General features: G+C 64.2%; 51 protein-coding genes (2 of these 51 cut by a window edge). 26 read left to right on the top strand and 25 right to left on the bottom strand.

Annotated elements, in window-relative coordinates:
- From AC07X4_RS04020 to dapC, 6 genes are all read right to left on the bottom strand, one after another.
- On the bottom strand, positions 1-592 hold the 5' end (the start) of the coding sequence (locus AC07X4_RS04020) for an ABC-F family ATP-binding cassette domain-containing protein (protein WP_494739310.1). Its footprint begins 1,448 nt before the window's first position; only the first 592 of its 2,040 coding nucleotides appear in the window; it begins with the start codon at positions 590-592; the stop codon falls past the left edge of the window.
- 115 nt (positions 593-707) lie between these two features.
- Positions 708-1,649, bottom strand: a complete 942-nt coding sequence (gene prmB / locus AC07X4_RS04025) for a 50S ribosomal protein L3 N(5)-glutamine methyltransferase (protein WP_494739311.1) — start codon at positions 1,647-1,649, stop codon at positions 708-710.
- Entirely contained in the window at positions 1,646-2,839 is a 1,194-nt protein-coding gene (gene dapE / locus AC07X4_RS04030) for a succinyl-diaminopimelate desuccinylase (RefSeq protein WP_494739312.1), read from the bottom strand. The genes prmB and dapE overlap by 4 nt, the downstream gene beginning before the upstream one ends.
- Positions 2,840-3,001: 162 nt before the next feature.
- Entirely contained in the window at positions 3,002-4,165 is a 1,164-nt protein-coding gene (locus AC07X4_RS04035; RefSeq protein WP_494739313.1) for a PilT/PilU family type 4a pilus ATPase, read from the bottom strand.
- Positions 4,166-4,236: 71 nt separating this feature from the next.
- Positions 4,237-5,070 (bottom strand): 2,3,4,5-tetrahydropyridine-2,6-dicarboxylate N-succinyltransferase, encoded by an 834-nt coding sequence (dapD, locus tag AC07X4_RS04040; protein WP_056744941.1) that lies wholly within the window; start codon positions 5,068-5,070, stop codon positions 4,237-4,239.
- Positions 5,071-5,086: 16 nt separating this feature from the next.
- Complete coding sequence (dapC, locus tag AC07X4_RS04045; protein WP_440596123.1) at positions 5,087-6,292, bottom strand: succinyldiaminopimelate transaminase; 1,206 nt, start codon at positions 6,290-6,292, stop codon at positions 5,087-5,089.
- 181 nt (positions 6,293-6,473) lie between these two features.
- Here dapC and AC07X4_RS04050 point away from each other — a divergent pair, with 181 nt between their 5' ends.
- Positions 6,474-7,961: a methyl-accepting chemotaxis protein gene (locus AC07X4_RS04050; protein WP_494739314.1), complete on the top strand. Its 1,488-nt coding sequence runs from the start codon at positions 6,474-6,476 to the stop codon at positions 7,959-7,961.
- 44 nt (positions 7,962-8,005) lie between these two features.
- On the opposite strand, the gene rsxB is transcribed toward AC07X4_RS04050, so the two are convergent.
- The 3 genes from rsxB to AC07X4_RS04065 all read right to left on the bottom strand — a co-directional run bounded on the left by rsxB (position 8,006) and on the right by AC07X4_RS04065 (position 11,616).
- The gene (gene rsxB, locus AC07X4_RS04055; protein WP_494739315.1) at positions 8,006-8,713 is read right to left on the bottom strand and encodes an electron transport complex subunit RsxB; all 708 of its coding nucleotides are present in this window, start codon (positions 8,711-8,713) and stop codon (positions 8,006-8,008) included.
- Positions 8,710-10,323: a polyhydroxyalkanoate depolymerase gene (phaZ, locus tag AC07X4_RS04060; protein WP_494739316.1), complete on the bottom strand. Its 1,614-nt coding sequence runs from the start codon at positions 10,321-10,323 to the stop codon at positions 8,710-8,712. The genes rsxB and phaZ overlap by 4 nt, the downstream gene beginning before the upstream one ends.
- A 204-nt stretch (positions 10,324-10,527) precedes the next feature.
- Positions 10,528-11,616, bottom strand: a complete 1,089-nt coding sequence (locus tag AC07X4_RS04065; RefSeq protein WP_494739317.1) for a GTP pyrophosphokinase — start codon at positions 11,614-11,616, stop codon at positions 10,528-10,530.
- Positions 11,617-11,830: 214 nt separating this feature from the next.
- Here AC07X4_RS04065 and AC07X4_RS04070 point away from each other — a divergent pair, with 214 nt between their 5' ends.
- Positions 11,831-14,677 (top strand): bifunctional diguanylate cyclase/phosphodiesterase, encoded by a 2,847-nt coding sequence (locus AC07X4_RS04070; protein WP_494739318.1) that lies wholly within the window; start codon positions 11,831-11,833, stop codon positions 14,675-14,677.
- A gap of 51 nt (positions 14,678-14,728) precedes the next feature.
- On the opposite strand, the gene AC07X4_RS04075 is transcribed toward AC07X4_RS04070, so the two are convergent.
- The 3 genes from AC07X4_RS04075 to AC07X4_RS04085 form a co-directional block, all read right to left on the bottom strand.
- Positions 14,729-15,268, bottom strand: coding sequence for a GNAT family N-acetyltransferase (locus AC07X4_RS04075; protein WP_494739319.1), 540 nt, complete (start codon positions 15,266-15,268; stop codon positions 14,729-14,731).
- Positions 15,269-15,308: 40 nt separating this feature from the next.
- On the bottom strand, positions 15,309-16,310 hold the full coding sequence (gene dusA / locus AC07X4_RS04080) for a tRNA dihydrouridine(20/20a) synthase DusA (protein WP_494739320.1): 1,002 nt from the start codon (positions 16,308-16,310) through the stop codon (positions 15,309-15,311).
- Positions 16,311-16,599: 289 nt separating this feature from the next.
- Positions 16,600-17,769 (bottom strand): alkane 1-monooxygenase, encoded by a 1,170-nt coding sequence (locus AC07X4_RS04085; RefSeq protein WP_494739321.1) that lies wholly within the window; start codon positions 17,767-17,769, stop codon positions 16,600-16,602.
- 322 nt (positions 17,770-18,091) lie between these two features.
- Between AC07X4_RS04085 and AC07X4_RS04090 the strand changes: the two genes are divergently transcribed.
- Positions 18,092-18,679 (top strand): lysophospholipid acyltransferase family protein, encoded by a 588-nt coding sequence (locus AC07X4_RS04090; protein ID WP_494739322.1) that lies wholly within the window; start codon positions 18,092-18,094, stop codon positions 18,677-18,679.
- A 225-nt stretch (positions 18,680-18,904) separates the two neighbouring features.
- Here the strand turns inward: AC07X4_RS04090 and AC07X4_RS04095 are convergent, their stop codons facing one another.
- On the bottom strand, positions 18,905-19,354 hold the full coding sequence (locus AC07X4_RS04095; protein WP_288852080.1) for an Lrp/AsnC family transcriptional regulator: 450 nt from the start codon (positions 19,352-19,354) through the stop codon (positions 18,905-18,907).
- Between the two features lie 168 nt (positions 19,355-19,522).
- Between AC07X4_RS04095 and AC07X4_RS04100 the strand changes: the two genes are divergently transcribed.
- Positions 19,523-20,644 carry a saccharopine dehydrogenase family protein gene (locus AC07X4_RS04100; protein ID WP_494739323.1) on the top strand — a complete coding sequence of 374 codons (1,122 nt, stop codon included), beginning with the start codon at positions 19,523-19,525 and terminating at the stop codon, positions 20,642-20,644.
- 22 nt (positions 20,645-20,666) lie between these two features.
- On the opposite strand, the gene AC07X4_RS04105 is transcribed toward AC07X4_RS04100, so the two are convergent.
- Positions 20,667-22,529, bottom strand: a complete 1,863-nt coding sequence (locus tag AC07X4_RS04105; RefSeq protein ID WP_494739324.1) for an AMP-dependent synthetase/ligase — start codon at positions 22,527-22,529, stop codon at positions 20,667-20,669.
- 291 nt (positions 22,530-22,820) lie between these two features.
- On the opposite strand from AC07X4_RS04105, the gene AC07X4_RS04110 reads away from it, so the two are divergent.
- Positions 22,821-23,987, top strand: coding sequence for a GGDEF domain-containing protein (locus tag AC07X4_RS04110; protein ID WP_494739325.1), 1,167 nt, complete (start codon positions 22,821-22,823; stop codon positions 23,985-23,987).
- A gap of 67 nt (positions 23,988-24,054) precedes the next feature.
- Here AC07X4_RS04110 and AC07X4_RS04115 read toward each other — a convergent pair whose 3' ends face one another.
- Positions 24,055-24,690, bottom strand: coding sequence for a GntR family transcriptional regulator (locus AC07X4_RS04115; RefSeq protein WP_494739326.1), 636 nt, complete (start codon positions 24,688-24,690; stop codon positions 24,055-24,057).
- A gap of 142 nt (positions 24,691-24,832) precedes the next feature.
- On the opposite strand from AC07X4_RS04115, the gene scpA reads away from it, so the two are divergent.
- The 9 genes from scpA (at position 24,833) to bioB (ending at position 34,934) form a co-directional block, all read left to right on the top strand.
- Complete coding sequence (scpA, locus tag AC07X4_RS04120; RefSeq protein WP_494739327.1) at positions 24,833-27,001, top strand: methylmalonyl-CoA mutase; 2,169 nt, start codon at positions 24,833-24,835, stop codon at positions 26,999-27,001.
- Positions 26,998-28,026, top strand: coding sequence for a methylmalonyl Co-A mutase-associated GTPase MeaB (gene meaB, locus AC07X4_RS04125; protein WP_494739328.1), 1,029 nt, complete (start codon positions 26,998-27,000; stop codon positions 28,024-28,026). Before scpA ends, meaB begins: the two co-directional genes overlap by 4 nt.
- Positions 28,027-28,059: 33 nt before the next feature.
- On the top strand, positions 28,060-29,592 hold the full coding sequence (locus AC07X4_RS04130; RefSeq protein ID WP_494739329.1) for an acyl-CoA carboxylase subunit beta: 1,533 nt from the start codon (positions 28,060-28,062) through the stop codon (positions 29,590-29,592).
- Between the two features lie 15 nt (positions 29,593-29,607).
- Positions 29,608-30,018, top strand: coding sequence for an Imm45 family immunity protein (gene imm45, locus AC07X4_RS04135; protein WP_116749834.1), 411 nt, complete (start codon positions 29,608-29,610; stop codon positions 30,016-30,018).
- Positions 30,019-30,027: 9 nt separating this feature from the next.
- Positions 30,028-32,076, top strand: a complete 2,049-nt coding sequence (locus AC07X4_RS04140; RefSeq protein ID WP_494739330.1) for an acetyl-CoA carboxylase biotin carboxylase subunit — start codon at positions 30,028-30,030, stop codon at positions 32,074-32,076.
- A 110-nt stretch (positions 32,077-32,186) separates the two neighbouring features.
- A complete protein-coding gene (locus AC07X4_RS04145; RefSeq protein ID WP_056744910.1) occupies positions 32,187-32,657 on the top strand; it encodes a VOC family protein in 471 nt (156 codons plus the stop codon).
- Between the two features lie 30 nt (positions 32,658-32,687).
- Positions 32,688-33,056: a hypothetical protein gene (locus AC07X4_RS04150; protein ID WP_494739331.1), complete on the top strand. Its 369-nt coding sequence runs from the start codon at positions 32,688-32,690 to the stop codon at positions 33,054-33,056.
- A gap of 90 nt (positions 33,057-33,146) precedes the next feature.
- Positions 33,147-33,536, top strand: coding sequence for a phosphopantetheine adenylyltransferase (locus tag AC07X4_RS04155; protein ID WP_494739332.1), 390 nt, complete (start codon positions 33,147-33,149; stop codon positions 33,534-33,536).
- 354 nt (positions 33,537-33,890) lie between these two features.
- Positions 33,891-34,934 carry a biotin synthase BioB gene (bioB, locus tag AC07X4_RS04160; RefSeq protein WP_494739333.1) on the top strand — a complete coding sequence of 348 codons (1,044 nt, stop codon included), beginning with the start codon at positions 33,891-33,893 and terminating at the stop codon, positions 34,932-34,934.
- A gap of 101 nt (positions 34,935-35,035) precedes the next feature.
- Here the strand turns inward: bioB and AC07X4_RS04165 are convergent, their stop codons facing one another.
- The 7 genes from AC07X4_RS04165 to AC07X4_RS04195 form a co-directional block, all read right to left on the bottom strand.
- Entirely contained in the window at positions 35,036-36,226 is a 1,191-nt protein-coding gene (locus AC07X4_RS04165) for a response regulator (protein ID WP_056062707.1), read from the bottom strand.
- Positions 36,219-39,305 (bottom strand): hybrid sensor histidine kinase/response regulator, encoded by a 3,087-nt coding sequence (locus AC07X4_RS04170; protein ID WP_494739334.1) that lies wholly within the window; start codon positions 39,303-39,305, stop codon positions 36,219-36,221. Before AC07X4_RS04170 ends, AC07X4_RS04165 begins: the two co-directional genes overlap by 8 nt.
- Before the next feature lie 27 nt (positions 39,306-39,332).
- Complete coding sequence (locus AC07X4_RS04175; RefSeq protein WP_494739335.1) at positions 39,333-39,869, bottom strand: putative pterin-binding protein; 537 nt, start codon at positions 39,867-39,869, stop codon at positions 39,333-39,335.
- 139 nt (positions 39,870-40,008) lie between these two features.
- Positions 40,009-40,374: a carboxymuconolactone decarboxylase family protein gene (locus AC07X4_RS04180; RefSeq protein WP_494739336.1), complete on the bottom strand. Its 366-nt coding sequence runs from the start codon at positions 40,372-40,374 to the stop codon at positions 40,009-40,011.
- 65 nt (positions 40,375-40,439) lie between these two features.
- Complete coding sequence (locus tag AC07X4_RS04185; protein WP_116749842.1) at positions 40,440-40,631, bottom strand: YgaP family membrane protein; 192 nt, start codon at positions 40,629-40,631, stop codon at positions 40,440-40,442.
- A gap of 85 nt (positions 40,632-40,716) precedes the next feature.
- Positions 40,717-41,097 (bottom strand): rhodanese-like domain-containing protein, encoded by a 381-nt coding sequence (locus tag AC07X4_RS04190; RefSeq protein ID WP_436077327.1) that lies wholly within the window; start codon positions 41,095-41,097, stop codon positions 40,717-40,719.
- Positions 41,098-41,143: 46 nt separating this feature from the next.
- On the bottom strand, positions 41,144-42,004 hold the full coding sequence (locus AC07X4_RS04195; RefSeq protein WP_494739337.1) for an MBL fold metallo-hydrolase: 861 nt from the start codon (positions 42,002-42,004) through the stop codon (positions 41,144-41,146).
- A gap of 100 nt (positions 42,005-42,104) precedes the next feature.
- Here AC07X4_RS04195 and AC07X4_RS04200 point away from each other — a divergent pair, with 100 nt between their 5' ends.
- From AC07X4_RS04200 to AC07X4_RS04245, 10 genes are all read left to right on the top strand, one after another.
- Entirely contained in the window at positions 42,105-42,440 is a 336-nt protein-coding gene (locus AC07X4_RS04200; RefSeq protein WP_056062726.1) for an ArsR/SmtB family transcription factor, read from the top strand.
- Positions 42,434-42,865 (top strand): YeeE/YedE family protein, encoded by a 432-nt coding sequence (locus AC07X4_RS04205; protein WP_494739338.1) that lies wholly within the window; start codon positions 42,434-42,436, stop codon positions 42,863-42,865. The genes AC07X4_RS04200 and AC07X4_RS04205 overlap by 7 nt, the downstream gene beginning before the upstream one ends.
- A 28-nt stretch (positions 42,866-42,893) precedes the next feature.
- Complete coding sequence (locus AC07X4_RS04210) at positions 42,894-43,343, top strand: DUF6691 family protein (RefSeq protein ID WP_494739339.1); 450 nt, start codon at positions 42,894-42,896, stop codon at positions 43,341-43,343.
- Position 43,344: 1 nt separating this feature from the next.
- Complete coding sequence (locus AC07X4_RS04215) at positions 43,345-43,701, top strand: protein tyrosine phosphatase family protein (RefSeq protein WP_494739340.1); 357 nt, start codon at positions 43,345-43,347, stop codon at positions 43,699-43,701.
- A gap of 16 nt (positions 43,702-43,717) precedes the next feature.
- The gene (locus tag AC07X4_RS04220; protein WP_494739341.1) at positions 43,718-45,454 is read left to right on the top strand and encodes a SulP family inorganic anion transporter; all 1,737 of its coding nucleotides are present in this window, start codon (positions 43,718-43,720) and stop codon (positions 45,452-45,454) included.
- Positions 45,455-45,819: 365 nt separating this feature from the next.
- Positions 45,820-47,151 carry a glycosyltransferase family 2 protein gene (locus AC07X4_RS04225; RefSeq protein ID WP_494739342.1) on the top strand — a complete coding sequence of 444 codons (1,332 nt, stop codon included), beginning with the start codon at positions 45,820-45,822 and terminating at the stop codon, positions 47,149-47,151.
- Complete coding sequence (locus AC07X4_RS04230) at positions 47,148-48,185, top strand: bactofilin family protein (protein WP_494739343.1); 1,038 nt, start codon at positions 47,148-47,150, stop codon at positions 48,183-48,185. The genes AC07X4_RS04225 and AC07X4_RS04230 overlap by 4 nt, the downstream gene beginning before the upstream one ends.
- Before the next feature lie 86 nt (positions 48,186-48,271).
- Complete coding sequence (locus tag AC07X4_RS04235; RefSeq protein WP_494739344.1) at positions 48,272-49,108, top strand: hypothetical protein; 837 nt, start codon at positions 48,272-48,274, stop codon at positions 49,106-49,108.
- Between the two features lie 230 nt (positions 49,109-49,338).
- The gene (locus tag AC07X4_RS04240; protein ID WP_494739345.1) at positions 49,339-50,412 is read left to right on the top strand and encodes a hypothetical protein; all 1,074 of its coding nucleotides are present in this window, start codon (positions 49,339-49,341) and stop codon (positions 50,410-50,412) included.
- Positions 50,409-51,221, top strand: coding sequence for a Crp/Fnr family transcriptional regulator (locus AC07X4_RS04245; RefSeq protein ID WP_494739346.1), 813 nt, complete (start codon positions 50,409-50,411; stop codon positions 51,219-51,221). Before AC07X4_RS04240 ends, AC07X4_RS04245 begins: the two co-directional genes overlap by 4 nt.
- A gap of 20 nt (positions 51,222-51,241) precedes the next feature.
- On the opposite strand, the gene AC07X4_RS04250 is transcribed toward AC07X4_RS04245, so the two are convergent.
- Together AC07X4_RS04250 and AC07X4_RS04255 are read right to left on the bottom strand one after the other, a co-directional pair.
- Positions 51,242-52,060: a YaiO family outer membrane beta-barrel protein gene (locus tag AC07X4_RS04250; protein WP_494739347.1), complete on the bottom strand. Its 819-nt coding sequence runs from the start codon at positions 52,058-52,060 to the stop codon at positions 51,242-51,244.
- Entirely contained in the window at positions 52,057-52,986 is a 930-nt protein-coding gene (locus tag AC07X4_RS04255; protein ID WP_494739348.1) for a hypothetical protein, read from the bottom strand. Before AC07X4_RS04255 ends, AC07X4_RS04250 begins: the two co-directional genes overlap by 4 nt.
- A gap of 309 nt (positions 52,987-53,295) precedes the next feature.
- Between AC07X4_RS04255 and glmM the strand changes: the two genes are divergently transcribed.
- Entirely contained in the window at positions 53,296-54,681 is a 1,386-nt protein-coding gene (glmM, locus tag AC07X4_RS04260; protein ID WP_494739349.1) for a phosphoglucosamine mutase, read from the top strand.
- 51 nt (positions 54,682-54,732) lie between these two features.
- Here the strand turns inward: glmM and wecB are convergent, their stop codons facing one another.
- Positions 54,733-55,902, bottom strand: coding sequence for a non-hydrolyzing UDP-N-acetylglucosamine 2-epimerase (gene wecB / locus AC07X4_RS04265; RefSeq protein ID WP_494739350.1), 1,170 nt, complete (start codon positions 55,900-55,902; stop codon positions 54,733-54,735).
- Positions 55,903-56,188: 286 nt separating this feature from the next.
- On the opposite strand from wecB, the gene AC07X4_RS04270 reads away from it, so the two are divergent.
- Positions 56,189-56,798 carry the 5' portion of an SDR family NAD(P)-dependent oxidoreductase gene (locus tag AC07X4_RS04270; RefSeq protein WP_494739351.1) on the top strand. Its footprint extends 188 nt past the window's final position, so 610 of the gene's 798 nt are visible here — the first part of the coding sequence; its start codon is at positions 56,189-56,191; its stop codon lies beyond the right edge, outside the window.

Raw genomic sequence — 56,798 nt, forward strand, 5'->3', positions numbered from 1 at the left:
TGCCCGCGTAGCGCTTGAGCCAGGCTTCGAGCCAGACCAGGGCGTCCAAGTCCAAGTGATTGGTGGGCTCGTCCAGCAGCAGGAGGTCGCTGGGACACATCAGCGCACGCGCCAATTGCAGTCGCATGCGCCAGCCACCGGAGAAGCTGTTGACGGGCTGGTCGAGTTCGCTCACGCGAAAACCCAGGCCCAGGATCAGCGCCTGGGCACGCGCCACGGCATCGTGCGCGCCGGCGTCATGCAGGTCCGAATAGGAATGGGCAATGGCCATCCCATCGTCGCTGGCCTCGGCTTCGGCCAACTGGCGTTGTACCTCGGCCAGACGCGTGTCGCCTTCGAGCACAAAATCGGTGGCCGACTGGTCGGTCTCGGGCATGTTCTGCGCGACCTCGGCCATCCGCCAGCTCGAGGGGATGTGAAAATCCCCGCCATCTTCATGGAGCTTGCCGCTGAGCAGGGCAAACAGGCTGGACTTGCCCGCGCCATTGCGGCCCACAAGCCCGACGCTTTCGCCGGGGTTGATGGTGGTGGACACGCTGTCGAGCACGACTTTCGTGCCTCGGCGCAGGGTAACGTTCTTGAGGGTGATCATCCGGGAATCAGAAAAAAGCGCACCCGCACAAGGCGGGTGGCATGCAAAACTCTGGGGGCCAGCGCAACTGCCAACGGCACAGCCACTGCAGCAGCCAAAGGTGGCGTAAAGGGCTCTATTGTGCCGTGAGCCGGGTTTGGGCAGCCAGCGCCTGCCGGGTGACCAGCAAAACCTGGTCTTCTCCTGCACTGGTATCGAGCCAGAAAACCGGCAATTGCGGGAAGGCCGCCTCAAAATAAGCGCGCTCGTTGCCGATCTCCAGAATGATCACAGCGTCTTCGCTCATGCAAGCGGGCGCGGCGGCAAACAGCTGGCGCACAAAGTCCATGCCATCCTTGCCGCCGGCTAGGGCCAGTTCGGGCTCTGCGCGGTATTCGCTGGGCAGCACGGCCATGCTGTCGGCGTTGACGTAGGGCGGGTTGCACAGGATCAGGTCCCAGGGGCCGGGCAGGGCACTCAGTCCATCGGACAACTGCAAGGTGATACGGTCCTGCAGCCGATGTTTCTCCACATTGATGCGTGCCACGGCCAAGGCGTCGGGCGAAATATCAGCACCGGTCACTTCGACTTCGGGCCAGGCCATCGCCGCCAGCACAGCCAGACTGCCGTTGCCCGTGCAAAGGTCCAGCACCCGATGGGTGAGGTCGCTCAGGAACTCGTCCACGCTGCCGTCCACCAGCAGCTCTGCAATGAAGCTGCGCGGCACGATGGCGCGCTCGTCCACATAGAACGGCACGCCCTGGAGCCAGGCCTCGCGCGTGAGGTAGGCGGCTGGCTTGCGACTGGCAATACGTTCTTCAAAAAGTGTAGCAATCAACGCTTTTTCTGCGGGCGCTACCGGCTTGTTTTTGATGGACTCTGTTGCATCGGAGAGGTCGCTATCCAGCGGGAGGCCCAGGCGCCACAACACGAGCCACGCAGCTTCGTCGTGCGCATTGGTGGTGCCATGGCCGAACGAGACGTCGGCCGACTCCAGCTGCTGAGTGCCCCATTCGATCAGTGCGCCAACGGTGTCACCTGCAACTGCCGGTGGATTGTGGCTGGTTGCCTTGCTCATGCGGCCACCGCCTGGGCCGCCAGGGCCTGTGCATGCAGGTTCTCCAGCGTGCGGCGGTAGATGTTCTTGAGCGGCTCGATATCGGCCACCACCACATGCTCGTCGATCTTGTGGATCGTGGCATTGGACGGGCCCAGCTCGATCACCTGGGGGCAGATCTGCGCAATGAAACGCCCGTCGCTGGTACCACCGGTGGTGGAGAGTTCGGTGGTGATGCCTGTCTCGGAGGCGATGGCCTGCTGCACGGCGCCCACCAGTTCACCGGGCGTGGTGAGGAAGGGCTGGCCGCCCAGCGTCCAGCGCAGGTCATATTCGAGGCCGTGGCGGTCAAGCAAGGCGTGCACGCGCTGCTGCAGCCCCTCTGCCGTCGATTCGGTCGAGAAGCGGAAGTTGAAGTCGATCACCACCTCGCCCGGGATCACGTTGGTGGCGCCGGTGCCGCCATGGATGTTGCTGATCTGCCAACTAGTGGGCGGAAAGAACGCATTGCCGTTGTCCCACATAGTGGAGGCCAGTTCTGCCAGAGCGGGCAGGGCCTGGTGGATGGGGTTGCGGGCCAGTTGTGGGTAGGCGATGTGGCCTTGGACACCGCGGACGCTGAGCTTGCCACTCAAGGTGCCACGCCGTCCATTCTTGATCATGTCACCGGTTTTCTCGACCGAGGTCGGTTCGCCCACGATGCAGTAATCAAGCTTTTCGCCACGCGCCTGGAGCTGCTCGACCACGACCTTGGTGCCGTCAACGGAAGGACCTTCCTCGTCACTGGTCAGCAAAAAGGCCAGCTCGATCAGCGGTGCGGGCGTGGCGGCCAGGAACTCTTCCACCGCGACCACAAAGGCTGCGATGGAGGTCTTCATGTCGCTCGCACCCCGGCCATAGAGCTTGCCGTCCTTATGGGTGGGCACGAACGGGTCGCTGCTCCACTGGGCCAGAGGCCCGGTGGGGACGACATCGGTATGGCCTGCGAATACTACTGTTTTGATAGCGGATGAGGCATGATTCACTGGCGCTACCGGTCGCTTTGCCCACAAATTGCTGACACGGAAGTCTGTGGGACCACTGTCCAGTCGTTCGCACACAAACCCGAGCGGAGCGAGCCGTGTGGCCAGCAAATCCAGGCAGCCGGCGTCCTCCGGCGTGATGGAGGGCAGGGAGATGAGCTGTTCAGCCAGGTGCAGGGTACGGGACATGGGATGGGGTCAGGGAATGGAGACAGGCAGCCGGGCTGCGATCATGGGTACAGGCATTGGCGCTGCGTGGCCCAGGCCAGAGCCGCCAAGCAAGGGATGCCAGGCACCGAGCGCGTCGTCCCCCAGAGGGAGGGCTCCACAGTCCGCTCAAGGGGCGTCACATCACGCCGCCGGCTTGACGTCCAGCACGATCTCGGTGAACGACGGTGCATCGTCGGGTGCATCGCGTGCTTCTTTCTGGGCCTTGGCGGCGTTGGCGGCCAAGGAAAAGTCATTTTGCAGGCGCCACATCAGGTTGGTGGGCGAATCCGCGTAGGCCATGCCTTCCTTGCGGTCGATCTGCGCATCCATGATGAGGCGGGCCAGCGCTTCTTCAAAGGTCTGCGATCCTTCGGCCATGGATTTTTCCATGGCCTCGCGGACGCCCGAGAAGTCCCCTTTTTCGATGAGATCGGACACCAGCTTGGTGTTGAGCATGACTTCAACTGCCGGCACCCGGCCGCCGTCGGTCTTGCGCACCAGGCGCTGGGAAACCACGGCTTTGAGTGCCGATGCCAGGTCGCCCAGCATGGTGGGTCGTACTTCGACGGGGTAGAACGACAGGATGCGGTTGAGCGCGTGGTAGCTGTTGTTGCCGTGCAGCGTGGCCAGGCACAGGTGACCCGACTGCGCATAGGCGATGGCGGCCGACATGGTTTCGCGGTCGCGGATTTCGCCGATCAGGATCACGTCGGGCGCCTGGCGCAGCGCGTTTTTCAGGGCCGTCTGCAGGGACTGGGTGTCGCTGCCGATCTCGCGCTGGTTGACGATGGATTTCTTGTTCTTGAACTGGTATTCGACCGGGTCCTCGATGGTGAGGATGTGGCCGGTGAGCGCCTCGTTGCGGGTGTCGATCATTGACGCCAGCGAGGTGCTCTTGCCCGAGCCCGTGGCGCCCACCATCAGGATGAGGCCGCGCTTTTCCATGATGAGCTCGCGCATCACCGGGGGCAGGCCCAAGGAATCGAACTCGGGAATCTGTTGCGAAATGAAGCGGATCACCACCGCATAGCTGCCACGCTGGCGCATGGCGCTGACCCGGAAGCGACCCACGCCGCTGAGCGGCACACCCATGTTGAGTTCGCCGGTTTCTTCCAGCTCTTCGATACGGTCCGGGGGGACCACTTCGGACAGCAGGTTGCGCGGCGCATCGGGCGGCAGGATCTGGTTGTTGATGGGCACGCACTCGCCGTTGATCTTGATCAGCGCGGGCGCGTTGGCCGACAGATAGACGTCGGAGGCCTTTTTCTCTGCCATCAGGCGAAGAATTCGTTCCATCGTGCTCATGGTGTTTCCCTCTTGTTGTCAGTCTCTGTCGGTGGGGCGAACGGCCCGGGCCGTCCGCAGGTCCCCGTCAATCAGTCGCGCAGCAGGTCGTTGATGCTGGTCTTGGAGCGCGTTTGCGCATCGACCTGCTTGACGATGATGGCGGCGTACATGCTGTAGGGCGTGCCGTTGGCGGCCGTCTTGGGCAGGTTGCCGCTGACCACCACCGAGCCCGAGGGCACGCGGCCGTAGCTGATTTCGCCCGTGGCACGGTTGAAGATGGGGGTGCTCTGGCCCAGGTAGACACCCATGCCCAGTACGGAGTTTTCTTCGACCACCACGCCTTCGACCACCTCGGAGCGGGCGCCGATGAAGCAGTTGTCTTCGATGATGGTGGGGCCGGCCTGCAGAGGCTCCAACACACCGCCAATGCCCACGCCACCCGACAGGTGCACGTTGGAGCCAATCTGCGCGCACGAACCCACGGTGGCCCAGGTGTCAACCATGGTGCCTTCGCCCACGTAGGCGCCTATGTTCACGTAAGAGGGCATCAGGATCGCGCCCTTGGCGATGAAGCTGCCACGGCGGGCCACGGCGGGTGGCACCACGCGCACGCCGGTGGCTTTCATTTCTTCTTCGGACAGGTGGGCAAACTTGGTCTGCACCTTGTCGTAAAAGCCCAGGTCGCCAGCCTTGACGACCTCGTTGTCCTTGAGGCGGAACGACAGCAGCACGGCCTTCTTGATCCACTGGTGCACGGTCCACTGGCCCACGCCTTCGCGGGTGGCCACGCGCAGCTTGCCATTGTTCAGCTCGGCAATCACATGCTCGACGGCGTCCTGGATCTCCTTGGGGGCGGCGGCGGGCGAGAGGCTGGCGCGGTTTTCCCAGGCGTTGTCGATGAGGGTTTGGAGTTGTTGGGTCATGTTGTTGTCGATCAGATCAGGCAGTACGGGATTGAATGAATTGCACGATGCGCAGCGCAGCTTCCACGCATTCTTCGGCTTCGGCCACCAGGGCCATGCGCACGCGCTGGGCGCCGGGGTTGCTCCCCTGGGCCTCGCGGGCCAGGTAGCTGCCGGGCAGCACCGTGACATTGTATTGAGCCAGCAGGGCGCGCGCGAACTCGGCATCGTCCATCCCCAGGGCTTCCGGTACTTTGGCCCACAGGTAAAAACCGGCATCCGGCAGGGCGACTTCCATCACGCCAGCCAGCAGCGGCGTGACCTGGGCAAACTTCTTGCGGTACAGCGCCCGGTTGTCCACCACGTGCTTTTCATCCCCCCAGGCAGCGATGCTGGCGGCCTGCACGATGGGGCTCATGGCGCTGCCGTGGTAAGTGCGGTAGAGCAAGAACGACTTGATCAGCGCTGCGTCGCCAGCCACGAAGCCGCTGCGCATGCCGGGCACATTGCTGCGTTTGGACAGACTGGTGAAGGAGATCAGGTTCTTGAAGTCGCCGCGCCCCAGCTGCGCCGCAGCCTGCAGGCCGCCCAGGGGCGGCTCGTCGCGGAAATAGATCTCGCTGTAGCACTCGTCCGAGGCGATCACAAAACCGTAGCGGTCGCTCAGCTCAAACAGCTTCTTCCACTCGCTGAGCGGCATCACGGCGCCCGTGGGGTTGCCAGGGGAGCAGACGAAGAGCAGCTGGGTGCGTTGCCACACAGCCTCGGGCACCGCGTCCCAGTTCACCGCAAAGTTGCGGCCGGGGTCGCTGGCCGCGTAGTACGGCTGGGCTCCCGCCAGCAGGGCGGCACCTTCATAGATTTGATAAAACGGATTGGGGCAGACGACCAGCGGCTGGCCTTGCGAGGGATCGATGATGGTCTGCGCAAACGCAAACAGTGCCTCACGCGAGCCGTTGACGGGCAGCACCTGGGTGCCCGGGTCCAGGTTCAGCGCATAGCGCTGTTGTATCCACTGGGTGAAGGCCTCGCGCAGCTTGGGTTCGCCTGCGGTGGCGGGGTAACTGGCCAGTCCGCCCAGGTTGTTACTGAGTGCATCTTTGATGAACTGCGGTGTAGGATGGCGCGGCTCACCCATGCCCAGGCTGATGGGGCTGTAAGCCGCCGGGAGTGTGACTCCCGCAAAGAGTTGCCGCAGCCGCTCGAAGGGGTAAGGCTGGAGTTGGGAGAGCAGGGGATTCATGGAGCGACATTATGGGCGAAGGGCATACGCCCACGGCACGGTGCAGGGTGTCGCGCCGTCTATGGCGAGGGGCGGGGCCAGGTGCGCAGTCAAGCACTGTTTACCCCATGCCGAGTTGTCAATCCGACGTAAGAGCGGGCACATAGCATGGCCCACATTCAAAAACGATAACGGAGACAAGATGTCTGGATTCCTACCGCTGCGCCCCGGGCTCTGGTGGATGCGCAGGTGGCACCTGCCGGGCAAACTGGTGACGCTGGGCGTGGTGATGGCTGGCGCCCTGGCGATGGCCGCCTTGGATGCTCCGTGGTGGGCGGTGGCATTGGCAGCCGCCGTGGTTCTGTATGCACTGTGCGCGTTGTATGCGGGTCTGGCATCCGACCTGCAAGGCTTGTCGCATGCGATGGAGCAGACCACACGCGGTGACTTGTGTGCCAGGGCGGGTGTGTATGGACGGGACGAGGTCGGGTCCATGGCCCAGTCGCTGGACCGCATGGTGCTCGCACTGTCGGCCATGGTGGCCGATATCCGCAGCAATGCCGCATTGGTGGCCCATGCGGGACAAAGCCTGGCGCAAGGTAACCGGTCGCTGGCCGATCGCACCGAACAGCAGGCGGCCAACCTGGAGCAGACGGCTGCCAGCGTGGAGCAGCTGTCGTCGGCCGTGCAGAGCAACGCACAGACCGCGCGCAGCGCCGATGCCCGCGCCGCAGAAGTACGCAAGGCAGCCGACACCGGCGCCGAGGCCATGGCCCGCGCCGTGCAGTCGGTGGAGGCCATCCAGCAAAGCGCGCGCCGCATGACCGAGATCATTGGTGTCATCGACAGCATTGCGTTTCAGACCAACATCCTGGCCCTGAACGCTGCGGTGGAGGCCGCCCGTGCGGGCGAGCAGGGCCGGGGCTTTGCCGTGGTGGCGGGCGAGGTGCGCACGCTGGCCAAGCGCTCGGGTGATGCGGCGCGGGAGATCCGCGAGCTGATCGGCGCCTCGGTCAGCCAGGTGGAGGCCAGCGCCGGGTTGATCCGATCGGCGGGCGAGGGCATTGCCAACATGGCCAGCGGCATCCGCAGCGTGGCGGCGAGCATGACCGAGATCTCCGGCTCCAGCGCCGAGCAAAGCACGGGACTGAGCGAAGTCAGCTCCGCCGTGCAGCAACTCGACCAGATCACGCAGCACAACGCCCAGATGGTGGGCCACGCGGTCTCGCAGGCCGAGGCGCTGGAGCACCGCGCGTCCACCCTGTCGCAAGCGGTGGCGGCGTTTCGCCTGCAGCAGGGCACAGCCGATGAGGCAGTGGCCCTGGTGAACAAGGCGGTGGCGCTGCACAAGACCAGTTCGCGTGATCAATTCCTGCGCAGCATCACCGACAAAACCCAGCCCTACCATGACCGTGACATGTATGTGTTTGTGCTGGACGCCGGCGGGACCTATCTGGCCTTTGGTGGCAACCCGGCCAAGGTGGGCACGCGGGTGCAAGACATCCCCGGCATTGCAGGCGACCGGCTGGTGAGCGACATCGTGACCCAGGCCGACCGCGCCCCGGGGTGGGTTGAGTACGACATCAACAACCCGGCCACCGGCGCGGTGCAAACCAAGATGTCCTACGTGAGCCGGGTGGGGGACTGGTACGTGGGCTGCGGCGTGTACAAGTCACTGGCCGCGCGGTAATCCGCAGACAAGCGGTTTCTCGTCCAGCAACCTGGGTGTCGCTCTCAGCGCGACCCTTTTTCGCGCAGTTGGCGCGCGCGCTCCATGGCGGCGGCAATGGCCGCCTTGCGTGCCTCGATGCCCTCGGCAGCCACCGCAGCGGCGGCTGGGCTGTGGGTGGCGGCCGATGTCGAATCGGCCTGCGCTCCGGAGCCTTCGTCCTCTACATCCTCCAGCGGCACCCGCTGACGGTGTTGCTGATACCGCTGTTTGGCTTGGAGCGCGAGCGCATCAGACCACGCAGCCCATCCGGTGGCCATGCCGCTGGCGTTGTCGAGCTGGATGCAATCTACCGGGCAAACCGGGATGCACAGCTCGCACCCTGTGCAGTAAGGCTCGATGACGGTGTGCATTTTCTTGTTGGAGCCCACGATGGCATCGGTGGGGCAGGCCTTGATGCACAAGGTGCAGCCAATGCACCACGCCTCGTCGATGAAGGCAACGCTGCGCGGTGCCTCCACCCCGTGGTCTGCGCTCAAGGGCTCCACGGCATGGCCCGTGATGGCGGCCAAGCGGGCCACGCCCTCCGCACCGCCCGGAGGGCACTGGTTGATGGCCGCCTCCCCCTGGGCGATGGCCTGCGCATAGCTGGCGCAGTCGGGATAGCCGCAGCGCGTGCACTGCGTCTGGGGCAGGGCGGCATCAATCCGCGCTGCCAAGTCGGTGAGGGCAGCGTGGGATGGGGTGGTGTTGGCGGAGGCGGGGTGGCTCAAGCCTTGCGCGCCTTGCTCTTGCTGCCGCTGCGGGTGGACGGCGCCGCTGTGGCGCTGGTCTGGGCCGTGGCCAGATCAGCGGTGGGCGCCTGCGCTGCACCTGTGGGCGCCGCGGCGGGCTGCACCCAGCGGGTGGCCACAGCGGTGGCCGCCACGGGCTTGGCCGCAGCGCGGGCTGGGGCAGACTTGGCTGCTGCTGTAGGCGCCTTGGTCGCCTTGATCACCTTGGTGGCAGTGGGTTTGGCTGCCGGTGCGGGCTTGCTGGCAACCTTGGCAGGGGCCGGTGCAGGGCTGGCGAGCCTGGGGGCCGGTGTGGACGTTGCGGCCACAGTGGCGGGCTTGGCAGGCAACTCGTGTTCCAGGATGAATGCGCGCACCTTGGGGTACACGATGTCGCGCCAGCGGCGGCCACTGAAGATACCGTAGTGGCCTGCGCCCTTGGCTTCCAGGTGGCGCTGCTCCTTGCGCACGATGCCGCTGCACAGGTCGTGGGCCGCTTCGGTCTGGCCCGAGCCAGAGATGTCGTCCAGCTCGCCTTCCACCGTGAAGAGGGCTGTGGTCTTGATGTCTTGAGGACGCACGCGCTCCAGCTTGCCGGCGGGTGAGCGCACATCCCAGGTGCCGTTCACCAGCTTGTAATCCTGGAACACGGTCTGGATGGTTTCGAGGTAGTAGTCCGCATCCATGTCCAGCACGGCGTTGTACTCGTCGTAGAACTTGCGGTGCGCCTCGGCACTTGCGTCGTCGCCCTTGATCAGGTCCTTGAAGTAATCGTAGTGGCTGGTCGCATGGCGGTCCGGGTTCATGGCCACAAAACCGGTGTACTGCAAAAAACCCGGGTACACGCGGCGGCCCGCGCCGGGAAATTTCTCCGGCACGCGGTAGATCACGTTGTTCTCAAACCACTCGTAGCTGCGGTTGGTCGCCAGATTGTTCACTGCCGTGGGCGACTTGCGAGCGTCGATGGGGCCACCCATCATGGTCATCGTCAGGGGCGTTTTCTCGCCGCGGCTGGCCATCAGCGACACGGCTGCCAACACGGGCACCGTCGGTTGGCACACACTGATCACGTGGCAGTTGCCGTAGATGCCTTGCAGATGGCGGATGAAGTCCTGCACGTAGTTGACGTAGTCGTCGAGGTGGAACTCCCCCTCCGACAGCGGCACCAGGCGGGCGTTCTTCCAGTCGGTGATGTAGACCTTGTGGTCCTTGAGCATGGTGCGCACGGTGTCGCGCAGCAGCGTGGCGTAATGACCCGAAAGCGGTGCCACGATCAGCACCACGGGCTGGCCCTTGAGCTTGGTCAGCGTGGCAGGGTCGTCCGAAAAGCGCTTGAAGCGGCGCAGCTCGCAAAACGGCTGGTCGACCTCAATGCGTTCATGGATAGCGACACCGATACCGTCCACGTCGACCGTGTGGATGTCGAAGGCGGGCTTTTCGTAGTCCTTGCCCAGGCGGTAGAGCAGGTCGTAACCGGCAGCCATGCGCTGTGCTGCTGAGGTCTGGCTCAGCGGCGAGACGGGGTTGCTGAACAACTTGGAAGCCGCCTGCGCAAAATCTGTGAAGGGCTCCATCAAGGAGCGCTGGGTTTCGTAGAGGTGGTACAGCATGGGGCGAAACTCCGTTTTGTTGCAGTGCAATATAGCAGCACTTGGTAACAAGCGCATGGAGTAAAACCACCAATGTCCAGTCGCCTATGCGACAAATTGACGTGGCCCCAGGGGCGGCGCGCCGGTTCGGCGACGAAGGCTGCGGAGCTATCAAAAATGATAGCAACTCAGGCAATTAGCACTAGCGCTTGCGCCGATTTCGCCTCAACCCTGCACTTTGGGCTCCGCGTTGTCGCTCAGCCAGGCCTCGAACGACTCGCGGGCCGAGTTGCGCAGTGCGGGGCGGAACGCCGTCTTGTTACTCAGATACAGGCAGTGCCGGATCACCGTGTACGGGTTGAAGCTGCCCTGCGGGTTTTGCTCTTCAAAGTGCTGCTTGTAGCGTTTGACCACTCCGATCGTCTCGCGCATGAGACTGTTGAAGCGCGCACGTGTCATGCCGGCTGACCAGGCCTGGATGTCGTCCACAAACCCATCGACCTTGGACGGCTCGAATTCGAAGTCCTTGAAAAAATGCGTGGCGATCTTCAAGAACGTGAACGCGTTCAGTTCGCTGCTGGTGGCGGCTGCGCGGGTGGGCGCCTGCAAATCGGCGGCGACATCGGTTGCGGGTTCGGCGGTTTCGTCGGGGGCCTGCAGCAACTCGGCCGCCGTGGCATCGCGAATCTGGCGGAACTCGCGGTCGGCCAGCTCGAACAGGGCGGACAGCACGTTGATGCGCCGCTTAAGCTGGCCCGGGATGGATTTTTTGTACTTGATCTTGTGGTCCAGCACGCTCCACGAGTCCTGGATGATGGTGCGCACCTGCAGCTCGAAGGGCCACTCGGCATAGGCCGCGTGCTCCGGCAGGTCGCGTTCGGCCACGCTCAGCCGCAGGTCCAGGTGCAGCCCTTTGTAGCCAAAGGACGCCTCGGTGCTTTCCACCGCCGAGACCTTGTCGGTCACGTCGATCACGGCGAAATGGGCGCGCACGATCTGGGCAATCTTCTCCAGCTCGTCTTCATACAGGCACACCACCCGCACGCCAATCAGGTCGGTGATGTAAGCCTCTATGTCGTAGGGGGTGTTGCTCTCTTCCAGCGCCGGACGGTATTTGCGCACGAACTTGCGCACGCATTCGTCCACATCCTTCACACGGCCCTCCACCTTGTTGATGTCCACGCTGCCCGCCTGGGTCACCACCGCCGCCACCCGCGCGGTCAGCGCTGCACAGGCGTCTTCCAGCGCAACCGCCTGCGCGGTGTACCAGCTGCGAAATTGGGATTCCTCCAGGTCGAAATCGAGCGATGCCATGCCAGGCCTTTGTGGTGGGTATTGCCGGGGTTGATACGGGAAGTGGGTGCGGGCGCATAGCCGTTGGCCCAGCGGGTGGAAGCATAAACTGCAAGCCGGGACCCGGCCTGTGCAGTTTGCGCGCAAATGCCCCTTTTCGGCGCAGGACAGATGCTCATAATGGGGCAGCACCGCCGGTGCACGATGCCGGTGCATCCAAGTCACACCATCCACCATGACACCCCACCCAGCCCCAGACAACGATGACCTCGCCGAGCCACGGCAGGCGGCATGGGTGTCTGAAGGGGTTGCGGGCACCAGCAACCACCGCTGGTTGCCCGTTGTGCTGCCCCCACTGATCGCGCTGCTGACCTTGGGGCTGACCTTCCTGTACTGGCAGAGCGAAGAAAAGAACACGAGGACCAAGCGCGAGCAGAACTTTGAGGTGGCGGCCGACCAGATTGCTTACAACCTCAAGGACCGCATGGCGACCTACGAGGTGGTGTTGCGCGGCGTCAAGGGCTACTTTGAGGGGTCGGAGCGCATCGACCGCGAGGAGTTTCAGGCCTATGTGAGCGCGCTGCAGCTGCAGGCAACCCGTCCCGGGCTGCAGGGGGTGTCGCTGATTCTGCAGTTCCCTGGCAAGGCGCTCGCTGCGCATCTGGAGGACATGCGCCAGCGCGGTTTTGACCAGTACGCGGTGCGCCCGCCCGGCGAGCGCGAGTGGCTGGCACCCATCACCCACATCGAGCCGCTGGAGGGCCCCAACCTCAAGGCGCTGGGACTGGATGTGTTGACCATTCCCCCCGCCAAGGAGGCGCTGGACCGGGCCCGTGACACCGGAGCGCTGGCGTTGTCCGGGCGACTGACCCTGATGCAAAACGCTGCCCCTGGGCTGGTCATGTACATGCCCCTCTACCGCGCCGACGCTGACAACAGCAAGGTGGAAGGGCGTCGGCAGGGACTGGCGGGCTGGGTGTCCGCTCCGTTTCGCATGGAGGACGTGATCCATGGCATGTCCCGGGAGTTTGACGCGGACATCGGCCTGCAGATCACCGACAGCACCCCGGGCGCGGGTGCGGCATCCCCCGGCACCGGACCAGGAGATGCCGCTGCGGGAGCGGGTGCGCTGCTGTTCAGCAACCTGAAGGCACCGGTCCTGGGCGCTGGCGCCCCGGCGTTGCTGGCGCGGCGCGAGGTGGAGCTGGGCGGGCGCCGCTGGACCTTGCACATGGCCCCACTACCGGGCTTTGTGCAGCGCTTTCAGGACGATGGACACCACCCTGTGGCACTTCTGGGCACGGTGCTGAGCCTGATCCTGGCTTGGTTCACCTGGCTGCTGGCCACGGGGCGCGAGCGTGCGCTGGCACTGGCGCGCGACATGACGGCCGAACTGCGCGCCACCCGGGATGACCTGGAGAGCACGCTCAGCGCCATTCCTGATTTGTTGTTCGAACTGGGGCTGGACGGCTGCATCCACCACTACCGGTCGGCACGATCGGGAGAGCTGGCGGTGCCGCCAGAGATGTTTCTGGGCCGCCTGCTGCGCGATGTGGTCCCCCCCGAAGCCGCCGCCGGCTGCCATGCGGCGCTGCAAGCGGCCCACCAGACCGGGTACTCGTCAGGCCACCAGTTCCGGCTGGAGCTGGGCGGGGTGGCCCACTGGTTCGAGTTGTCGATTGCGCGCAAGGAGAGCGCCGCCCCGGGCGACGAACCCCGGTTCATCGCGCTGTCGCGCGACATCACCGAACGCAAGCAGGCCGAGGCGCGGTCACACCAGCTGGCGTACTTTGACGCGCTCACCGGCCTGCCCAACCGGCGCATGCTGCTGGACCGCATGGAACACGCACTGGCCAATGCTCTGAAGGCCGCCCAGGTGGGGGCGGTGCTCTACATCGACCTGGACAACTTCAAGCAGATCAACGATGCACGGGGCCACACGGTGGGTGACATGCTGCTCATGCAGGTGGCCCAGCGGCTCACGCAGCTGCAACGCCCGGGCGACACCGTGGCGCGCCTGGGTGGGGACGAGTTTGTGGTGCTGGTGCACAACGTGGCGTCGGACATGGAGTCCGCCGGGCGCGCTGCGCTGCTGGTGGCCGAGGAGATGCGCGCCGCGCTGGAAGCTCCGTACACCATCGACACCCACCTCTACAGCACCACCGGCAGCATCGGCATCACGCTCTTCCCCAAGCGGGGCGAGGGTGTGGAAGACCTTCTGCGGGAGGCCGACACGGCCATGTACCGCGCCAAGGACCTGGGTCGCAACCGCATCCGCTTTTACGAAGCCGCGATGCAGGCCGACGTGCAGGAGCGCCTGGCGCTGGAGCAGGACCTAAAAAAAGCGCAAACCCTGGGCCAGTTGGCCGCCTTTGTGCAAAACCAGGTGGACGCTGCGGGCAACGTCGTGGGCGGCGAGCTGCTGATGCGCTGGGACCACCCCGTGCGCGGCAACGTCCCGCCCAGCCGCTTCATCCCCATCGCCGAGGCCTCGGGCCTCATCTTGCGCATGGGCGACTGGATGATCCAGCAAGCCTGTGAGACCCTGGCACGCTTGCAGGTGGCAGGGCACGCGCTGTCGCTGTCCGTCAACGTGAGCGAGCGGCAGTTCCGCCAGGACGACTTTGTGGAGCGCGTGCGCCACATCCTGGCCCACACCGGCGCCAACCCGGCCCATCTGATCCTGGAGGTGACCGAAAGCCTGCTCATCGAAGACCTGGACGACACAATCGCCCGCATGACCGAGATCGTGCAGCTGGGCGTGCGTTTCTCCATCGACGACTTTGGCACCGGCTATTCGAGTCTGGCCTACCTCAAGCGGCTCCCGCTCTACGAGCTCAAGATCGACAAGAGCTTTGTGGACGACACGCCCGACGACCCCAATGACACGGCCATCGTGCAGTCCATCATCTCGGTGGCCCGCCATCTCAACCTGCGCGTGGTGGCCGAGGGGGTGGAGACACGCGCCCAGGCCGACTTTCTGGTCGAAAGCCAGTGCGAGTGCCTGCAGGGCTACCTCTTCGGGCGGCCCGAGCCGCTGGCGGCCTGGGTGGGACGGCTGGAGTCCCGCGCCTCAGGCTGACAGCGAGCCCAACGTGCAAGAGGTCTGGCGAGCGCAGACAACTTTTCAGACTCAGCTGGCCACGATGGCCCAACGTTCATGGTCGCGCCACCGACCGTTGATCTTGAGGTAGCGAGGCGAAAACCCTTCTTGCTGAAATCCGCAGCTGCGCACCAGCGCCATGGACGCCTCATTACCGGGCTGAATGTTGGCTTCCAGCCGATGCAACTTCAGTGTGCCAAAGGCATAGCGCAACAGATGCCGCAAACCCACGCCCATCAGGCCCCGGCGCTCAAACCCTGCAAAGACGTAATAGCCCAGGTAGGCGCTGCGAAAGTCGCCCATCACGATCTGGGAAAGGTTGAAGACCCCTGCGATCTGCTCACTGCCATCATGCTGGTTCGGCGTACACACCAGCATCGCCCTGTGCATGGGCAGGTTCATTTGTGCGAGATAGCTGGCAAACGCTTCTGGGGTTGAAGGGGCAGAAGTCCAGGGCACGTGCAGCGTGCGGCTGCGCCGGGCCAGTGCAACAAACCGCGCGGCATCGGCCGCGACGGGCGGGCGTAAACATACCGGCACCGTGGACGAATTTTTCGCGCGCGTTTGCATGGCCGCCTGCGTCACAGTTCAGATCAGCCACTGATTCAGATCAGACCGACAACGCTGGTTGCGCGTGGGTGGTCTCCGGCTCGGACGCTCCATTGGCATAGGCCTGCATCGCCAGCGCATGCACTTCCCGCGCGGGGCGGTCCTTGAGCAGATGGTTGCTCCACACCTGGCGCCAGATGCGGGCGCCGGGCAGACTGTGGCGAAGGCCCAGCATGTGGCGGGCGATGTGGGGCCAGGGGATGCCGTGCTGTGCGGCCTCGCGCTCCATGTATTCCACCATCGCCAGCTCCACTTCCTCTCGGGTCAGGGGGCAGGGGGCGCCGCCGTAGTAGAGCTGGTCCCAGCGCGCCAGCCACCAGGGGTTGTGGTACGCCTCGCGGCCGATCATCACGCCGTCCAGGTGTTGCAGCTGCTCCTGCACCACCGCGTCGGCGGTGATACCGCCGTTGATGGCGATGGTGAACTGCGGAAACTCGGCCTTGAGGCGGTGGACCACCTCGTAGCGCAGCGGCGGGATGTCGCGGTTTTCCTTGGGGGAGAGGCCCTGCAGCCACGCGTTGCGCGCATGCACGATGAACACGGTGCACCCGGCCTCGGCCACGGTGCCGACGAAGTCGCGCACAAAGCCGTAGTCCTCCACCTTGTCGATGCCGATGCGGTGCTTGACGGTGACGGGCACGCTGACCACGTCCTTCATGGCCTTGACGCCATCGGCCACCAGCTGGGGGGCTTTCATCAGGCTGGCGCCGAAGGCACCGCGTTGCACGCGGTCGCTGGGACAACCGCAGTTCAGGTTGATTTCGTCGTAGCCCCATTCCTCACCCAGTTTGGCGGCCTGGGCGAGCTTGTCGGGCTCGTTGCCGCCCAGCTGCAGGGCTACGGGGTGTTCTTCGGCGTTGAAGCGCAGGTGGCGCTCGGTGCCGCCATACAGGATGCCGCCCGCGTTCACCATCTCGGTGTACAGCAGGGTCTGGCGCGTCAGCAGCCGGTGAAAGTAACGGCAGTGGCGGTCAGTCCAGTCCATCATGGGGGCGACGGACATGCGCCAGGGGCTCAGGGTGGTTTCCACGGGCAAACAGCGAAGGCGGGGAGGGGAGGGGAATGTTCTGCAGCAGAACGCCCCTCTGGTCGGGGGCGCTGCGGGGCTGCAGGTGCGAAACCCGCATTATCCCACTGGCTGCGTGAGGGGCGCCAGAGGAGGGTTTTGGGTCAGAACGGGCGCAGGTGCCAGTGCCGATTGTTCCGGGTGCTATCAATAGAGGAGTGCTGGAGGTGGCGGGTGTCGGCCCGCAGGGTACCCGTGCCCAGTCGCCAGCGCATCCACACTCGTTCTATCCCAGGTCCTGCAACCCGTATTTCCGCACGATCGCGGCCCGCTGGCGCGGATCGATGTTGATGTGGGCGGCGTCGCGCCCCACCTGGGCCAGCAGGCGCGGGTCCATCACGCGGCGCCACAGGGGCGGCACATAGGCCAGCGTGAACATGCCGAAGTAGCCGATGGGCAGCTGCGGCACATCGTCAAAGTGGCGCAGCGACTGGTAGCGGCGCAGCGGGTGCGCGTGGTGGTCGGAGTGCCGCTGCAGATGGAACAGGGCCCAGTTGGAGAACACGTGGTTGCTGTTCCACGAATGCTGGGGGCGGCAGGGTTCGTAGCGGCCGCTGGCGTCCTTTTGCCGCAGCAGCCCGTAGTGCTCGACATAGTTGGCCGAGGTGAGCTGAAAGTTGGCCCAGAAAGACGCCACCAGTAAAAATGGCAGGATGACCACGCCCAGCCAGAGTGCCAGCCCCGCCCACAGCAGCGCCGTGATGAGCGCTGGCTGCAGGATCTCGTTGTGCCACGACAGCAGCGGCAGGTGCTGGCGGGCCAGGCGGTCTTTTTCCAGCGCCCAGGCGCGGCGTGCGGCGCCGGGCATCTCGCGCAGCACAAAGCGGTAGATGGACTCGCCCATGCGCGACGAGGCCGGGTCGGCCGGTGTGGCCACATCGCGGTGGTGGCCCCGGTTGTGTTCGATGAAGAAGTGCCCATAGGCCGTGGGTGCCAGCACCAGCTTGGCCAGCCAGCGCTCCAGCGGCGTGTTCTTGTGGCCCAGCTCGTGCCCTAGATTGATGCAGAACCCGCCCACCGTGCCCGTGGTCAGCACCATCGCCAGCACGCCATGCCAGGGCAGGGGCTGCGTGGCCACCCACCAGGCACTGAAAATGAAGGCCGCCCACAGCACCGGCACCAGCAGGAAGGTGATGCGGCGGTAGTAGTGGTCGTTTTCCAGCGCAGGCACGGCGGATTCGGGCGGGTTGCTCTGGTCCACGCCCAGCATCCCGTCGAGCAACGGGGCGACGAGGTAGAAAAACGCCACCGGCGCCCACAGCACCAGCGGTTCGCGGGTCCATGCCATCAGTGCCGGGCCTACGCCCACGGTGCAGGGCACCACCAGGGACAGCAGCCATGCGTACCGCTTGCGGTCGCGGTAGGGCGGGGTGGTGGGCAATAGGGTTGGCAGCATGGGGCGGCAGCGACAACGCGGACCTGCTGGTGGTGCATTCTGGACCGGTGGAGATCCACCGCCAGTTTTATTTGGCATGGCGCCTTTGCTCCGGCAATTGGAGCAAAAATGGCTGGTAGCGATAGTGCTTATTGTCCTGAGTGCTATGAAATTGGGAGTAATCTGCAGGGGCGCATGCAAGCGGCGGCGGCTCCACTTTGCCTTGCGTCAAGGTGGGACATTGGCACCATCAGCGATACTCGCGGCGCTCTCGATGCCTGTGGAGCCAAGCGCCCACTGCCTGTGTCAGCGCCCCGGGCTCCGTTCTGTCACCCCTTTTCCCATGCACCACACCATTTTTGACACGCCGGTTGTCAACACGCTCCTGCGCGCTTTTTCCCGCTTCACCCTGCGCATCACCGGCTGGAAGGTCGAGGGCGCCTTGCCAGACCATGCCGCCAAAAGCGTGCTGATCGCCGCACCCCACACCAGCAACTGGGACTTGCCGTACACGCTGATGCTGGCGTTCTCTCTGCGCCTGCGCGTGTACTGGATGGGCAAGCACAGCCTGTTCAAGGCGCCGTTTGGCGGGGTGATGCGCTGGCTGGGGGGCATCCCGGTGGACCGCAGCCAGGCCAACAACCTGGTCGCCAACTCGGCCCAGGCCATGCGCGATGCCGACGGACCCATGCAGCTCATCGTGCCGCCCGAGGGCACGCGGGGCAAGACGCGGCACTGGAAGACGGGCTTTTACTTCATCGCCCAGCAGGCGGGCGTGCCCATCGTGCTCGCGTTTGTGGACTATGGCCGCAAGGTCGGCGGCCTGGGCCCGGTGTTTGAGCCCACGGGCGATGTGGATCGTGACATGGCGCACATCAAGGCGTTTTATGCGCCGATCCGGGGCAAGAACCCGACGCAGTTCGAGGCCTGATTCACTGGTTGTAAAAATAGCCACTATCGCTTGATAGATAAGCGCTGGTAGCTTCAGTATCCATAGCATTCAGCGCTTGATTTTGAGCGCGCTGGTGGCTATTGGCGCAGCGTACGCCAGGGCTGCCGATGAAGGGGCGCCCCGCCGCGCTGGCAGCGTCCCCCGTCCCGAATCGCGCAGCGAGTCGAGAGAAGGGGGAAGCGGCGTAAGCCGCTCAGGGGGATGTCACCCTACCTGTCGTCGGTCGATTTTGCGGCTGAGCACGATGCTGGTCTGCGTCTGGTGCACGCCCTCCAGCTGGCCGACCTTGTCGAGCAGGGCGTCGAGCTGCTCGTGGCTGGCGCAGCGTAAGAACACCAGGTAGTCAAACGGCCCGCTCACGGCCGACACCTCTTCGACCTCGGCCATGGCCTCCAGCGCGCGCAGCACGGCGGGTGCTGCCTTGGGCAGCACGCTGATGCTGCACCAGGCCCGCACGGTGGTGGCGTCTAGCCGCGTACCCAGCCGCACCCCGTAGCCAGTCACCACACCCGAACGCTCCAGCCGCGCGATCCGCGCCACCACGGTCGTGCGGGCCAGGCCGAGCTTGCGCGCCAGCGTGGCCGTGCCCTCGCGCGCGTTGGCCTGCAGCAGGCTGAGCAGTTGCCGGTCGGTGTCATCCAGGGCCTGGGTCATGCGCATTTCCTCAATAAGTCATAACGCCCATCATATTCGCCGTTATGGCAAAACAAAGAACAGCTTTCGACGTTTTGAACGCTACACATTGACAGCGCTGTTGCCTAGCATCAAGGCATTCACAACACCTCTCCGCCATGTGCGGCGAGCACTACCGGGAGCACTGCCATGACCACCTTCGACATTTCCTCGCACTCCACCTCCCGCCGCCCCATCACCATCCTGGGGGCGGGCCACATCGGCTTCGCCATGGCGCTGCTCCTGCAACAGTCCGGCGACTACGACATCCTGGTGGTGGACCGCGATCCGGTGCGGCTGGCCGAGGTGGCAAATTTGGGTATTTCCACCCGATTGGCCACAGACGACGCGAGCCTGCAGGCCGCCATCGACGGCCGCTTCGCCGTGCTGAACGCACTGCCATTCCACCGCGCTGTGCCCGTGGCCACGCTGTGCGCCAGCGCAGGCGTGCATTACTTTGACCTGACCGAAGACGTGGCCAGCACCCAGGCCATCCGCGCCCTGGCCGCCAACGCACGCAGCGTGCTGATGCCGCAGTGCGGCCTGGCGCCGGGCTTCATCGGCATTGTGGGCAATGACCTGGCCCGGCGTTTTGACACGCTGCACACGCTGCGCATGCGCGTGGGGGCGCTGCCCCGCTACCCGCAGGGTGCCCTGCGTTACAACCTGACCTGGAGCACCGAGGGCCTCATCAACGAGTACTGCAACCCCTGCGAAGCCATTGTGGACGGCGTGCGCACCACGGTGCCTGCGCTGGAGGGGCTGGAAACCTTTGCGCTGGACGGCGTGGAGTACGAGGCCTTCAACACCTCGGGTGGGCTGGGCACGCTGACGGAAACCTTGGCGGGCAAGGCGCGGCAGGTGGACTACCAGTCCATCCGCTACCCGGGCCACAACGCCATCCTCAAGCTGTTGCTCAATGACCTGCGCCTGCGGGACCGGCGCGATCTGCTCAAGGACATTCTGGAAACCGCCATCCCCACCACGGACCAGGACGTGATCGTGGTGTTTGCCACCGCATCAGGCCTCAAGGGCGGGCGGCTGGTGCAGGACTCGTACTCGGCCCGTATCGTGGGCACGCAAGTGGCTGGGCATACGCTGAGCGCCATCCAGCTCACCACGGCCGCAGGCATCTGCACGGCGCTGGACCTGGTGGCGCAAGGCAAGTTGCCGCAGCAGGGCTTTGTCGGGCAGGAGTCCGTGGCGCTTGCGGACTTTCTGGCCAACCGCTTTGGTTCCGCCTACGCCCGGGAGGGCGAGCTGGTGCTTTGAGGGAGCCTGGGCAGACCGGGGTTCAGCGCCCCGGCTTCTGGTACATGCCCTCAATGGCCTCGGCAAAGTGCGCCATCAGGTTGTTGCGCTTGAGCTTGAGCGTGGGCGTCATGAAGGTGTTTTCAATCGTCCAAGGCGTGAGCGTCAGGTGCACCGTGCGCGGCACGGCATAGCGGGCAAAGCTGGCGGTGTTCTTTTCGATGCGCGCCAGCACAGCACGGTGCACGCTGGGGTGGTTCAGGCTGTCAGCGGCCTGGGGGTTCAGGCCCAGGTCGGCCGCCAGGCGCTGCCACTCGCCAGGGTTCAGCACGGCCACACAGGCGATGAAGGGGCGGTTTTCGCCCACCACAAAGGCCTGCTCCAGCAGCGGGTCGGCCAGCAGGGCCAGCTCCAGGTCGCCCGGCGGGATCTTTTCGCCGGTGGATGTGACGATGATTTCCTTGATGCGGCCCTTGATGTAGATGCGGCCGTTCACGATGTCGGCCTGGTCGCCGGTGCCCAGCCAGCCGTCGGTGCTCAGGATGCGTGCGGTGTCTTCGGGGCGCTTCCAGTAGCCCTTCATCACGATGGGGCCGCGCACCTGCAGCTCGTGGTTGTCGCCGATACGCACTTCCACACCGGGCAGGGCCTTGCCCACGCAGGCGGGGTCGTTGTCGTCCAGTGCGTTGACCGACACCACCGGTGCGGTCTCGGTCATGCCGTAGCCCTGGATCAGCGGCAGCCCCAGGCCCAGAAAACACTTGGCAATGGTGGGCGACAGCGGCGCGCCACCACTCACCGCCACGCGCACGCGGCCGCCAAACTGGGCCAGCAAAGGCTTGGCCACCAGGGCCTGCAGCACGGGCCAGGGCAGGGCGGCCATCCAGCCTGCGGCCTGACTGCTGGCGTCCGGTGTGGGGGCAGCCAGCCCTTGGGCTGCACAAAACCGGGCCCAGCCCTTGTTCTGCGCGGCTTCGTACAGCTGCATCTTCCAGGGCGTGGGCGAGAGTTTTTCGAGCAGCTTGGCGTGGATACGTTCGTAGATGCGCGGCACCGACACCAGCACGGTGGGTCGCACGGTCTTCAGGTCATCGGCCAGTTGCGCCACCGAGCGTGCATAGGCCACGCAGCTGCCCGCCGCAATCGGCAGGTAGTAGCCGCCCGTGCGCTCAAAGGTGTGCGACAGAGGCAGGAACGACAGGAACACGTCATCCACTGTGGGTGCAATGCGCTCCAGCACGGCCTTCACGTCGCTGACCACGTTGCGGTGGGTCAGCATCACGCCCTTGGGTTTGCCGGTGGTGCCGGAGGTGTAGACGATGGCCGCTAGGTCATCGGCCTGCGGGCCTGTGGCCGCGGTGGACGCGTCCGTTTGTGCCGCGCCCGTCAGCCATTGCGCGAGCGAGCCCACGGCAGGGCTGTCGCCCGACGCCGGGGTGGCCTTGAACGCGTCGTCGTCATCAGTGATCACCACGGCGCGCAGGGCCGGGAAGGGCGTGCCCACGGCGCGGATCTTTTCCCATTGCTCGGCCTGACTCACGATCAGCATCGATGCCTCGCAGTCCGCCAGGATGTAGGCGATGCTGCCGGGGTTGTCGATGGCGTGCAGCGGCACAGGCACGCCGCCGACGGCCAGCGTGGCCTGGTCTGCGCACATGGCATTGAGGCCGTTGGGCAGCAAGATGGCCACGCGGGCCGCAGGCGGCAGCTGCATGGCGGCGAGGGCCTGGGCCCAGGCTTTCACGCGTTCTGCGGTCTGCGCCCACGTCAGGCTTTGCCAAGCCTTGCGGTTCGTGTCATATGCGCGAAAGGCGTCGGCCTGGGGAGTTTGGCCGACCCGGTAAGCCAGTAGTTGGGGCAGCGTGTGAACGTCGGAAATTCGGGTGGGGGCGGTGGCTGAGGTCATCTGACTGGTGCATGGTGCCCGCTGAGGGACTTCAGTGGGGCGTCCGCATGCCGGAGCGCCTCACTGGGAGATTCTGGGCCCTGATCAGGGCAAACCCGAGGATGATAGCCAGCACAGGAGCTTGCGGCACCCATCCGGTGGCGTGCTTTGTGAGAAATGGTGCATTCCTAAAGATGGAATGCCGAGGCGGGCACTGCGTGCGGCCGCCACATGGCGCGTCGAGGGCTGCAGGCACCATGGGCACAATACGCGCCATTCCATAGCCACGCGAACGCCGCACCAGCAAACCCCATGGACCCTGTCACCATTTTTTTCATTGCCACCCTCATGATGCTGGCAAACGGTGGGGTTCTGGGCCTGATGCACAAGGACTTGCCGTTGCCCATGCGGCCCGCTGCGGCCAGCTGGCGCGTTGCCACACTGCTGTTTGCCGGTGGCTCCATCCTGTTTGCCGCGCAGGGGCTGAACCCGCCCGCCTACACCCTGGCCCTGGCCAATGCGCTGGTGATGTTCGGCTTCACGGGTTATCTGCGTGCATTGCGGCAGTTTTATGGCCTCAAGGACAAGCTGTGGATCATGGTGCCCGCCGCTCTTGGCACGGCGGCCGTGTTCTGGCTGACCTTGGGTACGGCTGACGTGGGCGGGCGCATTCTGACCGTGTCGGTGGTCTGGTCGGTGCTGATGGTGCACTGCATTGTGGTGCTGGTTTCACAGGAGCGCCGCGATGGTGCCCGCAGTCGGCGCGTGATGGCGGGCCTGTTCACGTCCGTCGCCTTGTTTGTGCTGTTCCGCGCAGGCTATTTTGTGGTGATCGGGGTGAACCCGGCCTTCAATGTGCTGGGGGCGGGCGCCTGGATGAACATTGCGACCCCCATGGTGGCAGCCACCTTGCCCGTGATCGGCACCACCGCGTTCTTGCTGATGTGCTCGGAGCGCATCCGCCGCCAGTGGGAGCGCGCAGCGTCCACCGACTACCTGACCGGCCTGCCCAACCGCCGCACGCTGGTGGAGATGGGGCTGAAGCGTTTCGAGCAGGCCCGCACCAGCGTGGCGCCCGGTGGTTTTGGACTGGCGATTGTGGACATTGACCACTTCAAGCGCATCAACGACGAGCATGGCCACGAGATGGGCGATGTGGCCCTCAAGCATGTGGCGGGGCGGCTGCAGTCTGCCTGCCGGGGGGCTGAGCTGCCGGCTCGACAAGGTGGGGAAGAGTTTGTGGTGCTGTTCGACAACCTGCAGCTGCACGACGCCCCGGCCGCTGGCGAGCGGTTGCGCCAGGCAGTCGCCCAGGCCCCGTTCACGGCGGGTGACCTGGTGTTGCCGTTGACGGTGTCGATCGGTCTGGCGGTGCTCCGTGCCGACGACACCCACTTCGACAGCTTGCTGCGCCGCGCGGACGAAGCGCTTTACGCGGCCAAGGCGGCCGGGCGCAACCGGGTGGAAATCGCTCCCTGAGAAGGCGATGGAGCCGGATGCCCACGGGATCCAGCGTCGGGCTACCGGCCTGGTCCGGCGCTCAGAATCAGGTCGCCGCTTCCAGCCCCTGCGCAAAGTGCGCCTGCATGGCCTTGGCCGTGGCCTTGGCGTCGCGTGCCACCATCGCGGCCAGGATGGCGCGGTGCTCACCCAGCGAATCTTCGATGCGCCCTTGCTTGAACAGCGAGTTGTGGCGGTTGAGCTTCATCACCTTGCGCAGGTCGGCCACCATCTGGCTGCGCCAGCGGTTGTCAGCCATTTCCAGCAGGTGCATGTGAAAGCGCTCGTTGATGGCAAAGAACTTCTCGCGGTCTGCCACGGCAGCTTCCAGCTCGGCGTGCAGCTCCTGCAGGGTCTTTAACTGTGCGTCGGTGGCGCGTTCGGCCACCACGCCTGCGGCGTCGCTCTCCAGCAGACTGAGCAGGTGGTACACGTCGCGCAGGTCTTTCTCGCTCATCTCCGTCACATAGGCGCCACGGCGCACCTTCATCGTGACCAGGCCTTCAGCGGCCAGCACCTTCAGCGCCTCGCGCAGCGGCGTGCGGCTGATGCCGAATTCTTCGGCAATCTTGAGTTCATCGATCCAGCTGCCAGGCTCCAGCTCGCGGCGGAAGATGCGCTGGCGCAGTTGCTCGGCGACTTCTTCGTACAGGGCGCGGGGCGTGAGGGTGAGGGCAGACATGGGTGGATTGTAAGCTGCGAAGAATATTTTGAATCAATAATTATGAATGATGTAAACTCGCCGCCACATCACAGCATCCGTGCGGTCACCGCCTGTGCGCCGTGTTGGACGCCCCCATGCCATCTTCGGAGTAGCTTTCGCCATGAGTGACAAACCCACCAACAACGCCCCCGAGTTCGCCGCGTCTTCGCTGGAAGCCTGGGCCAAGGCCGCAGCCAAGTCGGCGCCGGGGGGCGATGTCAGCGCCCTCAACTGGGTCACGCCCGATGGCATCACCGTCAAGCCGCTGTACACCGCCGAAGACACGGCCAGCCTGCCGTACGCCAACACGCTGCCGGGTTTTGAACCCTACCTGCGCGGCCCCCAGGCCACCATGTATGCGGTGCGCCCCTGGACCATTCGCCAGTACGCAGGCTTTTCGACCGCCGAAGAATCCAACGCCTTCTACCGCAAGGCCCTGGCCGCGGGCGGGCAGGGCGTGAGTGTGGCGTTCGACCTGGCCACCCACCGGGGTTACGACAGCGACCACGCCCGCGTGACGGGCGATGTGGGCAAGGCCGGGGTGGCAATCGACTCGGTCGAGGACATGAAGATCCTGTTCGACCAGATCCCGCTGGACAAGGTCAGCGTCTCCATGACCATGAACGGCGCCGTGCTGCCCGTGCTGGCAGGCTATGTGGTGGCGGCAGAAGAGCAGGGCGTCTCGCAAGACAAGCTCTCAGGAACCATTCAGAACGACATTCTGAAAGAGTTCATGGTGCGCAACACCTACATCTACCCCCCCAAGCCGTCGATGAAGATCATTGGCGACATCATCGAGTACACGGCCAAGAACATGCCGAAGTTCAACTCGATCTCGATCAGCGGCTACCACATGCAGGAAGCCGGGGCCAACCAGGCACTGGAGCTGGCCTTCACCCTGGCCGACGGCAAGGAATATGTGAAGACCGCCATCGCCAAGGGCATGGACGTGGACGAGTTCGCTGGGCGCCTGTCGTTCTTCTGGGCGATTGGCATGAACTTCTATCTCGAAGTCGCCAAGATGCGCGCCGCGCGCCTGCTGTGGTGCCGCATCATGAAGGCCACGGGGGCCAAGAACCCCAAGAGCCTCATGCTGCGCACGCACTGCCAGACCAGCGGCTGGAGCCTCACAGAGCAGGACCCCTACAACAACGTGGTGCGCACCACCATCGAGGCCATGGCGGCCGTGTTTGGCGGCACCCAAAGCCTGCACACCAACAGCTTTGACGAAGCCATTGCGCTGCCCACCGAGTTCAGCGCCCGCATTGCGCGCAACACGCAGCTCATCATCCAGGAAGAGACCCATATCACCAACGTGATCGACCCCTGGGCCGGCAGCTACATGATGGAGAAGCTGACCCAGGACATGGCCGACGCGGCCTGGAAGATCATCGAAGAGGTCGAGGCCATGGGCGGCATGACCCAGGCCGTGGACAGCGGCTGGGCCAAGCTCAAGATCGAAGCTGCTGCGGCCGAGAAGCAGGCGCGCATCGACAGTGGCAAGGACGTGATCGTGGGCGTCAACAAGTACAAGCTGGCGAAGGAAGACCCGGTCGACATCCTGCAGATCGACAACATGAAGGTGCGCGACGGCCAGATCGCTCGCCTGCAAAAGATCCGTGCAACGCGCGATGCCGCCAAGGTGCAGGCAGCGCTGGACGCGCTGACCGCCGCCGCAGAGAGTGGCGAGGGCAACCTGCTCGATTTGTCCATCCAGGCAGTGCGTCTGCGTGCCACAGTGGGCGAGATCAGCGATGCGTTGGAGAAGGTTTTTGGGCGCCACCGCGCCGATACACAAAAGGTGACCGGTGTGTACGCAGCTGCCTATGACTCGGCCGAAGGCTGGGACAAACTCAAGACCGAAATCAACGCCTTTGCCGAAGAACAGGGCCGCCGCCCCCGCGTGATGATCGCCAAACTGGGCCAGGACGGCCATGACCGGGGCGCCAAGGTGGTGGCCACCGCGTTTGCTGACCTGGGCTTTGACGTGGACATGGGCCCGCTGTTCCAGACCCCCGAGGAATGTGCCCGCCAGGCCATTGAAAACGACGTGCACGCCGTGGGCGTGAGCACGCTGGCTGCAGGCCACAAGACACTGGTGCCCGCCATCATTCAGTCGCTCAAGGACCAGGGTGCGGACGACATCATCGTGTTCGTCGGTGGGGTGATTCCGGCGCAGGACTACGACTTCTTGTACGAGTCGGGCGTCAAGGGCGTGTACGGCCCCGGCACACCCATTCCCGCCAGTGCCAAGGATGTGCTGGAGCAGATTCGCAAGGCGGTGGCGTGACACCTGCGGCGCTTCTTGACGGGGTGGTACAGGGCACGGCGGCAGTGCAACGCAGGGCCATGTCCAAAGCCATCACTCTGCTCGAATCAACGCGGGTGGACCACCGCGCCCAGGCGGACGAGCTGCTCACTGCGCTGCTTCCCCACACCGGCAAGGCCTTCCGCCTGGGCATCAGCGGTGTTCCGGGCGTGGGCAAGTCCACCTTCATCGAAGCCCTGGGCCTGTACCTCATCGCCCAGGGCCACCGCGTGGCTGTGCTCACCATCGACCCGTCCAGCACCGTCTCGGGTGGTTCCATCCTGGGCGACAAGACGCGCATGGAACACCTCTCGGTGCACGAAAAAGCCTACATCCGCCCCAGTCCCTCCAGCGGCACGCTGGGTGGGGTCGCAGAGAAGACGCGCGAAGCCATGCTGGTCTGCGAGGCCGCAGGCTACGACGTGGTCATCGTTGAAACCGTGGGCGTGGGCCAGAGCGAGATTGCGGTGGCGGGCATGACGGACATGTTTGTGCTGATGCAGCTGCCCAACGCAGGCGACGACCTGCAGGCCATCAAGAAGGGCGTGATGGAGATTGCCGACCTGGTGGTCATCAACAAGGCCGACATCGACAAGAACGCCGCCACACGGGCCGAGGCACAAATCACCTCCAGCCTGCGCCTCTTGAGCCAGCACGGCAACCCGGAAAACGCGCACCACGACGAAACGCTGTGGCACCCGAAGGTAGTGCAAATCAGCGCGCTGCTAGGGCAGGGCGTAGACAGCTTCTGGGCCGCCGTCACGCAGTTCCGCCAGCTGCAAACCGCCAACGGCCGCCTGGCCACGCGGCGCGAGAAGCAGGCGCTGTCCTGGATGTGGGAGCGCATCGACGCGGGCCTCAAGCTCGCGTTTCGCCAGCACCCGCAGGTCAAAGAGCTGCTGCCCCAGATGCAGGCCGATGTGGCCGCAGGACGCATTGCGGCATCGACTGCAGCACGAAATCTGCTCCAAGCGCAATCCAATCATGCGCTGGCAGCTATCAAATAAATAGTAGACAAACCCATTCACCAAAGGACGACCATGCAAGACATCCTGGATCAACTGGAGAAAAAGCGTGCGCTGGCACGCCTGGGCGGCGGGCAAAAGCGCATTGATGCGCAGCACGCCAAGGGCAAGCTCACGGCGCGCGAGCGCATCGAGCTGCTGCTGGACGACGGCACGTTCGAGGAATGGGACATGTTTGTTGAGCACCGCTGCACCGACTTTGGCATGGAGGACAACAAGATCCCCGGCGACGGTGTGGTGACGGGCTACGGCATGATCAATGGCCGCCTGGTGTTCGTGTTCAGCCAGGACTTCACCGTGTTCGGCGGCGCACTCAGCGAAACCCACGCCGAAAAGATCTGCAAGGTGATGGACCAGGCCATGAAGGTCGGTGCACCGGTCATCGGCCTCAACGACTCCGGCGGCGCGCGCATCCAGGAAGGCGTGGCGTCCCTCGGCGGCTATGCCGACGTGTTCCAGAAGAACGTGCTGGCCAGCGGCGTGATTCCGCAGATCAGCATGATCATGGGCCCGAGCGCCGGTGGCGCCGTGTACTCGCCCGCCATGACCGACTTCATCTTCATGGTGAAAGACAGCTCGTACATGTTCGTGACCGGCCCCGAAGTGGTGAAGACCGTGACGCACGAAGAAGTCACCGCCGAGGAACTGGGCGGCGCCGTGACCCACACGACCAAGAGCGGTGTGGCCGACATGGCGTTTGAGAACGACGTGGAGGCGCTGATGATGCTGCGCCGCCTGTACAACTACCTGCCGCTCAACAACCGCGAAAAGGCCCCGGTGCGCCCCAGCAACGACCCGGCCGACCGCCTGGATCTGAGCCTGGACACCCTGGTGCCCGAGAACCCCAACAAGCCCTACGACATGAAGGAGCTGATCCTCAAGACCGTGGACGACGGGGACTTCTTCGAGCTGCAGCCCGAGTACGCCAAGAACATCCTCATCGGCTTTGCCCGCATGGAAGGCCAGACCGTGGGCATCGTGGCCAACCAGCCGCTGGTGCTGGCGGGCTGCCTGGACATCAAGAGTTCCATCAAGGCCGCGCGTTTTGTGCGCTTCTGCGATGCGTTCAACATCCCGGTGGTCACGTTTGTGGACGTTCCCGGCTTCATGCCTGGCACCTCGCAAGAGTACGGCGGCATCATCAAACACGGCGCCAAGCTGCTGTACGCGTATGCCGAGTGCACCGTACCCAAGATCACCGTCATCACCCGCAAGGCCTACGGCGGTGCGTACGACGTGATGAGCTCCAAGCACCTGCGCGGCGACGTGAACCTGGCCTGGCCCAACGCTGAAATTGCGGTGATGGGCGCCAAGGGCGCGGTGGAGATCATCTTCCGCGAGGACAAGAACGACCCCGTGAAGCTGGCTGCGCGCGAGGCCGAATACAAGCAGCGTTTTGCCAACCCGTTTGTGGCCGGTGCACGCGGCTTTATCGACGACGTGATCCTGCCGCACGAGACACGCAAGCGCATCTGCCGCTCGCTGGTGATGCTGCGCGATAAGAAGCTGGAAAACCCATGGCGCAAGCACGGCAACATTCCGCTGTGATCTGAGAGCTTGAGCATGGACACCGCTGATCTTCAGCCTCAAATTCGTGCCGATTGGCAGCCGCTGTCGCAGTTGGTGGTGCCAGGGCTTTGGCGCGGAACTGTGCTTCGAATTACGGCTGCTCAGTGGCCATACGAGCCAGTCGTTGATTTGATGTGTCTGGAGTCACGGGTCTCCGATTGCGGTTTGAGTTTGATTGTCTGTACGGGGCAAAAAGCTGGGCTTACGCTGATCGAACTTCCTCTGGAAGCGAAGTTTCAGCCTGACGCAAGCTCTTTGTCTGTTGAATGGCTCAGGGCGAATTGGGGACGATGGATCTATCCAGAATGCTCGGTGGAGCAAGTTCTGGTGATTCCTCAATACCCAAGCAATATGTGTATCAACCACCGCGAAGCCGCCGCTTCGCGGGACCTCCAAGTTGAGTAGGGCAAAGCAATGTTTACAAAAATTCTCATCGCCAACCGTGGCGAAATCGCCTGCCGAGTGATTGCAACGGCCAAGAAAATGGGCATCGCCACCGTCGCCGTCTACTCCGACGCCGACAAGGAAGCCCGCCACGTCAAGCTGGCCGACGAGGCCGTGCACATTGGTGCCGCGCCCAGCCGCGAGTCGTACCTGCTGGCCGACAAGATCATTGCGGCCTGCAAGCAGACGGGCGCGCAAGCGGTACACCCCGGCTATGGCTTCCTCTCCGAGAACGAAGCCTTCGCCAAACGCTGCGAGGACGAAGGCATTGCCTTCATCGGCCCCAAGGCGCATTCGATTGCGGCCATGGGCGACAAGATCGCGTCCAAGAAGCTGGCCAACGAGGCCAAGGTCAACACCATCCCTGGCTACAACGACGCCATCGCGGGCCCTGAGCAGGCGGTGGAGATCGCCAAGGGCATTGGCTACCCCGTGATGATCAAGGCCTCGGCCGGGGGCGGCGGCAAGGGCCTGCGCGTGGCGTTCAACGACAAGGAAGCGTTTGAAGGCTTTGCCAGCTGCCAGAACGAAGCCCGCAACAGCTTTGGTGACGACCGCATCTTCATCGAAAAATTCGTGCAGGAGCCACGCCACATCGAGATCCAGGTGCTGGGCGACAGCCATGGCAACGTGATCTACCTGAACGAGCGCGAGTGCTCCATCCAGCGCCGCCATCAGAAGGTGATTGAAGAAGCGCCGTCGCCTTTCATCAGCGACGCCACCCGCAAGGCCATGGGCGAGCAGGCGGTGCAACTGGCCAAGGCCGTCAAGTACCAAAGCGCGGGCACGGTGGAGTTTGTGGTCGGCAAGGACCAGGACTTCTACTTCCTGGAGATGAACACCCGCCTGCAGGTGGAGCACCCGGTGACGGAGTGCATCACCGGCCTGGACCTGGTGGAGCTGATGATCCGCGTGGCGGCGGGCGAGAAGCTGCCCCTGACGCAAGCCGATGTGAAGCGCGACGGCTGGGCCATTGAGTGCCGCATCAACGCCGAAGACCCGTTCCGCAATTTCCTGCCGTCCACCGGCCGCCTGGTGCGCTTTCAGCCGCCGGAGGAGTCGATGTTCCAGTCCGATACGACCAAAAAATGGGGCGTGCGGGTGGACACGGGCGTGTACGAGGGCGGCGAGATCCCCATGTACTACGACTCGATGATTGCCAAGCTCATCGTGCACGGCACGGACCGCAACGATGCGATTGCCAAGATGCGCGTGGCGCTGAACGGCTTTGTGATTCGCGGTATCAGCAGCAACATCCCGTTCCAGGCCGCGTTGCTGGCGCATCCCAAGTTCGTGACGGGCGACTTCAACACCGGCTTCATCGCTGAGAACTACGGCAAGGGCTTCCACGCCGAAGATGTGCCGCACAGCGACCCGCTGTTCCTGGTGGCGCTGGCCGCGTTCATGAACCGCCGCTACCGTGCACGCGCCTCCGGCATCAGCGGCCAGCTGGCGGGCCACGAGGTGAAGGTGGGCGAGCAGTTTGTGGTGGTCACGCTGGGCGCCGAAGGGCAGAACCAGCACCACGAGGTGACGGTGTCCGACTTTGAAGACAAATCGGGCTCCAGCGCAATCAGCGTGGGCGGCAATAGCTATCAGATCAGTAGCGCCGCCACGCTGGGCCAGATCCGCGTGCAGGGCGCATGCAACGGCCAGGGCTTCACGGCCCAGGTGGAACGCGGCGTGGGCAAGAACCCGCTGGCGCTGCGCATTGCGCACAACGGCACGCAGATCGATGCGCTGGTGCTGTCGCCGCTGGGCGCGCGGCTGCACAAGCTGATGCCCTTCAAGGCGCCGCCAGATCTGTCCAAGTTCCTGCTCTCGCCCATGCCCGGCCTGCTGGTCGATGTGGCGGTGCAGCCCGGCCAGAAGGTGCAGGCCGGCGAGAAGCTGGCGGTGATCGAGGCCATGAAGATGGAGAACATCCTCTTTGCCGCGCAAGATGGCGTGGTGGGCAAGATCACGGCGGGCAAGGGTGAGTCGCTGGCGGTGGACCAGGTGATCCTGGAATTCCAGTGATCCCGAGGGCCCTACAACCCATCCGGAGGGGCCTTGCGCCCCTTTTTTAGTCTTTTTGGCCACTAGCGGTAGAAGAATATGCGCTGGCAGCTATCAAATCAGGAGTAATCATGAGCACAACCCCACGCCCCTTCAAGGTCCTGGGTATACAGCAGGTGGCCATTGGCGGCACCGACAAGCAGCGGATGAAGACGCTGTGGGTAGACATGCTGGGCCTCGAACAGACCGGCACTTTCCAGAGCGAGCGCGAGAACGTCGATGAAGACATCCTGGCCATGGGTAAAGGCGCCTTCAAGGTGGAGGTGGACATCATGCAGCCGCTGGACATCGACAAGAAGCCCGCCGTGCACACCACTCCGCTCAACCACATCGGCCTGTGGATCGATGACTTGCCCAAGGCGGTGGAATGGCTCACGGCCAAAGGCGTGCGCTTTGCGCCCGGCGGCATCCGCAAGGGGGCGGCGGGCTACGACATCACGTTTTTGCACCCCAAGAGCAATGACGAGTTTCCCATTGCGGGCGAAGGCGTGTTGATCGAACTGGTGCAGGCACCGGCGGACGTGATTGCCGCGCTGGGCTGAACCCCACCATCGCAGCCCGCTGTCGCCCCCATGGTTTCGCTCCAACGTACGTTGCTGGCTTGCGCCAAGGTGAGCGCCCTGCTGGTCCTCGCACTGGCAGGGCAGGGCGGTGGGGCTGCAGGTGGCACGGGTGCCTATCCGCTCGACTGGGGCCGGCCGGGGGAAACCCTGCAATACCGGTCCTGCGGCTGCGCGGACCGCTGCTGGGTGGCGGAAGTGAAACACCAGCGGTCACGCAAGACGCTGGCCTCCCTGCGATGTGACTGCGAGCGCCTGTTCGGTCGCGTCGACAGTAGCGGCGCTGAGGTGGAGCACAGTCCGAGCTGTTCTGCCATTGACGACGCAGACAACAAGCCCCGCGCCATCCGCGAGTCGCTGGAGCAGATGCTGGGGCGCTGAACAGCGCGGCGTCCATGACCTGGGGCGTCATGGTCACCGGGCCCGGCGGGGGTTACAACGGCGGCACCTTGTCTTTGGTGTCGCCTGCCCATGCAAAAAATTGCTTCTCTGGCCTTGCTGCTAGCAGGTGCCATTCACCTGATTCCCTTGATCGGCGTGCTCGGCGCAGAGCACTTGGCCAGACTCTACGGCGTGGCCCCTTCCGATCCGAACACGCTCATCCTGCTGCGGCACCGCGCTGTGCTGTTAGGCATCGTGGGTGGGCTCTGCCTGATGGCGGCGTTCAAGCCCGGCTACCAGTGGTTGGGCCTGTTCGTTGGCGCGGCCAGCACCCTTTCTTTCCTGCTGCTTGCATGGCTCACCGGCGGCTTCAATGCGCATTTGCAGCGCGTGGTGGTGGCGGATGGCCTGGCCCTGGTGTGCCTGATGGCGGGCGCTGGGGCCTTGAGCTGGTCTGGCCGGGGTGCAATGAGCGGCTAACTTTCATGAACGTCGGAGCCTGCAAGGTGGCACGGGCTGCAAGATAGAAGCCAAAGCCGCCGGTTGTCAGCGCGTTGCTTTGGCGGTTTTGGTCGTGGTTTCAACATGCTCTCTAAAGTGGTCAACAGTCGGCTTTTTTGCCGTTCTCGCACAGCGAGATGCCGGCCGTTGAGCACCGGAAAATAGTGGCACCTTTTGTGACCATGTTGAGAGCAGTTGTGCCGAAATCTCCTTCAAAATCATGGTGATAGCGATGCAGGGCGGTGCTCCGGAAGACTCTGGAGTGGCGCCTTGTGTGATCACCGACGCAATGCCTGGTGCTTGCAGCAGCAGGCTCTTGAAAGGACCCCACCCATGGCCAACGCAACCCTCTCCGCCCCGCAGCCCATCCAGGTCCATCGCCCCGTCCCTGCGCCGGTCGTGCAGGGAGAATGGTCGGTGGATGCCATCCAGGCGCTGCTCGACAAGCCCCTGATGGACTTGCTGTTTGAGGCACAAACCGTGCATCGCCAGCATTGGCCTGCGGGCGACATCGAGCTGGCCACGCTGCTGTCGGTCAAGACCGGCGGCTGCCCGGAAAACTGCGGCTATTGCCCGCAGGCGGCCGAGTTCGACACCGGGGTAAAGGCCGACAAGCTCATGGAGGTGGATGAGGTGGTGCGCGCTGCCCAGGCCGCCAAGGACGCGGGTGCCACGCGCTTTTGCATGGGTGCCGCCTGGCGTGCGCCCAAAGACCGCGACATTGAAAAAGTCAGCGCCCTGATTGGCGCGGTGAAAGGCCTGGGCCTGCAGACCTGCGCCACGCTGGGAATGCTCGAATCGCACCAGGCGCAGGCGCTGAAAGACGCTGGGCTGGACTACTACAACCACAACCTGGACACAGCCCCCGAGTACTACACCGATGTGGTCAGCACCCGTGCCTACCAGGACCGGCTGAACACGCTGCAGCATGTGCGCAGCGCAGGCATCAGCGTGTGCTGCGGCGGCATCGTGGGCATGGGCGAAACGCCCGTGCACCGTGCGGGCCTGATTGCGCAGCTGGCCAACCTGCAGCCGTACCCTGAGTCGGTGCCCATCAACAGCCTGGTGCGCGTGCCTGGAACGCCTTTGGCCGACAGCGAGCCCATCGACCCGTTCGACTTTGTGCGCGTGATTGCGGTGGCCCGCATCACCATGCCCAAGGCGCGCGTGCGCCTGTCGGCGGGGCGCCAGCAACTGGGTGACGCCGTGCAGGCGCTGTGCTTCATGGCCGGGGCCAATTCCATCTTTTATGGCGACAAGCTGCTGGTGACGGGCAACCCCGATGTGGAGGCCGATGTACAACTGCTGGCCAAGCTGGGGCTGAACGGCCACCGCACAACGACCACCACCCTCGACGGGCACAGCCACAGCGCTTGATGCCCCCCGACGCGGCGGCGTGCTTCTGCTGGAGCCCGCTGCGGCGCCACCGAATGCCGTGCCTCAGTGCTGCGCCACGGTAAGGCGCGGGGCACTGCCATTCAGAGCGGCTCTTCGCGCGAGGTCAGTTCGATGCGCTCCATGGGCAGATCGGCGGCCAGGCGGTCCACCTGGGCCAGCCGCGCAGGCTCGGCATCGGCAAACTGCTGGGCAATGCGCCGGAACTCCTCGGACAGGGTTAGGAAGGCATCGACCATGTCGGGGTCGAAGTGGCTCCCCCGGCCGTCGCGAATGATCTCTACCGCCTGCTCGTGGGAGTACGCGGGCTTGTAGACGCGTTCGGAAATCAGTGCGTCGTACACGTCGGCCACGGCCATGAGCCGCGCTGACAGTGGAATGGTGTTGCCCACCAGGCCTTCGGGGTAGCCCGAGCCGTCCCATTTCTCCTGGTGGCTGTAGGCGATCTCCTTGGCATACCGGAAAAACGGGTTGTCCTGTGTGGTCCCCGTCTCGGCCGCGATGATGGCGTCGCGCCCCAGCGTGGTATGCGTCTTCATGATCTCGAACTCTTCCGGCGTGAGCTTGCCGGGCTTGAGCAGGATGCGGTCGGGGATGCCCACCTTCCCGATGTCGTGCAGCGGGGCGGACTTGAAGATGGTCTCGATGGCGGCGTCGGTCAGCTCATCCTTGAAGCGCGGGTGGTTCTGCAGGTGGCGGGCCAGCGCTTCCATGTAGTGCTGCGTGCGCCGGATGTGGTTGCCCGTTTCGTTGTCGCGCGTTTCGGCCAGCGAGGCCATGGCGCGGATCGTGGCGTCCTGCAGCTCGGCCATCGCCCGGGTGCGGTTGGCGACCTCCTGCTCCAGAAAGTGGTTGTGCTGGGCCAGGAAGTCGCGCGCGCGCTTGAGCTGAAGGTGGTTGCGCACCCGGGCCATCACGATGGCCGGGTTGATGGGTTTGGTGATGTAGTCCACCGCACCCAGTTCCAGGCCAATGCTTTCGTCATCGGCCGCGCTCATGGCGGTGAGGAAGATGACGGGGATGTCTTCAGTGTCGGGGTTGAACTGCAGGCGGCGCAGCACCTCGTAGCCATCCATGTCCGGCATCATGATGTCCAGCAGGATCAGGTCGGGCTTGCTGTCGCCCGCCACAATCTGCAGGGCGCGCTCGCCACTGGGCGCAAGCTTGACCTTGTAGTCGGTGCGCAGGAGGTCGCTCATCAGCGAGAGGTTGTCGGGCGTGTCGTCTACGACCAGCACCGTGCATTTGCCGCTGGGTGCGAATGGGCTATTCATGGACCGGGTCCTCCTTGTTGTCATTGTGCGCCTCGGGGGCCTGGCGCAGTATGGCCAGTGCCTCCACAAAGTCGTAGCTGTCCAGCGATCGCTTCATCTGGCCATACGCCGGCCCCAGAAGGGCCTGCAGGGTGGACGTGGATTGCCTGAAGATTTCGATGGCGTCGGAATCGTCGTCGGACAGCAGTGCGTCGAGCTGCGCCACCAGCGCACGCGCAGCGGAGGCGTCGATCTGCAGGCCAGGCGCAGCGTCCGCGCCCGCAACCTCCTCTGCGGGCAGGGCCTGCTGCAGCGCAGTGACCAGCGCCTGGCAAGCCGCTTCCACGGGCTCCAGCAGTGGCTCTGCCAGCTCGGGCGAGGCCTTCTGGGCGATGGCTTCTTCCGCACGCTGCGCCAGGGCTGCCAGTGCGGTGGCGCCAATGGTGCCGGCCGTGCCTTTGAGCGTGTGCATGGCGCGCTGGGCCTCGTCGTGCAGCCCGGCAGCCAGGGCAGTACGGGTGGCTTGGACCGCCTGCGCTTGCCCCGCCACAAACTTGCGCAGCAGGCCTTCGTAGGCAGGCCGTTTGTCCAGCACACGCCGCAGGCCGGCGGTCACGTCGAGCCCTGGGATGCGGCGCAGTGCGTCATCGGTGGGAAGCGCAGCTGTGGAGTGGGGCGCTGTGTCGGAGTTGGAAGGGGCGCCAGCTGGCTGCCCCTGAGGGTCCCCGCCTTCGCGGTCAGCCTCGTCCGCACCGGTGGATCGGGGTGCAATCCATTGCAGCAGGGCAGCAAACAGTTCGTCCGGGTCGATGGGTTTGGCCAGGTGACCGTTCATGCCCGCTTCCAGGCACAGGTCACGGTCGCGGCTCATGGCGTTGGCCGTCATGGCCAGCACGGGTAACTGGGCCCAGGCCGGGTTCTGGCGCAGGTGCCGGGTAGCGGTCAGGCCGTCCATCACGGGCATTTGCATGTCCATCAGCACCAGGTCGTAGGGGGCTTGGGCGAGCATGTCCAGCGCCACCTGCCCGTTCTGGGCCACGTCCACCAACAGGCCGGCGCCGCTCAGCAGCTCGGCGCCCACCTGCTGGTTCAGGTCGTTGTCATCCACCAGCAGCACCCGTGCGCCAGCAATGGCGGAAAGGTGCGCAGCGCGCCGGGGTGTTTGTGTGCCACGCCCGTCGGACGACCGGACCTGCCCGCCCAGCGCCTGCATGGCGGCATCAAAAAGTTGCGAGGGGCTGACGGGTTTGGACAGCATCAGCTGCAGCCCGGCGCGTTCCAGTTCGCTTTGCACATCGTCGCGGCCTGCTGCGGTCACGATGACCGTGAGTGGCGGGTACTGCAGGCGGGCAAGTGCGCGGTGGGTGTCAAACCCGTCCATGCCGGGCATCTTCCAGTCCACGAATGCGATCTCGCAGGGGCGACCGGCCTGTTCGGCGGCGCGGGCCTGGGCCACCGCCTCCTCGCCGGAAGATGCCGTGGTGACGGCAAAGCTCATGCGGGCCAGCATCTCGCCCAGGATATGCCGGGCCTGCTCGCTGTCGTCCACTACCAAGACATGCCGCCCGCGCAAGTCGGGGGTGGGCAGCAGGGGGGCATGGCTGGGGTTGCCCAGCCCCAGGCGGGCGGTAAACCAGAAGGTGCTGCCCACTCCAGGCTGGCTTTGTACCCCCACTTCACCGCCCATCAAGCCAGCCAGCTTCTTGGAGATGGCCAGCCCCAGCCCGGTGCCACCGTATTTGCGCGTGGTGGAGGTGTCGGCCTGTTCGAACGAGCGAAACAGCCGCGACTGCTGCTCGGGAGTCAGGCCGATGCCGGTGTCCTGCACCTCAAAGCGCAGCAGGACTCCGGTGTCGTCGCGCGATGTTTCGGTGACGCGCACGATGATTTCGCCCTTGTCGGTGAATTTGACGGCGTTGTTGGCGTAGTTCACCAGGATCTGCCCCAGGCGCAACGGGTCGCCGCACAGGTCGTCGGGCAGGGCCGGGTCCACATCGAACAGCAGCTCCAGACCCTTGTGCGCGCATTTGTCGCTGACCAGGTTGGCCACGTTGTCCAGCACGCCGCGCAGGTCAAAGTCCACCACCTCCACTTCGAGCTTGCCCGCTTCGATCTTGCTGAAGTCCAGGATGTCGTTGATCAGGCCGAGCAGATGCTGGCCGGAGCGCTGGATCTTTTCGACATAGTCGCGCTGGCGCGGTGTGAGGTCGGTGCCCAGGGCCAGGTGGCTCATGCCGATCACCGCGTTCATTGGGGTGCGGATCTCGTGGCTCATGTTGGCCAGGAAGTCCGACTTCATCTGCGAGGCGTCCTCCGCACGGGCGCGGGCAATCTCCAGCTCGTCCTCATGTTCGCGCAGGGCTGCGTTGACTTTTTGCAGTTCCACCGTGCGCTCGGCCACGCGCGCCTCCAGCACCTCCTCGTTGCGCTTAAGGGCATCCACCAGCTCGTTCTGCGCCGCCATGGCCTGGGCCGTCGCCTTTTCGCGCTGAAGGAACTGCCGCGCCATGGCAAAGGCGAGCAAAAACGTGAGCAGGGCCTGGAATGCAGTGAGCCCGGTGGTCAGCAAAGTCTGGTGTTTGACCTCGGCGTTGCGGGAATCGCCCAGCAGGGCCGACACGCGCGAAGCGCTGAGCGACAGCTCTTGCACCGTCTCACGCAGGCCGTCCAGCTCGGTGCGCAGGCGCCGCATGTTGGTCTGGCTGGAGAGGGCATCCACACTGGCGCCAAAGTAGCTGTCGCCCGCTGCCACAAACCGCTGCAGGGCGGCCAGCGCATTGCTGTAGATGGGCTCGTCCTGCATCAGCGTGCGCGAGGTGCCGCTTTCCAAGGCGCTGAATCGGCTCAGGAACAGGTCATACCGCAGCTCCAGCCGGTCCATGGTAATGCTGGTGGGGTCCAGCTCGAACTGGTGCAGCGCATGGTCCAGCTTTTCATATTCCACATTGAGCTGCAAGAACGACCAGAGCGCATTCACATCGCCGCGCCGCATGACGGCCTCCACGCTGCGGTACTGGCTGTACTGCACCGCCGCAATAGCGACATAGGCCAACACCAGCCCGGCAATGATGAGCCGCAGGATGTGTTGGCTGCGCAGCATAGATGGGGCGGGAAGCGGGGAGGGCGGCTACCGGATGTGCAGTGCGTTGAGCTGCCAGGCCGCCCGGTTGTAGTACAGCTCGCTGCGCAGCTCGGCCTTGGTATCAAACGGGTACACGATGAACAGCGGGCCTTTTTCGCGGATGGGCATGGGCCGGTTGTTCATCAGGCGCGCCACGATCACGTCATGCCGCGTGGCGTCGTCTGCCGGGATCTCGGTCTTGTAGTCATTCAGGGCAACGGCGGTGATCTTGGTGCCCTTGGCGCCCACCGCTGCCAGCACATCGCGCAGCAGGGGGCCAGTGAACGTGACAGCGCTGGGGTACCAGGGTGTCTGGGTGGAGAAGCTGTGCTGCGGCAGCTTCTCCAGCATCTTCATGTCGAACTGCGCCTGCTGACCCCGGTTGGTCTGGGTGATGGCGCCGTCGATGGTCAGGACGACGGGGCCTGTGGGTGGCTCCAGCGCCTGCACATTGGTTGTTGCCAGCAACGCCGCACCGACCACCCATGCCGTCCATGCCTTGGACAACGCCAATTTCAACCCATGACGACGATGAGATTGCATGGACACCCCCTCCTGTTTTGGTAACAGTCTCGCGGATAGATGGCCAAAATGTAAACCGATTTATCACCATCGGTTTGACGGATGGACCGCCGGGGTGTCGAGCGCGAGACGGCGGCGGACGGATGGCAGGGCCGCTGCGTCAGGCTGCGGCGGGTGCGCTGGCGGCGGCCATGGTGTCCCAGGCCTTCAGGGCCTCGGCCGTGTACATGAGTGCCGGGCCACCGCCCATGTAAACGCACACGGCCAGCATCTCTTCCAGCTCTGCGCGGGTGGCACCAAGCTTTTGCAGTGCCTTGACATGAAAACCGATGCACCCGGAGCAGCGCTGGGTGACGCCAATGGCCAGGGCAATCAGCTCCTTGTGCTTGCTGGTCAACACCCCTTCAGTCATCGAGGCCTGCGCAAGCTGAGCGAAGCCCCGCATGGCGTCAAGCTGTGCTTTGCGGAAGGTGGCCAGGCTTTCGTTGATGCCCTGGATCAGGCTGGTGTGGTCGAACGTACTCATGGAATGGTTCCTTGCTGGGGCCTTGAGGGCACCGGCCTCTGCGTGTGCCGGCGCCTGCCGGTGGTTTATTTCTTCATGGAACAGGTGTTGATGCCAAGCAGCGTGTAAGCCGGGCAGAAGCGAAACAGTCCGGTGGCCAGTGGCACCACGCCCAGCCAACCCCACCAGCCCACCGTGCCGGTGGCGGCCAGTGCGATCAGGACCAGGCCTGCCAAGACGCGCAGCACGCGGTCCACGGTTCCTACGTTGATGTTCATGATGATTTCCTTGCTCTGAGGTTGTGGCCCGGGATGGGCCCTGGTTGCACAAGCGCAGCGAACGCGGAATGCGCTCGCTGCTCGGTCAGTCGAATGAGGGAGACGCAGGCGCCGCGACAGGCTTGCCTGCAGCCACCCAGGCGTCAAAGCCGCCAGCAATGGACTGCACCTGCAGATAGCCCATGTCGTGCATGGCGCGCGCGGCCAGTGCAGCCCGGCCGCTGGTCTTGCAGTACAGCACCACCTTGAGGTCGCGCGCGCTGAGTTCGGGCGTGCTGCTGAGGCGGAACTCCAGCACCCCGCGCGATGCGTGAATCGCGCCCGGGATGTGTCCTGCCTGGTACTCGTCCGACTCTCGCACATCGATCAGCACGTCGGCGGCGCGGATGGCTTCGTCTGCCTGGTCCACTGGGACCTCTTGCACCAGGGCCTTGGCGGCGGTGACGAGATCGTGGGCTGTTTTCATATCGGCGTTCCTGCAGTGGGTAGGGTGGTACAGATGCGGCAGCGTGTCACAGCGCGTTGACGGGAATCTTGAGATAGGTCACGCCATTGGCTTCCGGCGGTGGCATTTCCCCTGCGCGGATGTTGACCTGCACCGAGGGCAGGATCAGCACGGGCATTTCCAGCGTCGCGTCGCGCTGGGTGCGCAGCGCCACAAAGGCGTCTTCGGTCACCCCGTCATGCACATGGATGTTCTTGGCACGCTGGTCGGCGACGGTGGTTTGCCAGGCCACGGCGCGCCCTGCGGGTGGGTAGTCGTGGCACATGAACAGGCGGGTTTCATCCGGCAGGCTCAGCAGTTTGCGCACCGACTGGTACAGCGTGTGGGCATTGCCGCCGGGAAAGTCGCAGCGCGCTGTGCCCACGTCGGGCATGAAGAGGGTGTCTCCCACAAACACAGCGTCGCCCACCTGGTAGGCCATGCAGGCGGGCGTGTGACCGGGCACTGCCAGCGCCTGGGCCTCCAGCTGGCCGATGTGGAAGACCTCGTTGTCGTGCAGCAGCTGGTCGAACTGGCTGCCATCGGGGTGGAACCCGGGCTCCAGATGAAACACCTTCTTGAACACGTCCTGCACCTGGGTGATGGACGCACCAATGGCGATTTTTCCACCCAACTTGTCGCGAAGGTAGTGCGCGGCCGACAGGTGGTCCGCGTGGGCATGGGTTTCCAGAATCCATTGCACCGTCAGCCCCTGACTTTGCACAAACTCCACGATCTTGTCGGCAGACTGTGTGCGGGTGCGGCCCGACTTCGGGTCGTAGTCCAGCACCGAATCCACCACCGCGCAGTGGCCGCCAGACCGATCAAACACCACATAGCTCACCGTCCAGGTGGAGTCATCAAAGAAGGCTTCTATCTGGGGTTTCATCGAAGGGCTCCGTATTTAATTTCGATGTTGATAGTTTATTGACGTATATATTGTTAGTCAATAGAATATCAACATCGAATTTGAAAAGGAGCGCGCGACCATGCACGCAGAAGCACAAATGGACCTGGAAACCTTGCGCAGGTCCGCCGACAGCGCTTGTCGCTTGATGAAGGTGTTGTCCAACCCCGACCGCCTGCTGCTGCTATGTCAGCTGACGCAGGGTGAAAAGCGTGTGGGTGAACTGGAAGAGTTGGTGGGCATCTCCCAGCCCACCTTGTCGCAGCAGCTGGGCGTATTGCGCGAGGAGGGCCTCGTCAACACGCGCCGTGACGGCAAAAACATCTATTACGAGATCGCCAGCCCCCAGGCCCTGGCGGTGATGAACGTGCTGTTTGAACAATTTTGTGGCCCCGCCCAGGAGAGCAAGCCATGCTGATCGACTGGACCCATTTCACCCCCTGGGCTGCGCTCGCTGGCGGCGTTTTGCTGGGCCTTGCCTCGGCGCTTTTTGTGCTCCTCAACGGACGCGTTCTGGGCATCAGCGGCATTGTGGGCGGGCTGTTGCGCCCCCGCGCTGGGGACATTGGTTGGCGCCTGGCTTTTCTGCTGGGCATGCTGGTAGCCCCCATTCTCTATTGGCTGGTAGTCGGCCCCACGCAGCCGCGCATTGATGCGAGCTGGGGCATGGTGGTGATCGCTGGCCTGCTGGTGGGTGTCGGTACCCGCTACGGATCGGGCTGCACCAGCGGCCACGGGGTGTGCGGACTCTCGCGCATGTCGCCCCGGTCCCTGGTGGCCACCCTGGCCTTCATGGGGGCCGGGTTTGTCACCGTCTTTCTCATCCGGCACGCGCTGGGCTGACCTAGCCTACCTCGGAGCATTGATCGCTATGAAAAATCGCATTACAGAGTTTGTGGTGGGTCTGATCTTCGGACTGGGCCTGATCGTCTCGGGCATGACCGATCCCGGCAAAGTGCTGGGCTTCCTGGACTTGGCTGGCTTGTGGGACCCATCGCTGGCATTTGTGATGGGCGGAGCCATTGCGGTGGGCGTGTTTGCCTTCGCCGTAGCCAAGAAGCGGACCACCAGCTTCCTGGGCGGCGCCATGCACTTGCCCACGTCGCGTGACATTGACCGCCGTCTGGTGGTCGGAAGCCTCATCTTTGGAGCGGGCTGGGGCATCGCCGGTTTTTGCCCGGGGCCCGCCATCGTTTCGGCGGGTGCAGGCCAGCCCAAAGCCATGGTGTTTGTGATCGCGATGCTGGCGGGCATGTGGCTGTTTGAACTGGCCGAACGCAAGTCCCACCGCGCCCCACCTACCCAGACCGGAGCCCGCTGACATGCCGCTGCAGATCATTGCCCTGACCCCCGACTTTGCTGTGTCGCCGCAGCTGGCCACTACGGACTTTGCTGCTTTGGCCCAGCAGGGCTTCAAGACCATCATCAACAACCGGCCCGACGGGGAGGGCGGTGGCGCACAACCCACCAGCCCTGAAATGGAGCGCGCCGCCACGGTGGCCGGACTTCATTACGTGTACCTGCCGGTTGTGAGCGGTTCCATCACCCCGGAACAGGTAAGGGCCATGCACAAGGTCGTGATCTCCGCCCCCAAACCCACGTTGGCGTTTTGCCGTTCGGGTGCCAGGTCTGCCCAGTTGTTTGGACTGACGCAGACCCTGGATGCCGAGGCGTCCTGATCACCCGGGAGCCATCATGAACTTCATCCCCGGTTGGATCCGCAACTACCAGAAGTCCTGGTTCTCCGGGGACATGGTTGCCGGTGTGATCGTGACGGTCATGCTGATCCCGCAGAGCCTGGCCTACGCGCTGCTGGCGGGCTTGCCCCCCGAGGTCGGCTTGTACGCCAGCATCCTGCCCATCATTGCCTACGCCATGCTGGGCTCCAGCATGACTCTGGCTGTGGGGCCCGTGGCGGTGGCCTCGCTCATGACGGCGAGCGCCCTGCAGCCGCTGGCGGCGGCTGGCTCGCCCGACTACGTGACGCTGGCCATGCTGCTGTCACTCCTGTCAGGAGGCATGTTGCTGCTATTTGGCGCATTGCGGCTGGGCTTTCTGGCTCATTTTCTGAGCCATCCGGTCATCAGCGGGTTTATCTCCGGCTCGGCAGTGCTCATCGCTGTGGGCCAGGTCAAGCACCTGCTGGGGGTAAAGGCCGGCGGTACCGACGTCTTTGACACCGTGGTGCAGCTCGCGCACGCGGCGCCCGCAACCAACCTGGTCACGCTGGGCATTGGTGCGGGCAGCGTGTTGTTTCTCGTGCTGGCGCGCAAGTCCTTGTCCCCGTGGCTGGTCCGCCTGGGCGCCAGCCCTCGGTTGGCAGACATCGCATCCAAACTGGCGCCGATGCTGGCGGTGATGGTGTCCACCGCCTTGGTGGCCGCCATGCGCTGGGACCAGACGGCAGGGGTCAGCATTGTCGGCACGGTGCCCCAGGGCCTGCCACAGCTTGGGCTGCCGGCAGTATCTATGTCGTCTGTGGGCTCGCTGTGGCTGCCTGCGCTGCTGATCTCGCTGGTGGGCTTTGTGGAAAGTGTGTCGGTAGCGCAATCGCTGGCGCTCAAGCGGCAGCAGCGCATTCAGCCCAACCGGGAGCTGCTGGGCTTGGGAGCGGCCAATGTCGCGAGTGCGCTGTCGGGCGGTTTCCCCGTCACGGGCGGCTTTGCGCGCTCGGTCGTCAATTTTGCCGCCGGAGCCAACACGCCCCTGGCAGGTGTCATTTCTGCTGTGCTGATGGGTGTGGTGATTGCCGCGCTGACCGGGCTGTTTCACTATCTGCCCCATGCCGTGCTGGCGGCCACCATCATCGTGGCGGTGGTGTCCCTGATTGACGTCGAGACACTGCGCGAGGCCTGGCATTACGACAAGGCGGATGCCATGGCCCTGCTGGCCACCGCAGGGGGCGTGATCGCTTTGGGCGTGGAAGTTGGCATCCTGATGGGGGTGGCGTTGTCGCTGGGCACTTTGGTGTGGCGCAGCAGCCATCCGCACATTGCGGTCGTGGGGCGCGTGCCAGGCACGGAGCATTTCCGCAACGTCGCCCGCCATGCAGTCACTACCGAACCCGGCCTGATTGCCGTGCGGGTCGACGAAAGCCTGTATTTCGCCAATTCGGACGCGTTGCTCGATAAGGTGGAGTCTCTGGTGGCGGCACAGCCTGACACGCACTATGTGCTGTTGGTGTGCTCGGCCATCAACCAGATCGACACCACAGCCTTGGGTGTGCTCACCGACCTGGAGCGCAGCCTGGCCCAGCGCGGCGTGGCATTGCTGCTGGCAGAGGTCAAAGGGCCTGTGCTGGACCGCCTGCAGATAACGCCGTTGGGGCTGCGTTTGAAGGGCAGGGTGTTTCTGAGCACCCATGCAGCGTTCGAATTTGCAAACCGCGAGGCGACTGTCTCGTCCAATCCATCGCCATCGCTGACCCGATAGCTTGGCAGCGGGTGGAGGGCGACTGACGGCACGGGTGCGTTGAGCCCCATCCACGGCCCTTTTGCACTTGGACTTTGCCTGTGTTCGCCATCGAACAGACCGTGTCCCGCCTGCTGCTTACATTCCGTCTCACATCCCTGCAGGGTGTGACGTAACGGGGTCGCAAGACGCCGCCACTCCACGTCCTGCGCGCAGGGTCCAGCAGTGGTCGGAACAAAAGGCGTTCTATGCACGTGAATCGAGAGAGCCGGCAGCTTGGTCCTGCCGAGCGGAGCGCTGCAGCCCAAATTCCACCGGCGCGGTGGCTGTGGTTTGCGACGGCATTTGCCACCCTGTTGGGCAGCGCCAGTACGTGGGCGGCCCCGATGACGCAGCCTCTTGAATCCATCGAAGCGCAGAGTCAGCGGTGGGTGCCTGGCCCTGTGGCATATGCGGTGCTGTCCACCATGGCGGCGCTGCTGGCCATGATCATCGTGGTGATGATGGTGTATGCCACCCGGCATGGAGTGCTCACACTGAACCGCCTGCTAGGGCACCAGCGCCATCCGTACCTGGACATCGATCAGGCAGACTGGCCGCTGATCACGGTTTTCATCGCTGCCCACAACGAAGAACAGGTGATCGCCGGATGCTTGCAGGCCCTGCTGGACACCAATTACCCGCTCGACCGGCTGAAGGTGGTGCCGGTCAACGACCGGTCTACCGATGGCACCCGCGCCATCATCGATGACTGGGTAGGCCGTTACCCTGGGCGAATCGTGCCGTTTCACCGTACCAAGGGCAAGCCAGGCAAGGCCGCAGCGCTCAAGGATGCCCTACAGCATGCGCAGGGCGACATTGTGATCATCTTCGATGCCGACTATGTGCCCGGCCGTGGGCTGCTCAAGCAGCTAGTGGCGCCATTTTTCGACCCCGAGGTGGGGGCAGTGATGGGCCGTGTGGTGCCGGTCAATACGGGGGTGAACCTGCTCACACGCATGCTGGATCTGGAGCGAAGCGGCGGCTACCAGGTGGACCAGCAGGCCCGTATGAACCTTCGTCTGGTGCCCCAGTACGGCGGCACCGTGGGTGGCGTGCGCTGCTCGGCTGTGGCCGCGGTGGGCGGCTGGCACGACGATACGCTGGCCGAAGACACGGACATTACCTATCGGCTGTTGCTCAACGGCTGGAAGACTGTCTACACCAATAGGTCCGAGTGCTATGAGGAGGTGCCTCAGGACTGGCAGGTGCGCATCAAGCAGATCAAGCGCTGGGCCAAGGGGCACAACCAGGTGATGGTGCGCTATGGCTTGCGCTTTGCATTCAGTCCTTACCTGAGCTGGCGAGAACGCCTGGACGGGCTGCTGCTTTTGTGGGTATTTGTGCTGCCGCCGTTGCTGCTGGTGGGTTGGCTGCTGGCGCTGGGCCTGTATTTTTTCAATGCCGGGGACATGCTGACGGGGCTGATCTCCTTGTTTGCGCTCATGGCCTATGGCACGCTGGGCAACTTTGCCGCGTTCTTTGAGATCGCCGTAGCGGTGCTGCTGGACGGCAAACGCAGGCGGTTACGGCTGCTGCCGCTCAGCTTGCTGGGCTTCGTGATCAGCCTGTTTGCCATATCGTCATCGGTGTGGGGGCAGTTGATGGACAAGCTGCTGCGCCGCGACATGGTGTGGGACAAGACCGTGCGCTACCGGCAACCGAGCGTCGAACAATGAACACCGCCTTGTTCTACCTGGCCTTTGTATTGATCAGCTCGGGATTGATGGTGATTGCCTTTGGTCCCACCTGGCGCGAGTGGCGGCACCCCACCGATACCGAGGCGTTGCAGGTGTTGCCGCACTACACCACCGACATCGACCATTTCGCTGACCGGTTCCGCGCGCTGGTGCAGGCCCACCAGGCGCAAGTGCCGGGTCCTTATGCCAACGAGTTTGATTTTGCGCCGGTGTCACTGGAGGGCGTGAACTGGGCCGGCATGCTGCGACCCCTGGTTTGCCTGGGCTCGGTCAAGCCGCAGACAGCGATCCAATGTGCTGCACCGCTGTTCGTGCATGGTGACTTCGAAGCACCGGCCCGCAGCCGTTTTGTGGGCCTGTTAGCGCAGGGCCGTATCCGGCTGGGTGCGGGTAGCGATGTGGGGCAGTGGGCACATGCCGACGCGTCCCTGCATCTGGCTCAGGGCTGTTCGGGGCTGCGGCGCCTGTCTTCATCGACCGCCGTGGAGCTGGAGGCCGATTGCTGTTTTGAGCGGATCCAGGCGCCACACATCCGCTTTGGTGGTGATGCGGCCCTGCAACCTGAACGGGAGCATGCGCCTTTGATCGAGGCCAGCTTTGATCGGCTGGAGGGTGCGCTTCGCCAGAGCGAGCATGTGACGCTCGTGCGCGGCGACTGTAAGCTGCCACGCACGCACCGGTATCACGGCTCGCTGGTGGTCACGGGGCGTTTGCTCATTGGGGCTGGCACCGTGATTGAAGGCGACGTGAAAGCCCGTGGAGGCATCGTCATGGGCGACCACGCGCGGGTGCAGGGCTCGCTATGCAGTGAAAAGCAGATCCAGCTCCTGGACCATGCCCAGGTGGCCGGACCCGTGGTGTCCGAATCGGGCATCCTGCTCGGCGCTGGGGTACAGGTGGGCTCGCCGCAGGCCCTCACCACCGTCAGCGCAGAAACCATCATGGCGGAGGCGGGCGCCCGGGCGCATGGCACCGTGTGGGCCCGCCAACTGGGCATTGTGTGGTCGGCGTGAACGCGGCGCACCCGCATTGCATGGCTGGTCGGTGGCCTGCACCCTCGCATTGTTCCATCTGCTAAAGCGCCACAGAGGGCTTCCCCTTGCCACATCCCACCGTTACTCCCCACAGCCGCCAAGACCGCGAGCTGGCTTTCAATGCTGCGCGCGGCCTGTTGGCGCAGGCCCAACAAACCCACAGGCACCAGTTGCCCCACCGCGCTCTCAGCCGCATCCGGCTCAACCCATGGCTGCTTTTGCAAATGGTGGGGCTGCCGGTGGTGTGGTTGTCTTTGATCTACGCTTTGCGGGAGCCTCTGTACGGTTTTTGGCGCAGCTACCTGCTCACCTGGGCGCGGTGGCTGCATATGCCGCTGCAGCCAGCGGCAGTGTCATCACGCCAGGACCTGTTGGGGATAAGCTGGTTGCCAGGCGCGGGTGACCTGGGGCTGTCCATCACCACTGGTGCTGCCCTGGCTGCCGTGCTGACTGTGGTGGCCTGGGGGCTGGCACTGCGCCTGCGAGGGCGATGGCTTCCCGCGCAGTATCTGGTGCGGGTGCTGTGCGTGGTGCAGGCGCTGGCGCTGCTGTACTTCTGGTTTGCGCCGATGCCGTTCCCGCACTTGGTGCTGAACCATGTCATGGACCTGCTGGATGCTGGCTATCTGCTCATTCTGGCCATACCGGTGCTGATGGCGCTCGGCTACTACCCGCTGCAGATCAGCTGGCAGGCCAAGGTCGTGCATACCCTGCTTATCTTGTTGTTCTTTGGGGTCATGGTGCCGCAGCAAGCCATGGTGCACCTGCTGGTTCTGCAGCACTTGTCGGTGGTATTTATGCCCGTGCTGTACCTGTGTTGCGGGGCGCTTTTCGACATGATGGTGTTTGTGGCTCTGTATGCATGGGCGGCCAGCACGGCCCCCTTGTCCGCTACACATTAGGGCGCTCATTCCCCTGTCGGGTCTGTTCAGCCGTACCCTCTGCGGCGCTGCCAGGTTCACCTGTCTGTACGCCTGCGTACGCAGTGAAGAAATCGGAGGCATCTTCTGCAAAATAAGTACGCCACCCTTTACCCGGGGGTGTCGGCCTTCCTGGCAGTGCGCTTCTTTTTGCGCTGTTGCTCTCCAGATGTTGAAAGCGGTGTCCGGGCTTGCGTTCGGAGATCGTGCACATGCGGCGTCGTTCATTGCTAGAAAAGGTGCCAGCCTTGGGGGCTGGGTTGCTTTTGTGTTCGGCCAGCTGGGCGTCAGAAGCTCGCGCGCCCATCGATGCTGTAGCGGAGATCAAGGCGTTGCGCATCCTGTCGGGTCCCTATGCCGGTGGCTACGAGCTGGCGCCCAATGGACGCCTGAACTGGTACTTCGTCAACCTGGGATTGTTGCCCTTGGTGCCCATGCTCAGTGCGCCGGATCTGGAAACATACGTCCTCCCGTATCTGAATCTGTACCTGGCCAGCACCGATCCTGCCACCAGCACCATTGCGGATATTGAGTTCCCCTATGGCCGGGCCAATACCTCGGTGGTCAAGAAGGTGCTGGCTGACTCGGACGACGCCTATGCATCCACCTTTCTGTCCCTGGCGTCGCGCTATGTGGCGGCCAGTGGCAATTGGGCCTGGTGGGAGGCGCGCAAAGCGGCCCTCAAAAATATCGCTTACCGCAACCTGGCATTGACTGCCAAGTCTTCGGGGCTGACTGCAGTGTTTCAGGCGCCGCGCAGCCAGACCAACGCCAGCGGCTACCTCATGGACAACTGCGAAGGTTACCGAGGTCTGCGCGACTTTGCGGCGGTGCTGAGGTCGCGCAGCGAACTGTCTGAAGCCAACTACTATGACCTGCTGGCGACCAATACCGCAGAAGGCATTGCGCGCCAGCTCTACAAGGCCCCAGAGCAGTCATTTTTGGCCAGCGACGCCGCGCTGGCACCCAGCGCACAGTTTTACCCTGGCACCACTTGTCAGGTGTACCCGCAGGCCTTTGGATTGCGCGAGCTGACCGGGCTGTTTGCAGCAGGGTGGAACTTCCTCAACACGCGCTCACCAGGCTGGGAAACCGGGCGCTATGACCCTTTCCCGTGGGCCATCCTCGGGTACGTTGCCGCGCTTCGAGGGCAGGGCAGTCAGGCGCGTACTCAACTGGCGGCCATGGAAAAAACCTTTGCGGCCAACCGCAGCCTGGTCACCATCAACGAATTGGGTTTCTATCTTCGCACCAAAGCCGTGTTGGGCGGGAGCACGGCGGCATGAGGGCGGGCCTGCGTAAGCTCCATGTGCGCCAGCAGACAGACAGAGACGGTGTGCCCTCCGAGAATTCAAAACGATCCCGTCCTGCTGTCAAGAAGCCGCACATCGACCAATCCCTCGCGAACCGACTGCTGGCCCTTTTGCGGCCTACAGAGCGGTCGCGCCTGCTGTCCGTTGCCGAGTGGGTCGAACTGGAAAGCCAGCAAGTATTGGGGCGAGCGGGTGAACGACTCGGCCATGTGTACTTTCCCACCAACAGCATGATCTCTTTGCTCTCCAACCTGGAGGGCGCGCGGCACTTCGAGGCCGGACAGATCGGCTTTGAGGGCATGTTGGGTGCCAGCGCAGGGCTGGGGGTGACGGCCTCGGCCTTTGATGCGGTGGTTTCGGGGGCAGGCCAGGCATGGCGAATCCAGCTGGATGCGTGGCGCAGCCATTGTTTGGCCAGCCGGACGCTGAGCCTGCTGACCACCCGCTATCTATATGTCGAGCTATCGCAAATGGGCACGATGGTGGCCTGCGGGCACTTTCATTCGCTGGAGCAGCGTCTGGCGCGGTTTCTGCTGATGAGCGAAACGCGGCTGCGCACCCCCGACATTCAGATGACGCACGAGACGCTGGCGCACCTGCTGGGGGTACGCCGGGCCGGTGTGACGCTGGCGGCCGGCAAGCTGCAAGAGAGCGGTGTAATCCAGTACACGCGCGGGCATATCCTTGTGCTGGACCGAGAGGCATTGCTGGCGCAAAGCTGTGGGTGCTTTGACCAGGATCTGGAGACCTATGAACGGGTCATGTCAGGCGCTGTCGCTTAGACGCTGCAGGCTCGGACAACCTAGGGCAGTTCCCAAAACAGCGACAGCTTGGCGCCGTTGCGGGAATAGTAGGGGTTGCGGTAGCGCTCTACGCCCGCAGTAATGCCCCACTGTGGGCCCAGCCACTGCCGCAGTGTGAGCTGTGACTGGCGACTGTCAAAGTTGACCAGAGATACCCCATTGCCAATGGCCTGATAGCCCTCGGCCCCCCAGCCGTGGCGGGCAATGATCTGCGTGTGGTGCACGCGCCCCCAGGTGGCCGCCACAAACTGCTGATGGGTACGCACGCCACCGGGGGAGCTGTTGTTGAAGCGTATTTCTGCCTGTACCACCCACGGCAGATCGAAATAGTAAGTGGACCCGAGGCTGATGTTGCGGTCGATGTGGCCGTCTGGCGCTCGGTAGTAACCTGCCCCCAGGGTGGCCACCCATTGGCGTGTGGGCAGCAACTTGCGGTTGATGAACCCGTCCACACGGTAGCGCGGCAGGTAAGCAGCACCATCGCCTGCGCCCACCGATAGCATGGAGAACCAGTCTTCGTTCCAGGTCATAGTGTCCGACAGCCCGATGAACCGGCCCGACTCTCCAAACCGCCGCATGGTGGCGATTTCCATGCCGAGCAACTGGCTGTTCACACCCCATTGGCCGCGCACGCCAGCTTCATGCCAGTTGCCATACCCGTTGGTGAGGGTGTGGCGGCTGGTGTAGGCCTCAATGCCCCGGACCGGGGCCGGCAGGTCTGCAACGTCTTGCGCATGGGCTGCAGGTAAGGCATGGGCCAGCAACCCCAGTGCCAGAACAAGGGACGGGACAGGGCGGTGGATGTAGTGGGTGTTCATGGTGACCGTGCGGGGGTGTGACGAGGACTGGTGCAGTTAGTTGTGTCCACGGCGGCAGTGATGGACTTGGACTGCAGGATTTGCGCGGCGACTTCGTCCGTCACCGTCCAGTGGGCGCCGTGCCGATGGGGCAGGGCGGTACGAAGCCAACAGCGGGCAGAGGGGATGTCGCCTTGCTGCAGTGCCACCACAGCCACCAGACCCCAGGCAAAGTCGTCCTTCACCTGGGCCAGCCATTCGTTGCGGTGCTCAGCCATCCAGCGGCGGTAATGCGCGGGCGCCCCACCAGGGATCAGCGGAAAACGCACCAACAGCGGAAAGATCTGCGCCACGGCGTCGGGGTAGAAGGCATGTGCGGTCTCACGCTGTCCGGGCTGGGTGGAAACCAGGTAGCGCTTGCGCTGATCGTCCCAGAACACGACCGCCAGAGTTTTGGTGAAGTTGGGGTGGCGCGCGTTTTGTGCCGCCTTGTGGGTGAGCGGGTAGGCCCACAGCTCCAGGTTGTCCATGAGCAACCCATGTTGGTACACCGGTGAGACCAGGTAAATTCCCCGGTTGGGGTCTACCAACTTGGCCAGCGCCGCACTGGTAGCCATGCGGCTGCGCACCCAACTGGCCTGGCTGCGTTGTGAGGCAGGCATGCTGTCCATGAACGCCAGCCACAGGCCGAGTACAGAGTCGTCGGCATCGGCGGTTTTACATGGGGCCCACACAGGGCCGTTGCGGCAAAAACGGTCAAAGGTCGCGTCGGGCTTTTGCCGCTGTACCAGCCAGGCGCCCCAGGCCTTGGCAGGCGTGGAAATATCCAGCCCATGGCTGTGAGCCAGCAACAGTGCCTGCAAGGCAAAGTAGGGATCTACCGTGTCGCCCTGGTGCTGCACCGAGATGGCGCCCGAGGTATCGGCATACCCCTCCAGATCGAGCACAGCCGCCGACGTACAAAGTGGTGCTGCAAGAACGAAGCACGCCAGAGCGTTGCCTATCCAGCGCTTCAGGCCAGAGTGGGTCTGTGACAGATGAAGGCACTTGGGAGCTAGAGAGTCTGGTGTCAATGGGTGATCCGTGGCATGAAAAGCCATGGTCAGCGTGTAGGCACAGCGCTGTCTGTTCGATACCGTACATAACGTGGCGGGTTCGATAGCGCACAGACCGTTTCGGTCCAAGGCCCCACCGTCGGTGTTCGCCTTGGCCTGGGGTGCGGGTTATCTGGCGAATCTCATTCAACAGGACTACCCATGACAACGCAAAAGATGTTCGGAACCGACGGCGTGCGCGCCCCAGTGGGTATGGAGCCCATGACCCCCCAGACCATCATGCGGCTGGCACACGCCTGCGGCCAGCTGCTTAGCCGTCAGCACACGGGACTGAACCCGCGACCTGTGGTGGCAGTGGGCACCGACACGCGCGGGTCGGCCCCCATGTTTGAGGCGGCCTTGCAGGCGGGGTTTTCTGCGGCCGGTGTGGACACAGTGATGTGCGGCGAGTTGCCCACACCCGGCGTGGCCTACCTGACGCGCTTGCGCGGCTACCAGGCGGGTGTGGTGGTGAGTGCATCGCACAACCCTTGTGAGGACAACGGGGTGAAGTTCTTTTCGGCCACAGGTGACAAGCTGCCCGACGGCATGGAGGCCGAGATCGAACGCACCATGGTCCAGCCCATGGTCTGTTTGCCATCGTCACGGTTGGGCCGCGTGTCCCTGCTGCCGGAGGCCTCCGATCTGTACATCCAGTTTTGCAGGCAGGCATTGCCGGCAGGTTTGCACCTGCAGGGTATGAAGATCGTCATCGACGCCGCCCATGGCGCCTGCCACCGCATCGCCCCCGAGGTGTTCCGACAGTTGGGCGCGGAGGTGGTTGCGGTGGGCGCCACGCCTGATGGGCAGAACATCAACGACAACGTGGGCGCCACGTCGCCCAAGCACCTGAGCGAGGCCGTGCTGGCTCACCAGGCAGATGTCGGCGTGGCGCTGGACGGCGATGGAGACCGGTTGGTGATGGTGGACAGCGAGGGCCGCATCTATGCGGGTGACGAGCTGCTGTACGTGCTGGCCGTGGATGCCCAGACCAACGATGGCTTGCAGGGTGGGGTGGTGGGCACGGTGATGAGCAACCAGGGGCTGGAGCAAGCGCTGCTGCGCCGTGGGCTGGACTTTGCAAGGTCTGCCGTGGGTGACCGACATGTCCTGGAGCTGCTCAAGCAGCGGGGTTGGCGCTTGGGCGGCGAGGGCTCGGGCCACCTGATCGGGCTAGACTGGCACAGCACCGGCGACGGCGTGATGTCAGCCTTGCGGGTGGTGGCTGCCATGAAGCGCTCGCAGCGCAGCTTGTCGCAGCTGTGCAGCGATCTGCGCATGAACGCTCAGTGCCTGGTCAATGTGCCCGTGACCCGTGGTGCGGGGATGGCCGACAACGCCTGGATGCCCCACTTCCAGCTGCGGGCCGAAAAGTTGCTGGGCGACGATGGGCGGGTGCTGCTGCGTGCCTCGGGCACCGAGCCTGTTGTGCGGGTGCTGGTGGAGTGCCGTACTGCACTCAGGGCGCAGCGGATGGCCAGCCGGTTTGCCAAAGAGGTCAGCCAACTGCTGACCGCACCCGCGGCGCTGGATACAGCTACCGCCTGACCGGCCGTCGTCCCCGCACCATCTTGGATGGTGGTGGGGCCGCAAGCGCTGTCAGTCCACCGTGCAGAGCCGGTCTGCAATGTGCTGCGCGGTGTGACCATCGCCAAACGGGCTGCTTTCCAGCTGCATGCTGCGGTACGCCCCATCGTCGCGCAGCAGGCGTGCCGCCTCAGTCACCATGCGGCGGATATCTGTGCCAACCAGTACCGCACCACCAGCTTCCACCAGCTCCTGCCGCTCGGTGCTGTCGCGCGCAATCAGCACTGGCCGCCTCAGCGCAGAGGCTTCTTCCTGAATGCCGCCCGAGTCCGTCAGCGTGAAGTAACAGCGTTGCAGCAGGCTGATGAGGGCAGGGTAGTCCATGGGTTCGGTCAGACACACCCGTTGGCGCAGGTCGTCCGGCAATGCGTCGATCATCGGCCTCACCGCCTGACTGACGGCTGGGTTGGGGTGAAGCGGCCAGACCACAACCAGATCGCCATGGGCCGCCAGCAACTGCCCGATGGCAGTGGCGATATTGCGTATGGGGTCGCCCCAGTTCTCTCGGCGGTGGGCGGTCACCAACAGAAGCCGCTGGTTAATTTGCTGATCTAGAAACTCTGCGACCATGGCTGGTACCACTGAAGACAAACCGGACGACAAGACAGAAGGCGCGGACGATGCATTGGTCTGCAGGCGCTCCTGCGTCCAGCGCGCCGCGTCAATCACCGTATTGCCGACGACGGAGATACAGGCGTCTGCTATGCCTTCGCGCAAAAGGTTGTCCCGGGTCCGCGCCGTCGGTGCGAAGTGCCAGTGGGCGAGCCGTGCAATCAGCTCCCGGTTTTTTTCCTCCGGAAACGGCTCGCGCGTGCCTGTGCGCAAACCCGCCTCGATGTGGGCGACCGGCTTGTCGTTGTAGTAGCCGCTCAGCGCTCCGACCAGCGCAGACGTCGTGTCGCCCTGCACCAGCACCACATCGGGCTGGGTCTCGTTCACCAGCCTGTCCACTCCCTCCAGCAACAGCGCCGTGAGGTCGCCCAACCTCGGTGTGCGCCGCTCCAGTGCCAAGCGCAGGTCTGGCCCCATGTCAAAAAATCGGTAAAGCACCTCGGCCACCTCGGCGTGCTGCCCGGTGTGGAGCACCACCACGCGGTGGCCACGCAGCTTTAGCTCGCGATGCAACGGTGCCATCTTGATGATCTCAGGGCGGGTGCCTAAACACGCAAGGTAAGTGGTCATGGGTTCTTTCAACGCAGCGGCGCTCGCGTTTTGGTGGGAGGCGTTGGAACCAGTCCAGACGGACTTTTCGGAAGGAAGACTTGGGAGAACGCCGCCACAGCAGGTGCCCCCAAGGCCGACGCATGGTGCGGTTGGGGGTCGTGGAGTGTCTGTTCGACACCGCACAGAGTGTGTATTTGATAGTTAACATAATATACATCGTATCTAGCACTAACGATGTCATCCCAACGAAGCCCAAATGCGCCGTCGGCCCTGCATCCTGTTCAAGCCGCTACCATCACCGCCCATGAACCTTCCCACCCAAGCACTTTCTACATCGTCCATCCACTTCGGTCATCAGGGCCGCGTCTGCGTCGTCACGGGTGGCGCCCAAGGCATTGGCGAGGCCTGTGTCCGCCGCTTTGCGGCCGAAGGCGCCAAGCCGGTGATCGTCGACGTGGACGATGCGCGTGGCCAGGCGCTGGCACAGGAGCTGGGCGCGTTGTATGTGCGCTGCGATGTGGGCGATAAATCGCAGGTGGATGCACTGGTGGCCCAGACCCTGGCGGCCCATGGGCGCATCGACGTGCTCGTGAACAACGCGGGCATCTTTCGCGCGGCAGACTTTCTGGAGGTAACCGAGGCCGACTTTGACGCGGTGCTGCGGGTCAACCTCAAGGGCTCGTTCCTGGTCGGCCAGGCGGTGGCGCGGGCCATGGTGGTATCGGGAGGCGGTTCGATCGTGAACATGAGCTCGGTCAACGGTGTGCTGACCATTCCCAATATCTCCAGCTACAACGTGAGCAAAGGCGGTGTGAACCAGCTCACGCGGGTGATGGCGCTGGCATTGGCCGACAAGAACATCCGAGTGAACGCGGTGGCGCCGGGCACCATCGCCACCGAGCTGGCCGCCAAGG

The organism is Acidovorax sp. GW460-11-11-14-LB4 (assembly GCF_059423685.1).

Excerpts from the sequence above, each read along its gene's own strand:
- prmB (WP_494739311.1), bottom strand. The coding sequence starts at position 1,649 with ATGAGCAAGGCAACCAGCCACAATCCACCGGCAGTTGCAGGTGACACC.
- dapE (WP_494739312.1), bottom strand. The coding sequence starts at position 2,839 with ATGTCCCGTACCCTGCACCTGGCTGAACAGCTCATCTCCCTGCCCTCC.
- AC07X4_RS04035 (WP_494739313.1), bottom strand. The coding sequence starts at position 4,165 with ATGAGCACGATGGAACGAATTCTTCGCCTGATGGCAGAGAAAAAGGCC.
- dapD (WP_056744941.1), bottom strand. The coding sequence starts at position 5,070 with ATGACCCAACAACTCCAAACCCTCATCGACAACGCCTGGGAAAACCGC.
- dapC (WP_440596123.1), bottom strand. The coding sequence starts at position 6,292 with ATGAATCCCCTGCTCTCCCAACTCCAGCCTTACCCCTTCGAGCGGCTG.
- AC07X4_RS04050 (WP_494739314.1), top strand. The coding sequence starts at position 6,474 with ATGTCTGGATTCCTACCGCTGCGCCCCGGGCTCTGGTGGATGCGCAGG.
- phaZ (WP_494739316.1), bottom strand. The coding sequence starts at position 10,323 with ATGCTGTACCACCTCTACGAAACCCAGCGCTCCTTGATGGAGCCCTTC.
- AC07X4_RS04065 (WP_494739317.1), bottom strand. The coding sequence starts at position 11,616 with ATGGCATCGCTCGATTTCGACCTGGAGGAATCCCAATTTCGCAGCTGG.
- AC07X4_RS04070 (WP_494739318.1), top strand. The coding sequence starts at position 11,831 with ATGACACCCCACCCAGCCCCAGACAACGATGACCTCGCCGAGCCACGG.
- AC07X4_RS04075 (WP_494739319.1), bottom strand. The coding sequence starts at position 15,268 with ATGCAAACGCGCGCGAAAAATTCGTCCACGGTGCCGGTATGTTTACGC.
- dusA (WP_494739320.1), bottom strand. The coding sequence starts at position 16,310 with ATGTCCGTCGCCCCCATGATGGACTGGACTGACCGCCACTGCCGTTAC.
- AC07X4_RS04085 (WP_494739321.1), bottom strand. The coding sequence starts at position 17,769 with ATGCTGCCAACCCTATTGCCCACCACCCCGCCCTACCGCGACCGCAAG.
- AC07X4_RS04090 (WP_494739322.1), top strand. The coding sequence starts at position 18,092 with ATGCACCACACCATTTTTGACACGCCGGTTGTCAACACGCTCCTGCGC.
- AC07X4_RS04095 (WP_288852080.1), bottom strand. The coding sequence starts at position 19,354 with ATGACCCAGGCCCTGGATGACACCGACCGGCAACTGCTCAGCCTGCTG.
- AC07X4_RS04100 (WP_494739323.1), top strand. The coding sequence starts at position 19,523 with ATGACCACCTTCGACATTTCCTCGCACTCCACCTCCCGCCGCCCCATC.
- AC07X4_RS04105 (WP_494739324.1), bottom strand. The coding sequence starts at position 22,529 with ATGACCTCAGCCACCGCCCCCACCCGAATTTCCGACGTTCACACGCTG.
- AC07X4_RS04110 (WP_494739325.1), top strand. The coding sequence starts at position 22,821 with ATGGACCCTGTCACCATTTTTTTCATTGCCACCCTCATGATGCTGGCA.
- AC07X4_RS04115 (WP_494739326.1), bottom strand. The coding sequence starts at position 24,690 with ATGTCTGCCCTCACCCTCACGCCCCGCGCCCTGTACGAAGAAGTCGCC.
- scpA (WP_494739327.1), top strand. The coding sequence starts at position 24,833 with ATGAGTGACAAACCCACCAACAACGCCCCCGAGTTCGCCGCGTCTTCG.
- AC07X4_RS04130 (WP_494739329.1), top strand. The coding sequence starts at position 28,060 with ATGCAAGACATCCTGGATCAACTGGAGAAAAAGCGTGCGCTGGCACGC.
- imm45 (WP_116749834.1), top strand. The coding sequence starts at position 29,608 with ATGGACACCGCTGATCTTCAGCCTCAAATTCGTGCCGATTGGCAGCCG.
- AC07X4_RS04140 (WP_494739330.1), top strand. The coding sequence starts at position 30,028 with ATGTTTACAAAAATTCTCATCGCCAACCGTGGCGAAATCGCCTGCCGA.
- AC07X4_RS04145 (WP_056744910.1), top strand. The coding sequence starts at position 32,187 with ATGAGCACAACCCCACGCCCCTTCAAGGTCCTGGGTATACAGCAGGTG.
- AC07X4_RS04150 (WP_494739331.1), top strand. The coding sequence starts at position 32,688 with ATGGTTTCGCTCCAACGTACGTTGCTGGCTTGCGCCAAGGTGAGCGCC.
- AC07X4_RS04155 (WP_494739332.1), top strand. The coding sequence starts at position 33,147 with ATGCAAAAAATTGCTTCTCTGGCCTTGCTGCTAGCAGGTGCCATTCAC.
- bioB (WP_494739333.1), top strand. The coding sequence starts at position 33,891 with ATGGCCAACGCAACCCTCTCCGCCCCGCAGCCCATCCAGGTCCATCGC.
- AC07X4_RS04165 (WP_056062707.1), bottom strand. The coding sequence starts at position 36,226 with ATGAATAGCCCATTCGCACCCAGCGGCAAATGCACGGTGCTGGTCGTA.
- AC07X4_RS04170 (WP_494739334.1), bottom strand. The coding sequence starts at position 39,305 with ATGCTGCGCAGCCAACACATCCTGCGGCTCATCATTGCCGGGCTGGTG.
- AC07X4_RS04175 (WP_494739335.1), bottom strand. The coding sequence starts at position 39,869 with ATGCAATCTCATCGTCGTCATGGGTTGAAATTGGCGTTGTCCAAGGCA.
- AC07X4_RS04180 (WP_494739336.1), bottom strand. The coding sequence starts at position 40,374 with ATGAGTACGTTCGACCACACCAGCCTGATCCAGGGCATCAACGAAAGC.
- AC07X4_RS04185 (WP_116749842.1), bottom strand. The coding sequence starts at position 40,631 with ATGAACATCAACGTAGGAACCGTGGACCGCGTGCTGCGCGTCTTGGCA.
- AC07X4_RS04190 (WP_436077327.1), bottom strand. The coding sequence starts at position 41,097 with ATGAAAACAGCCCACGATCTCGTCACCGCCGCCAAGGCCCTGGTGCAA.
- AC07X4_RS04195 (WP_494739337.1), bottom strand. The coding sequence starts at position 42,004 with ATGAAACCCCAGATAGAAGCCTTCTTTGATGACTCCACCTGGACGGTG.
- AC07X4_RS04200 (WP_056062726.1), top strand. The coding sequence starts at position 42,105 with ATGCACGCAGAAGCACAAATGGACCTGGAAACCTTGCGCAGGTCCGCC.
- AC07X4_RS04205 (WP_494739338.1), top strand. The coding sequence starts at position 42,434 with ATGCTGATCGACTGGACCCATTTCACCCCCTGGGCTGCGCTCGCTGGC.
- AC07X4_RS04210 (WP_494739339.1), top strand. The coding sequence starts at position 42,894 with ATGAAAAATCGCATTACAGAGTTTGTGGTGGGTCTGATCTTCGGACTG.
- AC07X4_RS04215 (WP_494739340.1), top strand. The coding sequence starts at position 43,345 with ATGCCGCTGCAGATCATTGCCCTGACCCCCGACTTTGCTGTGTCGCCG.
- AC07X4_RS04220 (WP_494739341.1), top strand. The coding sequence starts at position 43,718 with ATGAACTTCATCCCCGGTTGGATCCGCAACTACCAGAAGTCCTGGTTC.
- AC07X4_RS04225 (WP_494739342.1), top strand. The coding sequence starts at position 45,820 with ATGACGCAGCCTCTTGAATCCATCGAAGCGCAGAGTCAGCGGTGGGTG.
- AC07X4_RS04230 (WP_494739343.1), top strand. The coding sequence starts at position 47,148 with ATGAACACCGCCTTGTTCTACCTGGCCTTTGTATTGATCAGCTCGGGA.
- AC07X4_RS04240 (WP_494739345.1), top strand. The coding sequence starts at position 49,339 with ATGCGGCGTCGTTCATTGCTAGAAAAGGTGCCAGCCTTGGGGGCTGGG.
- AC07X4_RS04245 (WP_494739346.1), top strand. The coding sequence starts at position 50,409 with ATGAGGGCGGGCCTGCGTAAGCTCCATGTGCGCCAGCAGACAGACAGA.
- AC07X4_RS04250 (WP_494739347.1), bottom strand. The coding sequence starts at position 52,060 with ATGAACACCCACTACATCCACCGCCCTGTCCCGTCCCTTGTTCTGGCA.
- glmM (WP_494739349.1), top strand. The coding sequence starts at position 53,296 with ATGACAACGCAAAAGATGTTCGGAACCGACGGCGTGCGCGCCCCAGTG.
- wecB (WP_494739350.1), bottom strand. The coding sequence starts at position 55,902 with ATGACCACTTACCTTGCGTGTTTAGGCACCCGCCCTGAGATCATCAAG.